Below are 57,671 nucleotides of genomic sequence, written 5' to 3'. Positions count from 1 at the left end.
AGTTGCAGCCTTCTTGGGGGCAGCCTTCGCTGGGGTAGCGGCCTTGGCAGCAGTTGCAGCCTTCTTGGGGGCAGCCTTCGCTGGAGCAGCGGCCTTGGCAGCAGTTGCAGCCTTCTTGGGGGCAGCCTTCGCTGGAGCAGCGGCCTTGGCAGTTGTTGCAGCCTTCTTGGGGGCAGCCTTTGCTGGAGCAGCAGCCTTGGCAGTCGTTGCAGCCTTCTTGGGGGCAGCCTTCGCTGGAGCAGCGGCCTTGGCGGTTGTTGCAGCCTTCTTGGGGGCAGCCGCCTTGGCAGCAGTTGCAGCCTTCTTCGGTGCAGCCTTTGCAGGAGCAGCAGCCTTGGGAGCAGCAGTCTTGGTTGCAGCTGTTTTCTTCACAGCTTCAGCCTTGGGCGCGGCCGCCTTTTTGGCAGGTGTCTTTTTCTCGGTTGTGGCCTTGGCGGCCGTCTTCTTCGCAGTTGCCATCATTTTCTCCTTCGTTGATTTGCATAAGACGTCCGGCTCTTTGCAGTGCCGGACGATTCAAAGCGATGTGGAGTTACGCATCGCTAGGAACACAAATTTGCTTCACGCCAAAATCTCAGTTTTTTGTAGCAATGAAGTGAAGCAAGTCATGACTCGCATTGTGCCTGCTTAGAAGCAATTAATCCCAAGAAAGTGCGCCTCCGGTCTGATACTCGATCACTCGTGTCTCAAAGAAGTTACGTTCTTTCTTCAAATCGATCATTTCGCTCATCCAGGGGAAGGGATTTTCTTCACCGGGGAACAGCTCTTCGAGACCGATCTGCGTGGCACGACGGTTGGCGATGTAGCGCAGATAGCCCTTGAACATGGATGCATTCATGCCCAGCACGCCGCGCGGCATGGTGTCTTCGGCGTAGCGATATTCGAGCTCCACGGCCCTCTGGAACAGCTCCGTGATTTCCTGCTTGAACTCGGCCGTCCACAGATGGGGGTTCTCGAGCTTGAGCTGGTTGATCAGATCGATGCCGAAGTTGCAGTGCATGGACTCGTCGCGCAGGATGTACTGGTACTGCTCGGCAGCGCCCGTCATCTTGTTCTGGCGGCCCAGAGCCAGGATCTGCGTGAAGCCGACGTAGAAGAACAGACCTTCCATCAGGCAGGCAAAAACGATCAGCGACTTCAGCAGAGTCTGGTCGGTCTCGGGCGTGCCGGTGTGGAAGTTGGGGTCCATGATCGCTTCGATGAAGGGGATCAGGAACTCGTCCTTGTCGCGGATGGATTGGACTTCGTTGTAGGCGTTGAAGATTTCCGATTCATCCAGACCCAGCGATTCCACGATGTACTGGTAGGCATGGGTGTGGATGGCTTCCTCGAAGGCCTGGCGCAGCAGGAACTGGCGGCATTCGGGCGCCGTGATGTGGCGGTAGGTGCCCAGCACGATGTTGTTGGCGGCCAGCGAATCGGCCGTCACAAAGAAGCCCAGGTTGCGCTTGACGATGCGGCGCTCGTCTTCGGTCAGGCCGTTGGGGTCCTTCCACAGTGCGATGTCGCGCGTCATGTTCACTTCCTGCGGCATCCAGTGGTTGGCGCAGGTGGCCAGATACTTTTCCCAGGCCCACTTGTACTTGAAGGGAACCAGCTGGTTCACGTCGGTCTTGGCGTTGATGATGCGCTTGTCTGCGGCATTCACCCGCTTGTGGGTGCTGGTGGACGCGCCAGCTTCTGCGCTGGTGGCGGAAGAGGCAAAGGTGTCGTCGTCAAAGCTCAGCATGAGTTATTCCTTTAGGGAAAAAGCTGGGCGCAGTGCAATCGACATCCAGCTTTTCAATCATTTATTGATGGAGTGGCGCCACTCAGATACTGGCGCACTCTAAAGCGAGAGACACCGAGGAAGCGCCGCTGCGCACCGAGGGTGTCGTCCCCCTCCCGCGTAGCGAGAGAGGGGGAAGGCGCGGGGCCGCCTAGGCCAAGCGCCTCAGGGGGAGCTTATTGGCAAGCCTCGCAACCAGGATCGTCAATCGCGCAGAACTTGATGTCCGTGGCGGGTGCCTGGGCACGGGCAGCGGCGGCAGCCGCTTCCAGTGCGCTGACCGCAGGCTTGGCCGCAGGGGCCGCCGAAGCGGCAGGAGCACCGGAGGACACGGCGTTCAGCACACGGCTTTGCACGGTGGACTTCTCGATATTGGTCGCGCTGGTGGTGCGCAGGTAGTAGGTGGTCTTCAGACCGCGCAGCCAGGCCAGCATGTAGGTGTCGTGCAGCTTCTTGCCCGATGCACCGGCCATGTAGATGTTCAGGCTCTGGGCCTGGTCGATCCACTTCTGGCGGCGCGAGGCGGCTTCCACCAGCCATTCGGGCGAGACTTCGAACGCGGTGGCGTAGAGGTTCTTGATCTCTTGCGGCACGCGGTCGATGGCGCGCAGCGAGCCGTCGAAATGCTTGAGATCCATGACCATCACGTCGTCCCACAGGCCCAGGCGCTTGAGGTCGCGCACCAGGTACTGGTTGATGACGGTGAATTCGCCCGACAGATTGGACTTCACGGACAGGTTGCCGAACGAAGGCTCGATCGAGGCATCCACACCCACGATGTTGGAGATGGTGGCGGTGGGGGCGATGGCCACGCAGTTGGAGTTGCGCATGCCGTCCTTGGCGATCTTGGCGCGCAGGGCGTCCCAGTCCAGCTTGGCGGAGCGATCCACTTCCACATAGCCGCCGCGGGCCTTTTCCAGCAGCTTCAGGGTGTCGGGGGGCAGGATGCCCTGATCCCACAGCGATCCCTTGAAGGTGGAGTAGGTGCCACGTTCCTTGGACAGCTCGGTCGATGCCCAGTAAGCGTAGTAGCAGATGGCTTCCATGGCTTCGTCGGCAAACTCGACTGCGCCCTGGCTGGCGTAGGCGGTGCGCATTTCATACAGCGCATCCTGGAAACCCATCAGGCCCATGCCCACAGGGCGATGGCGCAGATTGGAGTCCTTGGCCTTTTGCACGGCGTAGTAGTTGATGTCGATCACGTTGTCCAGCATGCGCATGGCCGTGTTCACGGTCTTGCGCAGCTTGTCGTGGTCGATCTTGCCGTCCTTGATGTGCTGGACCAGGTTCACCGAGCCCAGGTTGCAGACAGCGGTTTCGGTGTCGCTGGTGTTGAGCGTGATCTCGGTGCACAGATTGGACGAGTGCACCACACCCACGTGCTGCTGGGGCGAGCGGATGTTGCAAGGGTCCTTGAAGGTGATCCAGGGATGGCCGGTCTCGAACAGCATCGAGAGCATCTTGCGCCACAGATCCACGGCAGGCACGCGCTTGAACAGCTTGAGCTCGCCGCTGTCGGTCTTGGCTTCATAGGCGGTGTAGGCCTTCTCGAAGGCTTCGCCGTACAGATCGTGCAGATCGGGAGCGTCGGCGGGCGAGAACAGGGTCCACTGGCCTGCTTCCATCACGCGCTTCATGAACAGGTCGGGAATCCAGTTCGCCGTGTTCATGTCGTGGGTGCGGCGGCGGTCGTCGCCGGTGTTCTTGCGCAGCTCCAGGAATTCTTCGATGTCCAGGTGCCAGGATTCCAGATAGGTACAGACCGCGCCCTTGCGCTTGCCACCCTGGTTCACGGCAACGGCTGTGTCGTTGACCACCTTGAGGAAGGGAACCACGCCTTGCGATTCGCCGTTGGTGCCCTTGATGCGCGAGCCCAGGGCACGCACACGGGTCCAGTCATTGCCCAGGCCGCCAGCAAACTTGGACAGCAGCGCATTTTCCTTGATGGATTCGTAGATGCCGTCCAGGTCGTCGGGCACGGTGGTCAGGTAGCAGGACGACAGCTGCGAACGCAGCGTGCCGCTGTTGAACAGCGTGGGAGTGGACGACATGAAGTCGAAGGACGACAGCAGTTCGTAGAACTCGATGGCACGGGCGTTGCGGTCGGGCTCGTTCAGTGCCAGGCCCATGGCCACGCGCATGAAGAAGGACTGGGGCAGCTCGATGCGGGTCTTGCGCACGTGCAGGAAGTAGCGGTCGTACAGGGTCTGCAGACCCAGGTAGTCGAACTGTTCGTCGCGCTCGGCCTTCAGGGCCTTGGCCAGACGGGGCAGGTCGTAGTTCAGCAGCTCGGGGTTGAGCAGCTCGTTGTCCACGCCTTTTTGCACAAAGCCGGGGAAGTAGTCGGCATAGGCGGCCTGCATTTCTGCGGGCTGCACGTCGCGGCCCATGACTTCGCGCACGATGGTGTGCAGCAGCAGGCGGGCGGTGACGTAGGTGTAGTCGGGGTCTTTTTCGATCAGCGTACGTGCGGCCAGGATGGACGCCTTGTAGACCTCGGCCAGAGGCACGCCGTCATACAGATTGCGCAGGGTTTCGGCCACGATGGGGGCGGACTGGATGTCGGCATTCAGATTGCCGCAGGAAGCGACGATCAGGGCTTCCAGGCGCTCCTGGTTCAGCGGCACGCGCTGGCCGTTGTCGGTCACATGCAGCACGGGCTTGGTGGCGGCAGCGGCTGCCACTTCGGCGACCTTCTTCTGCTCGGCACGTTCCTGGTTGCGGCGCTCGCGGTACAGCACATAGGCGCGGGCCACGTCCTGGTGACCGGCGCGCATCAGGCCCAGCTCGACCTGGTCCTGCACATCTTCGATATGGAAGGTTCCGCCATCGGGACGCGAACGCACCAGGGCGCGCACCACGCCGTCGGTGAGCTCGTTGACGGTGTCACGCACGCTGGCGGAAGCCGCGCCCTGCGCGCCGCGCACGGCCAGGAAAGCCTTGGTCAGGGCCACGGCAATCTTCTGGGGTGCGAAAGCCACCACATCGCCGCTGCGGCGGATGATCTGGTAGCTGTCATTGGGGGAGGAAGAATTGGCTGCACCGGCAGGTGCGGCAGAAGGCAGTGAGTTCAACGCTTCTTGCATAAGTTCCTCTGAGTCAGTATGTGGATAGGCAGACAAAGGCCTGCACTGTGGGCAGGCCATCAAAAACACGATTCGGCGCCTTGGTCTACACATGGTTTGCACAGGGTGTGCACAGCTTGTAAACACTAGATATGGGGTCTGAGGCGCCCTTAAACACTACCGGTAGTGTATCGCGCTTAAAACTGGCTGACCTGATGAAACTACTGAATCTGACATTTCGGCCACCGCTTGACAGCTGAAAAAATGACTTCATCCCGCATGAATAAAGGCCTGTGGCGCGGTTGCGCGCGGCGGGAGAGCGGACCGGAAATATGTAAAAAATTTGCGTGTTTGATGCAGGCGACAGTTGTTGCGCGCGCCATTGACATGCCGCTTACAGGTGCGGAAGCGATGGATGATGCGGGCCTACAAAAAGAGGAGCGTCTGACACCTGTCATCAGGCGACTTCAGTGCTGAATCACCAGAAATTCAAGATATGGAGAGTGGAAGGTGCTATGAAAAAATCAGGCCGGCTGTGAAGCGCGTGGCGGAAATTCCCATGACCGGGTGCCGTCCGCGCTGCCCAGCTGCTGCTGCAGGCGCTGCCAGTCAAAGCCAGGGCCGGGATCCTGCTTGCGTCCGGGTGCGATGTGCTCGTGCCCGGCGATGTAGTGCACCGGGTATTGCGCGGCGATGGCGCTGCAAAGCTGCTGCAGGGCCTGGTACTGGGGGGCTTCGAAGCTCAGGCCTTCCAGGCCTTCCAGCTCTATGCCAATGGAGTCGTCGTTGCAGCGATCGCGCCCGCGCCACTGGCTTACGCCGGCATGCCAGGCACGGTCGTCGCAGCTGACGAACTGCCAGATCTCGCCCTGGCGCGTGACAAAGAAATGGGACGAGACTTCGAGGCCGCGAATGCCCTGGTAATAAGGATGGGCGTCCCAGTCCAGCTGATTGGTGAACAGTTGCTGGACCGCGCCCGTGCCGTACTGGCCCGGAGGCAGGCTGATGGAATGGATAACGACGAGGTCGATCCTTGCCTGCTCGGGGCGCGGGCCGAAATTGGGCGAGGCCAGGTGGCGCGCTGCGCCATACCAGCCGGCCTGCCACGCCGGCTGCTGCGGCAGGTTTTGGGCAAGGGGGGCGGTATCAGACATTGTCGCTCTGGTGTGGCAGGTCGATGCCCAGCCGGTCGATGCGGTAGCGGATCTGGCGCAGGCTGATGCCCAGCCTGGCCGCCGTGGCCGTGCGGTTGAAGCCGTTGTCCTGCAGGGCTCTGACCAGAATGCTGCGCTCCTGCTCGTCGAGCCAGCCTTGCAGATCCTCGGGCAGCGTGGCCGGACTGCCCGCGTGCTGAGGCGCCGGTGCGCCGGTCTCCGATGCCTGAGTGCCTGAGACCGGGGCTGGCATCGCTGCCGAAGCACCGGCGCCGGGGCCGGGGCCGGATTCGGGCAGGCGCAGCGGGCCTTCATCGCCCAGTGCAATGGCGCGGTGCAGCACGTTTTCCAGCTCGCGCACATTGCCGGGCAGCGGCAGCCCGGCGATCTGGCGGAGGCTGATCTCGTCCAGCTCCGGCGTGGGCAGGCCGGACTCGCGGGCCAGCTTTTGCAGCAAAGCCTGGCAGAGCTGGCCCAGGTCTTCGCGGCGCTCGCGCAGCGCGGGCAGCTCGATTTCGATGACGTTGAGCCGATAGAACAGATCCTGGCGGAAATTGCCGGACTGCACTTGCGCGCTCAGGTCGCGGTGGGTGGCGCTGAGGATGCGCACATCGACGGCTTCTTCCTGGGTGCTGCCCAGCGGGCGGATCTTGCGCTCCTGGATGGCGCGCAGCAGCTTGGCCTGCATGGCCAGGGGCAGGTCGCCGATCTCGTCGAGAAACAGGGTGCCGCCCTGAGCGGCCTGAAAGTAGCCTGGCCTGTCCTGCGTGGCTCCGGTATAGGAGCCCTTGCGGGCGCCGAAGAACTCGGCTTCGAGCAGGTTTTCCGGGATGGCGCCGCAGTTGACGGCGACCATGGGGCCTTCGGCCCGCTGGCTGCAGGCATGCAGGGCGCGCGCCACCAGCTCCTTGCCCGTGCCGGATTCACCGTGGATCAGCACGGGAGCCATGCCCTTGGCGACCTTGGCGATGCGCTGCTTGACGCGTTGCATGGCCTGAGAGTTGCCCACCAGCGCTTCCAGCGCGCCAGGCTGGGCTGCCGGCCCCGCTCCATGGGCCGGTGCGCTTTCGCCGGCCTGCTGGCTGCCGGGCTTGGGCACTGCGCCCATGCCTTGTACGGCTGAGGCCACGACCTGGCGGAACTGGCGCAGGTCCACGGGCTTGGTCAGATAGTCGAAGGCGCCGGCGCGCAAGGCTTCCACGGCATTCTCGGCCGAGCCGTAGGCCGTCATGACGATGCAGCGCTCGCTGCGCGACGGATCGCGCAGCTGCAGCAATAGCTCCATGCCGATCCCGTCGGGCAGGCGCATATCGGTAATCACGACATCGAAATGGCGCTTCTGCAACTGGGCCCTGCCTTCCTGGACCGAGCCTGCGGTTTCCACGCGGTAGCCTTCGCGCAGCAGCGTCAGCTCGTAGAGCGTGCGCAGATCGGGTTCATCGTCGACCACGAGAATGCTGGCTGCTGCGGAGGAGTGAGGCGAGGATGTCACTGGGCTTACACCATGATCGAGTCAAACAGGGTGTGGCTTGCGAGCGAGGCAGGGCCGCTGCGCAGAGTCACGATAAAGGCGTTGCCGTCCACATTGCCTTGCGGCGTGTGCAGGCTCAGGCGCTGATAGCTGATGGAGGCATCGTAGCGCTGGCAGAGCTCTCGGCAGATATAGAGTCCAAGGCCGCTGGAGCGGCTCTGGGAGGAGAAGAAGGGCTCGAACAGATGGCGCTCGACGCTGGAATCCAGCGGCGCCCCGTCACTCCAGACCATGAACCAGCAGATGTCGTCCTGCGGCGCGAGACCCTGGAGCTGGCCGTTCAGAGGCCCATGGCCGCTGATCAGCCGCAGGCCCGTCTCATCGCCGGCGTTGCTGCGGTGGCGCTGGGCATTGTCCAGCAGGTTGATCAGCACGCGGCGCAGATGCTCTTCATCGAACAGGATATGGCGAGCCGTTGCATTGAGCCGCAGCAATAGCTGGCGGGATGGCGTGGCCTGCATGCGCCATTCATGGCTGATCTGGGCCAGCAGATTGTCCAGCGGCAGCGACTGACCCTGATGGGTTTCCGAGTCCTGTTGCACGCGCGCCAGATTGAGGATCTCCTCGGCAATGCGGGCCAGCCGGTCGGCGTTCTGGCCCACGATGCGGCATAGCTGCTGGGGGCCCGGCTGGCTGCTCAGGTCCTCGGCCAGCAGTGCATTGGCCTGGGTGATGGCGGCCAGAGGATTGCGTATCTCATGCGCCACGGCGGCCGACATGCGGCCCATGGAGGCCAGCTTTTCAGTGCGCAGCTGCGCCTCCATCTCGCGCAGGTCGTGAAGAAACATGACGCACAGCGAGTGGCTGGCTTGCGCCTGCGGACCTTCGTCCAGATAGGGCGCCGAAACCTCGGTGATGCGTGTGCGCACATGGATGCCCGTGGCGCCGTGCCGCTCATGGGCCTGCAGATGGATCGTGGCGGACAGCGGGCGGGCATGGGCAAAGCTGGCCTGTGTTGCATGCGCCAGAGGCTCCCACCAGTTGTGGGCCTGCAGGGAAAAAGGCTGGGGGTGATCCATGGTCAGGCCCAGCAGCTGCAGCGCGGCGGGGTTGGCCTGCAGCACCTGCAGGCTGGAGTCGACCACCAGCACCCCGTCGGAGAAGTGGTTGATCACCAGGCTGTTGACCTGCTCCTGGGTCTGGGTGCGCAAGCGGTCGAACAAGGCCTGGGAGCGCTCGCGCCGGACACGCTTGGCCAGCTCGTGCGTGAGGTAGGCCACGCAGAAATAGCCGGCACAGGAAAAAGCCGCCTGGTAATAGGACTGGGCGCCATCGTTGAGGCCGCCATGGTATTGCCAGAAGGTGTAGGCCAGCGTCAGCAGCGTGATGCCGGCCGTGGCGCCAAAGGCCAGCATCAGCCCGCCCAGTGCCGAGGAGATCAGGACGGGAATGGCCAGCAGCGCCGTGTAGTTGAGCGAGCCGACCTGAAAGATCTGCAGCAGAAAGATCACCGCGATGTCGACACCGATCACGGGCAGCCATTGCAGGGCTGCGCGAGGTGCTGGCAAATGCCGTGCTGCAGCCAGACGCAGCACCACGGTGAGTGCCAGATAGGTGAAACAGATCAGCCAGGCCAGGGGCGAGCTGATGTTCTGCAGCTGCAGGTTCAGCGTCTGAAGCAGGATGAGGGCCAGCGCCAGCAGCACGCGGCCGCTGAGGAAGGCCTGCCACAGGCGCACAAACGGGGCGTTGAGGCTGGCGTCCGCGCGCCGGCTGATGGCCGCATCCAGCGGAATGGCGGTGTGCTGCCAGGGTGAGGTGGAGTTCACCATGGGATCAGTGGCTGCCGGGTTCTTGCTGGGCCAGGCGGCGATGTTCCGTGCTGCAGAAGCTCTGGCCCGAGGCATCGCTTACGGCATCTGCCTGCGGCAGGTGTAGGCCGCAGTGTGCGCAGGCCACCATGGTCTGAGCTTGCGGGAGAGTGGTGGCCGTCCGGGTGGGCTCTGCCGCTTCGGCGCGGCGCTTGCTGCGCCAGATGCCGACTGCCACCACCACGACCAGCAGGACCAGCAAATACTTCATGCCGCGCGCTCCAGCAGGACTTCAATCACAAAGCGCGAGCCGACATAGGCCAGCAGCAGAAAGATGGCGCCGATATAGAGAACGCGCACGGCGCTCTGGCCGCGCCAGCCAAATCGCTTGCGCCCGAACAGCAGCACGGCGAAAGCCAGCCAGGACAGCAGCGAGAAAACGGATTTGTGATTCCACACCCAGGCCTTGCCGTAGAGCTGCTCGCCAAACAGCCAGCCTGCGGCCAGCGTGGCGGTCAGCAGCACAAAGCCGGCACCGACAAAGCGGAAGGTCAGCCGCTCCAGGGTCAGCAGAGGCAGTCCGCTGTCATGGTCGCCGCCCTGGCGCATCTGCCGCTCGGCATGGCTCATCAGCGCCCCGTGCACGACGGCTGCGGCAAACAGGCCGTAGGAAGCAATGCCCAGGGCCAGATGCAGCGGCAGCCAGGCCGAGGCGTTGACATGCAGCGGAGTGCCGGGAAACACCACGGCCAGCAGCACGGCCACACTTCCCAGTATGGACAGCGGCCAGCGTGAGCGCAGCTGCGGGTACAGCTGCTGCTCGACCACATAGACGGTCAGCACCAGCCAGGCGGTGATCGAGAGTGCGGGTGCGAAGCCGAAGCGCGGCTGCTCGCCCAGCAGGCCCCAGCCCAGCAGCAGGGCATGCAGGGCCCAGGCCAGGCGCAGGCAGCGGCGGGCGCCGGTTTCTTGCAGATGCCGGCTGGCAAGTGCAGGGATGGCATAGGCAATGGCTGCTGCCAGGGCCAGAATCCAGCCAATGGGGCCAGCTGCAGTGAGCGGTTGGGAAAGCATGCTTTCTATGATAGTGCCGCGGGCCTGCACTCATGCTTTGCAGGATGCTGCCATGCGTCAAATTTGCGCATAAAGCGCAGCCGAAGCCGCTTGCGACCTGGGTTTGAGCGCCTGCACAGCCGCCGAGCAGACGTCGAGCCTCATTTCCAAGGGCTTTCGCCTGGCGGCCGGCAGCCGGGCTGGCGCAATCTCCCGCGATGCCCAAGGTCTTGCAGAGTGCTCCGGGTCGCTCTCTTGCGGGCCCGGCCCGCCTCTGGCGAGGGGCTGCACGGGCTTTGCGCGCCCGGGGCAGGTCACGGCAAGCCTGCAGGGCATCGTTCGCGAAGGGCAGCGGGTAAAATGCGGGTTCATGCCGCTTCGTCCCGCCCATCCGGGTCCCGCCAGGTTCGGCCTGCAAGCTGCCCGGAGACCCGTGCCGCGCTCGCGCACGACTCCCCATCCATAACTTTCGAATGCTTTTTGCTTATGGCCTCCGCACTCACCGATAAACTCTCGCGCCTTGTCAAGGAGATGCGCGGCCAGGCCCGCATCACCGAATCCAACGTCCAGGACATGCTGCGCGAAGTGCGCATGGCCTTGCTGGAGGCCGACGTGGCCCTGCCCGTGGTGCGCGACTTCATCGCCCGCGTCAAGGAAAAGGCGCTGGGCCAGGAAGTCATCAGCTCACTGCAGCCCGGCCAGGTGCTGGTGTCCATCGTCAACAAGGAGTTGGCGGCGACCATGGGCGAAGGCGTGGCCGACATCAACCTCAATGCCCAGCCGCCCGCCGTCATTCTGATGGCCGGCCTGCAGGGCGCGGGCAAGACCACCACCACGGCCAAGCTGGCCAAGCATCTGATCGAGAAGCGCAAGAAAAAGGTGCTCACGGTCTCGGGTGACGTGTATCGCCCTGCGGCCATCGAGCAGCTCAAGACCGTCACGGCCCAGGCCGGCGCCGAGTGGTTTCCTTCCACGCCCGATCAGAAGCCCCACGATATCGCCGTGGCTGCGATCGACTACGCCAAAAAGCATTTCTTCGATGTGCTGCTGGTGGATACGGCCGGCCGTCTGGCCATCGATGAGTTGCTGATGGCCGAAATCAAGGATTTGCACGCCACGCTCAAGCCCGTCGAAACCCTGTTCGTAGTCGATGCCATGCAGGGCCAGGATGCGGTCAACACCGCCAAGGCCTTCAAGGAAGCGCTGCCGCTGACCGGTATCGTGCTGACCAAGCTCGACGGCGATTCGCGCGGCGGTGCGGCGCTGTCGGTGCGCCAGATCACGGGCGCGCCCATCAAGTTCGCCGGTGTCTCGGAAAAGATCGACGGCCTGGAAGTCTTTGACGCCGACCGCCACGCACAGCGCGTGCTGGGTATGGGCGACATCGTGGCCCTGGTCGAGCAGGTCACCAAGGGCGTGGACATGGAAGCCGCGCAGAAGATGGCCGAGAAGCTCAAGAGTGGCGACGGCTTCGACCTCAACGACTTTCTGGCCCAGCTGCAGCAGATGAAGCAGATGGGCGGTCTCTCGACCCTGATGGACAAGCTGCCCGCCGAGCTGGCCGGCAAGGCTGGTCAGGTCGATATGGACAAGGCCGAGCGCGAGATCAAGCGCAAGGAAGGCATCATCTGCTCCATGACGCTCAAGGAGCGCAAAAAGCCTGAAATCATCAAGGCCACGCGCAAGAAGCGCATTGCCGACGGCGCCGGCGTCCAGGTCCAGGAGGTCAACCGCCTGCTCAAGGAGTTCGAGCAGATGCAGACCATGATGAAGAAGTTCAAGGGCGGCGGCCTGATGAAGATGATGAAGAAGATGGGCGGCATGAAGGGTATGAAGGGAATGATGGGCGGCGGCATGCCCAAGCTGCCGTTCTGATATTTGATCCCCCCTGAGCCGCTGCGCGGCTTCCCCTGGCCGGGCGCCCCCAAGGGGGACGACAGCCTCGCTGCGAGGCGGCTCTTGCTGGCTGTCCCTTTGCTGGGGCGTGTCAGTTTCTAAGGGTATTTAAAAAAGTGAGCTGCTTGCGCTTGTTGTTTATGGGTTTGGATGAGAAATGCATCTGAATCAAAGGCATGACAAGCGAGAGCAGCTCACTTTTTTGTAAAGAAGCGCGCCAATCCGGGGCAATTGCTGGATGTGCAGGCGGCTTTCTGAGAACATGCCTTTCCATGAAGCTACAAGACAGGACTTTCGGGGAGGCGGGTCAGCGGCAACCTCTGCCTCAATGTCTGGAGCGCCGCAGCGCGCTGCTGCTGGCGGGCTCGCTGCTTGCGCTGCTGGCAGGGTGCTCCACCACCAAAGACAAGCCCCGGCCTGCTGCGCAAGGTGGCTCATCGGTGCGCCCGCTCAATGCGCTGAGCCTGGATGCCGAGCTGCGCGAGTCCCTGCTGGCGCGCACCATGCTGGTGGTCAACACGCCCTACACCTACGGCGGCAATTCCCCTGAGGGCGGTTTTGACTGCAGCGGACTGATCCAGTGGGCCGTTGGCGGCATCACGGAAACCCGTCTGCCCCGCACCACATCGCAATGGGCACAGGCCAGCAATCCGGTGGACGGGCGCGATCTGATGCGCGGCGACTTCGTGTTCTTCAACACCCTGGGCGGGCGCTATTCCCATATGGGCATTTTTGTCGGCAACGGACAGTTTGTGCATGCGCCGTCCAGCGGCGGGACGGTGCAGCGGGTGCGCATGGACAATGTGTACTTCGCCAAGCGATTCACCGAAGCGCGCAGCATCTTTGCCTGAGCGGCGCGCGGCGGATGCGAAAAGGGACTGCCTGGCAGTCCCTTTTTTACCTGCGTTGTCAGCCTATGCCGCGGGCGCTGCAGCCCCATCGCCGCTCAGGGGCAGATCCCAGCGCATCGCATGCCAGGGGTGCTGCTCCTGCGTCACCCATTGGGCCACCTCTTCGCTTGTGAAGGCCTTGCCCAGCACATCGCTGCGCCCCTGCGCCAGCCATTGGGTGCGGCCCTGGGCATAGGCCTGGCCGAAGGCCAGCCAGCTGTCGAAGCATTGCTGGGCGCGCTGGGCATTGAGCTGCAGGATGTCCCAGTGCAGGGCTTCGTCCACCCAGTCCAGCAGCCTGGCGCTGCGCACAAAAAAGGTCACGCGCGCGCAGGCAAACGCCATGGCGGCGCGCGCATCGTCGCTGCGCTGCAGGCGCTGCAGATCCAGCATGAACCAGCGCTGGCGCATGGCATCGGGCAGCTGCTGGCGCACCTGTTCGTCGCTGAGGTCGGTGCGCAGGCCCAGGTGGTGCAGGATCATGGGGCGCAGCTGTTTGGCCAGTGCATCGTCGGCGCCATGCAGATCGCTGGCAAAGCCGCCCTGCATGGCGTGGTAGGCCATGGGGTGGGCCAGGGCCAGGGCCCAGTTGCGTTCCTGGCTGCCGGCCTGGTAGCTGATGAGGTCGCCGCGCTGCTTGGCCTCCTTGAGGCGCTTGAAGCCGCCGCGCAGCACCCAGAAAATCAGGGCCACGACAAGCAGGAGAATCGTCCATGCGTTCATGAGCGCACTCCTGAGCGGCCAGGGCGCTTTCTGGCCATCAGCAAGGTCTGCTGCAGCGCGGCGGATTTGGGCATGCGCTCGATGACTTCGCTGTCCAGCGAGTCCTTGCGTGCAGCCACCATCCACTGCATCAGCGGCGACTGCAGATTGAGCTGCGGCAGCAGTGCGGGGTGCTGCTGCATCAGCCACAGCTGCTCGGCGTCGGTCTGCAACTCCTGCACCGAGCACCAGGGCGCCAGCCCCGGATGGGACTTCAGCACCTCGGGCGGGCGGCGCACAATGCCCATGGACAGCGCGTCCTCGGGCACCTCGTCATTGAGCGGCAGATGGTTGAGCAAGGTCACCACATCGGGCATATAGCGCGCGATCGGCGGCCGGTTCTGCTTGCCCTTGATCTGCTCGATCTGCAGCTTGCCGTCCTTTTGCACATAGGCGTTGACGGTGATGCGCGGCTGGGCCGTGCCCGTGCGGTAGCTGAACAGCCGCATGCGCCCCGATTCCAGGCCCTCGGCGTAATGCTCGCCATAGCCGCCGCTGAAGGACTTGCGGTTGGCGAACTGGCCCACGCAGTGGCCCATCATCTGGCTCTCATAGGCCATTTCCTGGCGCACCTGCGCACTTGTGGCGTCGAACTCCACGAACGTGCCGTGCTGGCCGCGCAGCAGCCCGTGCACGGCGCCCGAGCTGTGCTCGACACGGCCGCTGCTCTGCTTTTTCTCGAAGGCCAGATGCTCCAGCGTCCAGCGCGCCAGCGCCTGAGGGCAGTTCACGCGCTGCAGCTTGCCTTCGAGCGAAGTGCCCTTACGGGTGGAGAGAAATTCCACCAGTCGCGTCTCCAGCGCCAGCAGGGCTGCGCTGTCGGGCTGCACCCACCAGAGCTCGGGCAGCTCGAAGCCGGCCTGTCTGCGCTCCAGGCGCTCCAGCGCCCAGGCTGGCGGCTGCTGGCGGCCCGTCAGCTCCTGCAACTGCTGGATATCGCCAATGCGCAGCACGGCCGGCTCGTCGGCCTGCAGATTGCCCACCACATGGCGGTAGAAGTGATTGCCCAGCCAGGCCGCGACCTCGGCCGCGTCGCCGCGCTCGGCGCTGCGTTCCTTGATGCGCTGCTTGATGGCCGGCGCGTTGACCACATCGCGCGCCTTGTAGGCGCTGGCGGCAGCGGTTTTCTCTATGACCTGATTCACCAGAATTTCCACCATGGCTTGCGACCCGCTGCTGCAGCTCCGGCCTGGGCATCGCGCTCGGCCAGCTTGCGCTCGGCACGCTCGATGCCGGACTGCGACATGCGCCGCTCGTCTTCGTCGTCGTCCTGGTCCAGATAGCTGTTGGCCTGCTTGTGCAGCGCCACGGACTCTTCCAGAAGCTCGGGATAGGCTTCCAGCGCACAGGCCAGGCGGCGCAGTGGATAGCAGTCCTGCAGCGCAACGATCTCCTGCTGATGTGTGCGCAGACGCGGCAGCACCAGCTCGGGGCGCGTGCTCGAGAAAAAGTCCAGCATGGACATCAGGGACGCCAGGTAGTTACGTCGCACCCCGCGCTGCTCGTCCTCGTCGAGGTCGTGGAACCACTGGTCCAGACGCTCCATCCAGATGCTGATCTCGTCGTCGCGGTCGAGCTTGTAGAGCGACAGTGCGACGGTGGAGAAATAGCGCGTGGGCTCATGACGGCTGTAGCCATGCTCCTGGGCGAAATGCCAGAGGCGCTCGGCCTCGACCACGGTCTGCGCGTCGTCGTCTTTGCCCACGGCACACCACAGCAGGCCGTTGTGGTGCTCGGCAAACGGGCTGCTGCCCAGCCCCTTGTGGTGCAGCTCGGCGGCCTCGTCGTAGCGGTCCATGAAGCGGTACTTGATGGCCAGGTTGTTGCACAGCATGGAGTAGACATGCAGGTCGGCGTCCTTGAAGCGGCCCTGGCCGCTGGTCCAGAAGTGCTCGAAGCGGGCCAGGCCCTGCTCGTAGTAGCGCACCACCAGAGGCTCGCGCACCTCCTGTGCCGGCACCTTCTTCTTGCCGCCCATCAGCGGCGCCAGATCGTCGGCATCGTCCAGGACCACGCCGGCGGCATAGCACCAGTGCGCGCCATGGGCGTCGGGGAAGGGCCTGGCCAGCGCTTCTTCCAGCGGCAGTGCGGCAAAGCGCGCCGCCCAGAGCGTGGGCAGCTTGTCGCTGTCGGCCATCTCGGGATGCTGGCCCACGCCGATTTCCAGCAGCGGCAGGGCCTGTTCCATCTGGCGCTTGCGTGCCAGACGCAGGCCGTCGAGCAAGGCCAGCACCGGATGGGCTGGCTGGGCCGCACGCACCATGTTCAGATAGAAATCCGCCGGGTGCAGCGGCATCTCCTCCTGCGCGAGCAGCTGGCGCATGTCCTCGTCGGCCTGGGCGATGGCCAGAACCAGGGCCCAGGTGATGGCGTTGGCCGGGTCGTTGCTGAACTGCTTCTTGGCCAGCTCGAAGGCGGCGACGGCCGAGACGGGACGCGCGTGAAGCACGCTCTCCAGCGCCAGATCGGCGGCTTGCTTCAAGCGGCCGGTCTGCTCCAGCCAGCCCAGCCAGGAGGCGGTGAAGGGATCGCCCGAATCATCCGTCAGGCCGAAGTGTCCCTGAGGGGCCAGCTGCAGGGCCGCTTCCAGCTGACCGGCCTGCGCGCAGGCCTGGGCCTGCAGCCGCAGGATCTTGACCTGGCGATGTGCCTTGACGGCCTGCGAAGGCGGGGGATTTTCCAGGACGCCGAGCTGCTGCTCGCAGGCCATGAGCAAGGCCGGCAGGCTTTGCGGAGCCAGCGGCAGCACATGATCGGCCAGCGTCATCCAGCGATCAAAGTCCACCTGCTGGTCGGGGGCGGCATCGCGCAGCAGGTTGATGGCGTTCTGCACCAGGCTGGCAGCCTCGCTGACGTGGCCGCCTTTGTGGGCCATTTCCGCCTTGCGAACGCAGACGATGGCATCGAGGTAGGCCGCATCTTCGGCCAGATCGGGATTGCGGCGCTCCTGGCCGCGTTGCAGCTCAAGCCCGGTGGCTGCTGCATCCCAGGCCTGCAGCTCCGAGGCCATCCAGTGCCAGCCATACCAGTAGTTGTCGCTGTCCACGGCTTCGGGCAGTCGGGCAATGGCCAGCGCTGCCGATCCCAGCAGGGCGCGCGCGGAGGGCTGGTCAAAGCCCATGCGGCTCTGGATGTCGCTGAGGTTCAGGCGCAGCATTGCTTCGGCAGGAATCAGCTCGTCGGCGCCGGAAAGGACGGCAGCGCGATGCTGCTGCAGCAAGGTGTTGGCCGCTTCGGGCTGATCAAGGTACAGCCAGAAGTCGTGCACGCGCTCGAGTTCCTGCACGGTGGCCGGGGCAAAGTTCTGCTGACCCATCAATTCCACCGCCGCCGCGATGCGGTCCTGACGGCTGATGCTGCCGGGCTTGTCGTCGTTGTAGTCGTTCAGTAGCTCATGGGCTTGATCCAGCAGGGCGTAGATGGCGTCGCCTTGCAGTGCAGCAGTTTGGTTCATGGTGTACAGAGTTCAATCCGAGGCAGCTTGGCCCCAATAGGCCACCATCCTAGCTGCGGATTGCAAGGGCGTGTGCCATCCGGCAAGGCATGACTATTTGTTACAAAATTTATAGCCAGTCATGAAAAAAGCCTGCGCGGCATGGCCGGCAGGCTTTTGGTAGATGAGGCCAGGGAATGTCGGGCCATCAATCCTTGAGCAGCACTTCGCCGCGCAAGGTGTAAGCCTTGGCTTCGGTAATCTTCACATCCACCATCTGGCCGATCAGGCGTGCGTTGCCGGGGAAGTTGACCACGCGGTTGCAATAGGTGCGGCCCATCAGTTCGCTGCCGTCACGCTTGCTCACGCCCTCGATCAGCAGGCGCTGCACGGTGCCGACACGCTCCTCGCTGATCTCCTTGATGTGGCTGTTGATCACGGCCTGCAGCTCCTGCAGGCGGCGCAGCTTGACCTCGTGCGGCGTGTCGTCGTGCAGATTGGCCGCAGGCGTGCCGGGGCGGGGGCTGAAGATGAAGCTGAACGAGTTGTCGAAGCGCACATCGTGGATGAGCTTCATCATCTTCTGGAAGTCTTCCTCGGTCTCGCCGGGAAAGCCCACGATGAAGTCGCTGCTCATGGCCAGATCGGGACGGATGGCACGCAGCTTGCGGATGGTGCTCTTGTATTCCATGGCCGTGTAGCCGCGTTTCATGGCCATGAGAATCTTGTCGCTGCCATGCTGCACGGGCAGGTGCAGGTGGCTGACCAGCTGCGGAATCCTGGCGTAGGCCTCGATCAGGCGCGGCGTGAATTCGTTGGGATGGCTGGTGGTGTAGCGGATGCGCTCGATGCCGGGAATCTCGGCCACGTATTCCAGCAGCAGGGCGAAGTCGGCCATCTCGCTGGTGTCGCCCATCTTGCCCAGGTAGGCGTTGACGTTCTGGCCCAGCAGCGTGATTTCCTTCACGCCCTGCTCGGCCAGGCCCGCGACTTCCACCAGCACGTCCTCGAACGGGCGGCTGACTTCCTCGCCGCGCGTATAGGGCACGACGCAGTAGCTGCAGTACTTGGAGCAGCCTTCCATGATGGAGACAAAGGCCGAAGCGCCTTCCACGCGTGCCGGTGGCAGGTGGTCGAACTTCTCGATTTCGGGAAAGGAGATATCGACCTGGGGCTTGGCCTTGGCTGCACGCTGATTGAGCAACTCGGGCAGGCGGTGCAGGGTCTGGGGGCCGAAGACCACGTCCACGAATGGAGCGCGTTTGATGATCTCGGCGCCTTCCTGGCTGGCCACGCAGCCGCCCACGCCGATCAGCACGCCTTTTTCCTTGAGATGGCGGATGCGGCCCAGATCGCTGAACACTTTTTCCTGGGCCTTCTCGCGCACCGAGCAGGTGTTGAACAGGATCAGATCGGCCTCGTCCACGTTCTGCGTGGGCTCGTAACCCTGGGCCGCACCCAGCACATCGGCCATCTTGTCCGAGTCGTACTCGTTCATCTGGCAGCCAAAGGTTTTGATAAAGACTTTCTTGCTCATGGGGCGCTCTTGTCAGGTGGGCCTGCAGTGTCTGCAAGCACAAAGTGATAGCGGCTGGCGCCTGCCATCACTGGGTTTCAATGGGTAAATGAATTGAGGTGCTTGCAGAAAAAGCGCAAGCAGCTCTTTAAACAATAGCGGTCGGCGCGGGCCGAACTCAGCTGCCGAAAACGCGCTGCAGCAGGGTGCGCGGCTGAATCGGCTTGTATTTCTCGATCTCGGCAGGGGTCAGAATCCAGGCCGTGTGCAGACCCTGGGTCTGTGGCTCGATCACGTAGCCCACCAGCATCTTCTGGCCTGCATAGTTGCTGGCAAACACAATGCTGCGCTCGCGGCTGAACAGGCGAAAGCCCGGCGTGGTGCGGATCGCCGTGCCGTTGATGGCCACTTCGGGGAAGTTGGTCACCGTCAGCTCGCCGAACTGGGCCGTCGGCGGGAAGTTGCGCGTCTCGTCCGAGGGCAGGCCCTGGGCCAGGGCCGGCAGGGCGGCGCCGGCGACGGCTGCCAGCAGCGCGCAGGCCGCGCAGCGGCGGCTGATGAGGTCGGTGGTGCAGCGGTTCATGGTGTATATCCAGGGGCTGATCGTGGGGCGGTCAGAGCTGGAGTCATGGCCGCAATGCCGTGATTCTAGAGGCTGGCGCTTGGCAGCAGGGCTTGCTCAGGCTTTGCCGCCCGCGGCATAGAGCACGGCCCGCGGCGGGCGGCACAGTCCCCAGAAGCGCAGGCCGGTCAGTTCCGCCATGCGCACGCCCATGTCCGTGGGTGCCGAAATCGTGGCCAGGGCGGCGATGCCGACCTTGGCGCATTTGCGCACCAGCTCATGGCTGCCGCGGCTTGACAGCAGTACAAAGCCGGGCTCGCCGAGGCGGCCCGTGCGCGACAGCCGGCCGACCAGCTTGTCCAGCGCATTGTGGCGGCCCACGTCTTCCAGCACGTCCGTGATGTCGCCCGCCAGCGTAGCCCAGCCTGCGGCATGGATGGCGCCGGCCTCGGCATTCAGGATCTGGTGCGGGGCCAGGGCGCCGATCGCCTTGAGCACGGTGGCGGCGTCGACCTGCTCCAGCCAGTCCTGGGGCGGCAGGGCCTCAAACGACAGATCCAGCGCCGCAAAGCTCTCCACTCCGCAGACGCCGCAGCCCGTGCGGCCCGTCATGCTGCGGCGCCTGTCCTTGAGTCGCGCAAAGCAGCGCGAGGCGATGTCGAGCTGCACTTCCATGCCGTCCATGCCTTCGGGCAGGCCGGCCGCGGCGGCAGATATGGCGCGGGCTTCGATGCCGTAGCAGTCTGCAGCGCTGTCGATGATGCCTTCGGTCAGCGCAAAGCCGAGGGCAAAGTCCTCCACATCGGTGGGTGAGCCCATCATCACCGCATGCGAGATGCCGTTGAAGACCAGTGCGATCGGCACCTCGGCCGCCAGCACACGTTCCTGCCGCTCCTGCTGCCCGGCGTTGAAGAAGCGCACGGCACGGGTGTGCAGCGGTGCGATCGGCTGGGCCGGGATGGGGCAGGAGGACTCGGTCATGGGCTGATGATAGTCAGCAGGCGCATCCCTTGCCGGCAAGGGGCGGATGCGCTGCGCTCAGTCCAGCAGCGCCATGCCCTTGATCTGGGCAAACACCGGCATGCCGGTCTGCAGCTGCAAGGCCCGGGCCGAGTGCTGGGTGATTCTGGCCAGCAGCCGCGTGCCGCCCGCCTGCAGCGAGACCATGACCTGGCCCGGCCCGTCCTCGCGCAGGTCCAGCACCTGCACCGGCAGGATATTGAGAATGCTGCTGCCTTCGGGCCTGAGCAGACTGAGGCTGACATCGCGCGCCTGCACGCGCAGCGGCACCGTGCTGCCGGGCTCGCGCGGGCGGGCCATGACGAGTTGCAGCCGGCCTCCGTCAAAGACCAGGGTGCTCAGATGATCGGCGGCGTCATGGTCATGCACCGTGGCATGCACCACGCTGGAGGCCACGTCGCCATGGGCCAGTGGCAGATCGAGGCTGGACAGCAGCTCGGTGACGGAGCCCTGCGCCAGCACCTTGCCCGCACCGAGCAGCACCATGTGCTGGGCCAGGCGTGCGACCTCGTCCATGGAGTGGCTGACGTAGATGACGGGAATCTGCAGATGACGCTGCAGCTGCTCCAGATAGGGCAGGACTTCGGCCTTGCGCTGGGCGTCGAGCGCAGCCAGCGGTTCGTCCATGAGCAGCACTTCGGGGCTGGTGGCCAGCGCTCTTGCAATCGCCACGCGCTGGCGCTCGCCGCCCGAGAGCGTGGCGGGCATGCGCTCCATCAGATGGGCAATGCCCAGAAGTTCGACGGCTCTTTCCCTGGAGACCTTGCGGCGTTCCTGCGGCGTGCGCCTGAGACCGTAATCGATATTGCGCTGCACCGACAGATGCGGGAACAGGCTGGCCTCCTGGAACACATAGCCGAGCGCGCGCTGGTGCGTGGGCAGCCATTGCCGGCCGGCATCGTCCTGCCATACGGTCTGATTGACGGTGACGCGGCCTTGCGCGCGCTCCAGTCCGGCCAGGCTGCGCAGGCAGGTGGTCTTGCCGCAGCCCGAGTGGCCGAACAATGCCGTCACCCCGTGGCCGGGAAGCTGCAGATCCACATCGAGTGCAAAGTCCGGCCGGGTCAGCTTGAGCTGGGCAGTGATGAAGTGGGCAGCGGTCATGCGCGGCGCTCCGCTTTGGGTTGCAACCAGTTCAGGGCCAGCAGCACGATGAAGGAGAACACCACCATGCCGGCTGCCAGCAGATGGGCGTGGCCGTATTCCATGGCTTCCACATGGTCGTAAATCTGTACCGAGACCACGCGCGTGACGCCGGGGATATTGCCGCCCAGCATCAGCACCACGCCGAACTCGCCCACGGTGTGGGCAAAGGTCAGCACGGCAGCGGTGATGAAGCCGGGCCGCGCCAGCGGCAGGGCCACGGTCAGAAAGCGGTCCAGCGGACTGGCGCCCAGGCTGGCCGCCGCCTCCATGGGGCGCGGTCCCAGGGCTTCGAACGCGCGCTGCAGAGGTTGCACGGTGAATGGCATGGAGTAGATCAGCGAGCCCACCACCAGGCCGGCAAAGGTGAACGGCAGATTGCCCAGGCCCATGGCCTGCGTGAGCTTGCCTATGGGCCCGTTGGGGCCCATGGTGACCAGCAGATAGAACCCGATGACGGTGGGCGGCAGCACCAGCGGCAGCGCCACGACTGCACCAATCGGGCCGCGCCAGCGCGAACGGGTATGGGCCAGCCACCAGGCCAGCGGCGTGCACAGCAGCATGAGCAGCACGGTGGTCACGCCCGCAAGCTTGAGCGTGAGCCAGATGGCTGCGTAGTCTTCGGCATTCAGTTGCATGGAATCAAAAACAGGACTTGCGCAAACAAGGGGGCGCAACGGACATTTCCATCGACCCAACGCCCTGACCGACCCGAATTTGCGCAGTCGTAAAAAAAGACCCCTGGAGCGCCCAGCTTAGCCGAGCAGCGCCAAGGGTAGAGCGGAACAGTTTGCGCTAAATCGGCTCTAGGTGGGTCAGCGTCAGAAGCTATAGCCGTAGGAGCGGATGATGTCGTGTGCCTTGGGGCTGCGCAGGTACTTCATCAAAGCCGTGGCGGCCTCGTTGTCCTTGGCGCCGTTGAGCACGATGGCGTCCTGGCGGATGGGTTCATGCATGTTGCCGGGCACCTGCCATGCCGAACCTTCGCGGATCTTGCCATTCTCCATGACCTGGGACAGGGCCACGAAACCCAGTTGCGCATTGCCGGTGGCTGCGAACTGATAGGTCTGGGCAATGTTCTCGCCCATCACCACCTTGGGCTGCACCTGTGCGCTCAGGCCGAGCTTGTTCAGCACTTCCATGGCCGCCGTGCCATAAGGCGCCAGCTTGGGGTTGGCGATCGCGATGTGCTTGTAGTCGCCGGTCTTGAGCACTTCGCCCTTGTCGTCCACATAACCGGCCTTGGGGCTCCACAGCACCAGTGTGCCGATGGCATAGGTAAAGCGCGAATCGGCCACGCCCTTGCCTTCCTTGGCCAGCTTCTCGGGCGTGGTGTCGTCGGCGGCCAGCAGAATGCCGAACGGCGCGCCGTTGTTGATCTGGGCGTAGAACTTGCCGGTGGCGCCAAAAGACAGCTCGGCCTTGTGGCCGGTGTCCTTTTCGAACTCGGTTGCAATCTTCTTCATGGGCGCGGTGAAGTTGGCCGCCACGGCGACCGTCACTTCGGCCGCCTGTGCCTGCGCCGACCACAGGCCCAGCACGGCCGAACTGGTCATGGTCGCGATCACGGCCGCAGAGCGAGCCAGCTGAAAGGAGAAACCGGTGGGGCGGGCAGTGATCTGAGTCATTGAGATTTCGCTATTCATTGTTGGAATAGCGAGTGTAGCGTGAATGAACAACTGAGGTCGAGCGAGGAAATTGGCTGTCAGGGCATGATGGCGGTCTATGTCTGACACAGAAAATCTCGAACAAGAACAACTGGATATGCCCGGCGACGAGGCCAGCCAGGGTGGCGCGCTATCGTCCGATTCGGTCTCCCAGGCGCTGGGCTACGACATGGCCGATCGCCGCATCGCCATCCTGCGTGGCATTGCGCACAGTGGCTCGATCTCCCAGGCCGCACGGGATGTGGGCGTGAGCTACAAGGCGGCCTGGCAGGCCATCGATACCCTGACCAATCTGGCCGGCGTGCCGCTGGTCGAGCGCAGCGTGGGCGGCGCCGGTGGCGGTGGTGCGCAGATCACGCCGGCGGGCGAGGAGCTGCTGCATGCTGCCGAGGCCATGATGCGCCTGCGCAGCGAATTGCTGCAGCGCATGCAGGCCGGCACGCCCGGTGGTGGCCAGCCCAATCTGGGCCTGATGACCAGCATGCGCAATCAGTGGCCCTGCAGCGTGCTCAAGGTCGAGTCCATAGGCGGGCAGATCCGTGTCTGGCTGCGGGCCGCAAGCGATGCGGGCTCGGACTGGACGATTGCCGCGCGCATCACGCCCGAAAGCTATGAGCTGCTGGGTCTGGCACCCGGCGTGCAGGTGCTGGCGCTGTGCAAGGCCACGGCGGTCAAGGTCTGGCTGGGGCAGGAGCGGCCCGCAGCGGCCTCGCAGCCCATCAATATCTGGCCGGCCGTGGTGCAGCGCGCGACCTATGGCGCAGCCACGGTGACCGAAGAAAGCCTGGCCAGCGACGAGGCCATCTGCCGCCTGGGCTGGGGCGCGCAGATCGTGGGCTTTGCGCCGGCCATGAGCGGGCTGGTGGCCAATGACCATGTCTGGCTGGAGGTGGCCGAGTCTGCGGTGGTGGTGGCGGTGGCATCCCACTGAACACGACTTGTGTCCCGTCGGGCCGGCTCTGGTGTCCGCCGATGGGCATGCCTCTTGTGCATGCAGGTCTGTGCAAGAGGGGTAAAAAAGGCCGCCGGTCCTTGCGGACGGGCGGCCCAAAGGGAGTGTTCGGGCAACCGGACTCCCGCATTGAGTCGAAATTCTCTAGTCCACCTTCAACCCGATTTCCTTGATCAGCGGAGCGAAGCGAGCGCGCTCCTTGGCGTGATGGTCCACGAAATCCTGGCGGCTCATGCGAGGCTCGGGCGTCGAGCCCAGGCCTTGCAGCACCTCGATCACGTTCTTCTGCTCCAGGGCCTTGAGCACGGCGGCGCGCACGGCCTCCACCACGGGTGCCGGAGTGCCGGTGGGAGCGTAGATGCCGAACAGCGTGTCGGCATCAAAGCCGGGCAGGCCGCTTTCGGCCAGCGTGGGGACCTTGGGGTACAGAGGAGAGCGCTGCGGGCTGCCGATGGCCAGCAGCTTGAGCTTGCCGGCCTCCACCTGCTTGAGGCCGGGACCCGGATCGAACCAGTACTGCAACTGGCCGCTGAGCACATCGGTCAGGGCCGGGCCGGCACCCTTGTAGGGGATATGGCTGGCATCGACCCTGGCTGCGCGCTTGAACATCTCGCCGGCCAGATGGGGCGAGCTGCCGGGGCCGGGCGAGCCATAGGAGAGCTTGCCGGGGTTGGCCTGCAGGTGCTTGATGAAGTCCTGCACATTGCTCACGGGCAGGCTGGGATTGGTTTCCAGAAACACATGAACGCGTGCCACGGCGGCCACGGGGATCAGGTCTTTTTCGGGATTGAAGGGCAGCTTGCTGTAGATCAGCGGATTGATGCTGATGCCGCCGCCGCTGCTCAGCAGCAGCGTGTAGCCATCCTTGGCCGAGCGCACGGTTTCGCCGATGCCGATATTGCCGTTGGCCCCAGGCTTGTTGTCCACCACCACGGATTGGCCGAGCACCTGGCTCATGGTGGGGGAAATCGCGCGTCCCATCACATCGGCGGCACCGCCGGGGGCGAAGTTCACGATCAGGCGGATGGGGCGATCCGGCCATTTGTCGGAGGCCGAGGCGGTGGTGGCAAAGGCGCCGCAGAGCAGGGCTGGAAGAGCAGCCAGGCCCAGACGGCGCAGGCGATTGATGACAGGCTTTGAGGCCATGGTTTTTTGTCTCCTGTTTGGGTTCTGTTTGTGAGTGTTGCCATGCCCGCTGGGGGCATGGCGAGAAAGCCGTCTTCGCCCCCAGAGAAGGCAAGGCGCAAAGCGGCTCGGGAAAGCGGTCAGGCCACCTCGACTTCCACCACGATGGGGCGTGGATGGGCAATGGCCTGCTCGAGCACCTGAGCCAGTTCGGCGGCGTTCTCGACATGCACACCGTCGCAGCCATGACCCCTGGCCATGGCCACAAAGTCGATATCGGGCAGTTCCGTGCCTTCGACCTTTTCGCCGTCGCGGTAGCCAAACACCTTGGAGAAATCCTGCAGTGCCGCATAGCGGCGGTTCTTGAGGATCACAAAGGTGATGGGCAGGCGCAGATTGGCGGCACTCCACAGGGCCTGAATCGCATACATCGCCGAGCCGTCGCCGATGACGGCGATCACCTTTTTTTCGGGCTTGGCCATGGCCACGCCGACCGCGGCGGGCATGCTGTGGCCCAGGCCGCCGCTGCACATGGTGAAGAAGGTCTCACTGTGGAAGATGGGCAGATGGGTCTGAATCGTGGGGCGCGAACTGGGGGCTTCCTCCACGATGATGCTTTGCGGATCACGCACGCTGGCCAGAGTGTGAATGGCATAGGCCACCGACATGCGTTCGCCGGCCGCAGGGGCTGCGGGAGTGGCCGGTGCGGGCTTGCGCGCCGGGGCGGGGCGCTCGGCGATGCGGGGGCGCTCGAGCAACTCCTGCACGCCCAGGCGGATATTGCCCACGGCCGCCGTGCCCACGGGGGCCCAGGCAGCAATGGCGGGATCGTCAATCAGTTGAAACAGCTCGGAGCCAACGGGGATGAAGGGGCCCGCGCCTTCGACGTGATAGGTGAAGGCGGCTGCGCCCAGCGCAAAAATCTTGTCGTGGCTGCCCAGCAGCTCCACGATGCGCTCGCGCATGGCAGGCAGAAAGCCGGCGAACAGGGGGTGATCCTCGGGGAAGCTGCAGCGCCCGCTCATGGGGGCCACGAAAACGCGGGCCTGATGGCGCTCGGCCAGCGCCACGACCGCATCCCAGGCCTGGCCGCGATCCACGGCAGCACCGACCACAAAGGCCGGGGAGCGGGACGCATCCAGCGCCTCGCCGATGGCGCTCAGCGTCTGCGGATTGGGGCGGGTCTCGAAGCCCACATGGCGCAGCGTGACAGGCTCGCAGGGCTTGTCCCAGTCGTCCGCGGGAATCGAGACGAACACTGGGCCGCGCGGCTCCTGCATGGCGATGTAGTAGGCACGGGCCAGTGCCTGGGGCACGTCCTCGGCGCGGGCCGGCTCGCAACTCCATTTCACATAGGGCTTGGGTAGCTCGGCGGCATCGCGCGAGTGCAGAAACGGGTCGAACTGCAGCAGCGAGCGCGCCTGCTGGCCGGCCGTGATGATCATGGGCGTGCGGTTCTTGAAGGCCGTGAAGATATTGGCCATGGCGTGGCCGACACCGGCGGCGGAGTGCAGATTCACAAAGCTGGCATTGCGCGTGGCCTGGGCATAGCCATCGGCCATGCCCACGACCACGGCCTCCTGCAGGCCCAGCTCATAGGAGAAATCCTCGGGGTAGTCGCGAAACAGCGGCAGCTCTGTCGAGCCGGGGTTGCCAAAGATGCGGGTCATGCCCAGCTCGCGCAGCATGGCGATGACGGCGTGGCGAACGGTGTAGCTATCGGACGGGGTGGCGACTTGAGGCGTGACTTGCACAGTAGGTTTCCTTGATCTGGCCGCTCTTCGTGGGGTGGAGCGCTTCAGGCCTATCTTGCATGGCGGCATAATTTCCAGCAATTGAATAAAGCATCTAAGAGATATTCGTTTTATGGATATATCGGGCCTGGACCTCAATCTGCTGCGTGTTTTCGATGCGGTGTTTCGCCATGGCAGCGTCAGCCGTGCTTCGCAGGAGCTGGGCCTGTCCCAGCCCGCCGCCAGCCAGGCGGTGACGCGGCTGCGCCAGTTGCTGGGCGACCCGCTGTTCGAGCGCATGCATGGCGGCGTGCGCCCCACGCCGCGTGCCGAGCGGCTGGCGCAGGCGGTGAGGACGGCGCTGGCAACCTTGGAAGTGGCTCTGGCGGAGGCGCACACCTTCGACCCCTTGCAGGCGAATCAGTGCTTTCGCATTCACCTCAGCGATATCGGCGAAGCGCGCTTCCTGCCGCCGCTGATGCAGGCCCTGCGCGGGCGGGCACCCCATGTGCAGCTGGAAACCCTGCCCATGCCCATGGGCGAGATTGCCGATGCGCTGGACCGCGGCTCGCTGGATATCGCGATAGGCTTTCTGCCCGGTGTGACGGGCACGCAGCAGAAGGTGCTGCTGTCCGACCACTACGCGCTATTGCTGCGCCGGGGACATCCGGTGCTCAGGGGCCTGAAGTCCCAGAAGCTGGATGCCGAGCATTTGCGCGGTCTCGACTATGTGGCCGTGCGCTCGCACTCCGAGACACTGCGCATTCTGCGCAAGCTCGAGCTGCAGGATCAGGTGCGCCTGTCGGCGGCCCACTTCATGGCCGTGCCCTCCATCGTGCAGCAGACGGATCTGGCCGTCATCATGCCTGCCGAGATTGCCGAAACCTTTGAGGCACAGGGCGGCTATGTGGTGCTGCAGGCCGATCTGCCCGAGAGTGCCTTCGATGTGTCGCTGCACTGGAGCTGGCGCTTTGCCCGGGAGCCCGCAAACCAATGGCTGCGGGAGCTGGTCAGCGAAGTGTTCCGGCAGCGCAGATAGAGTGCCCGGCTCATCAGAAGCCCCCGCGCTTATTCTCGCGCTGGACATTCCGAGGGAGCCGCTTGTGGCCTGGGGACGTCCCGTCAGTCATGAAAAAAGCGCCAGGCTTTTCAGGCTCTGGCGCTTTGCAGGATTGCGATGGCAGCGATTCTTACTGAAGTTCCTTGCCCTTGAGCTCAGGAATCAGAAACACCGTGGCCAGCATGTCCAGCACATAGATGGCGGCCAGCAGCGCAATCGCCACCTGGAAGGAGTAGGCCATGGCCAGCGCACCGATGACGACCGGGCCCAGGCCGCCGACGGCGCGGCCGATGTTGAACAGCACGTTCTGTGCCGTGGCGCGGGCTTCGGTGGGATAGGCTTCGCTGATGACGGCACCATAGCCGCCCATCATGCCGTTGACACACAGGCCCATGATGGCTCCCACCCACAGCATGGCCGTGGCATCGGTGAGCTGGGAATAGGCCAGCACCGAGATCACGGAACCGACCTGGAAGATCAGGAAAGTGGGCTTGCGGCCGATGCGGTCGGCCAGCTGGCCGAAGACCCAGATACCCAGCGACATGCCGATGATGGTGACGGCCGTCCACACCGACGACTTGGTCAGGCTGAAGCCCATCTGCTTGGACAGAAAGCTGGGCATCCAGATCATGATGCCGTAGTAGCCGAAGTTCTGCACCGAGGTCAGCACGATCACGCCCAGGCTGATCTTGCGCGTGGCCTTGTCCTTCATCAGCAGCTTCAGGCATTGCATGGCCGAGGGCTGCTCCTTCTTGCTGCGCGCCACGAACACTTCGGGCTCATGCAGCTTGTTGCGGATGACCCAGGCCACGACAGCGGGAATCACGCCGACCAGAAACATGCCGCGCCAGCCGATGGAAGGAAGCAGCAGCGGGGTCAGCATGGCTGCGCCCAGCACGCCCAGCTGCCAGCCCAGTGCCACATAGGACGAGACGCGTGCGCGATGGCGTGCGGGCCAGGCTTCGGCGGCCAGGGCCATGCCGATGCCGAACTCTCCCCCCAGGCCGATGCCGGCAATGGTGCGGTAGATCAGCAGGTCCCAATAGCCTTGTGCGAAAGCACACAGGCCGGTAAAGACGGCAAACAGCACAATCGTCCAGGTCAGCACACGGATGCGACCGTACTTGTCGCTGAGCATGCCGAAGACGATGCCGCCGAAGACGGCGCCGATCAAGGTCCAGGTCACGAGAGAGCCAGCCTGGCCGGGCGTGAGGTTCAGGTCCTTGGAGATGGCCGAGAGCATGAAGCCCAGAATCAGCAGGTCAAAGCCGTCCATGGCGTAGCCGACGGCCGAGCCCATGAGTGCTTTCCAGCTGTATCCGTTGACTTCTGTTGGAGCGGCGGGCGCGGCTATGCCTGCCACGGCGCCTGTGGTTTGTGTGGTCACGGGAGAGTCCTTGAGCGAAGACGGACTTCGGGTGCCTGCAGGCCGGCTTTTGCAGAAAAAAGCAGGCCTTCGCTGGGCGCAAGACCAGCGCGCGGGCACGCAGCGTGCGTGCGGCATCCTTGAGGTGCAACGGGCACGAAAAAGTCCTTGAAGGGGAGTTTGAGCGGCTGGAGCATGGCGGCGCGATCTGCGCTGATTTCTGCAGGGCAGAAAGGGCAGTGCGGCGCCATGTCGCCTCTGTAAAAAGCGAAAAGCCCCAGCTGCGTGAGCAACTGGGGCCTGGATTTGGTGGTCGTAGCGGGACTCGAACCTGCGACATCAGCATTATGAATGCTGCGCTCTAACCAACTGAGCTATACGACCGACAGCCCGCAATTGTATAGGAAGAAATGGCCTTGGCAGCCAAGCTGGGAATTTTTGTGCGCAGACCGCAGAGAGCGTTGCGGCAAAGAAAAAACCGCAGTGCTTTTGCAAGCACTGCGGTTCCTGTCTGGTGGTCGTAGCGGGACTCGAACCTGCGACATCAGCATTATGAATGCTGCGCTCTAACCAACTGAGCTATACGACCGAAGACAGCGATTATATGCAAAAAATGGCTGCTTCAATCGGTTCTCTGAAATTTCTTGCGAAAAATCTGCGGATTACTGGTGGGTGAAGTTGGCGGGGCGCTTGTTCACGAAGGCGTCCATGCCTTCCTTCTGGTCCTGGGTGGCAAACAGGGCGTGGAACAGGCGGCGCTCAAACATCACGCCGTCGGACAGTCCGCTTTCGAAGGCGCGGTTCACGGACTCCTTGGCTGCCATCACGGCCAGCTGGGAGAAGCCGCTGATGATGATGGCGGCGCCCAGTGTCTCTTCCATGAGCTTGTCAAAAGGCACGACGCGGCTGACCAGGCCGGCACGCTCAGCTTCCGTGGCGTCCATCATGCGGGCCGTCAGTGCCATGTCCATGGCCTTGGCCTTGCCCACGGCACGCGGCAGGCGCTGCGTGCCTCCGGCGCCGGGAATCACGCCCAGCTTGATTTCGGGCTGGCCGAACTTGGCATTGTCGGCGGCGATGATGAAGTCGCACATCATTGCCAACTCGCAGCCACCGCCCAGGGCAAAGCCGCTGACGGCGGCAATCACGGGCTTGCGGATGCTGCGAATGGTTTCCCAGTTGCGCGTGATGTAGTCGCCGCCATAGGCGTCGGCAAAGCTGTACTTGGCCATGGCTCCGATATCGGCACCGGCGGCAAAAGCACGTTCGCTGCCGGTGATGATCATGCAGCCAATGCTTTTGTCGGCATCGAACTTCCTGAGCGCATCGCCCAGTTCGTCCATGAGCTGGTCGTTCAGGGCATTGAGCTGCTTGGGACGGTTCAGCGTGATGATGCCGACTTTTTCCGCTTCCACGCGGACTTCGATGGTTTCGTAGGCCAAGTTTGTCTCCTGCTAAAGAATGAATCGCTGCTGCCAAGAATAACCGCTGAGTCTGGCTGCCGGCTGTCGCGCAGCAGCGCCACCTGGGGGGGCGGTTCAGGCCGCAATGCCCGTCAGCCAGCGCTCTGCGGCGGCCTTGTCGCTGATTTCAAGCCCCAGATTGCTGATGGGGCTGGCGCTATCTGCATCCTCGCTGGCGGCTTTGGCGAGCAGGCCGTCCAGGTTCAGCGTCAGCTGCAGAATCTGCTGGTCGCGTGTCACCCAGGCGGTGAGCTGATCGGCTCCGGCCGCGTAAAGCAACACATCGTCGAGCTTGCTGATGCGCCAGCGCTGGCCATTGACGTCAACGGCCAGCCACTCGTCTGCGGCCATCATGCCGGCCTGTTCGGCCGCACCGCCGCGCAGCACGGTCTTGATCTGCACGCTGTGGTTTTCCTGCACCCGCAGACCCAGCTTCTGGGCCAGTTGTGCAGGCTCGGCCTTGCTTTTGATTCCATGCGTGGCCAGCAGCTCGCGCAGTGGCAGCTCGCCGGTGGAGTGCACCCAGGTCTGCAGCTGTCCGGCAATGTCGGGGTTGCCCACTTCGCTGACCACGGCCAGCACATCGGCTTCGCTGATGGGGCCGCCCGCGCTTTGACGCCACAGGCCGCGCATCACATCGTCCAGGCTGCTCGTGCCATTGGCGCGCAGGGCCAAGTCCAGGCACAGAGCGACCAGCGAGCCCTTGGTGTAGTAGCTGACCGTGTGATTGGCGGTGTTCTCGTCCTGGCGGTAATACTTGACCCAGGCATCGAAGCTGGCCTCGGCCACGGATTGCACCAGGCGGCCCGGTGTCTGCAGCACCTGGTTGATGGTGCGCGTGACGAGCTTGAGGTACTGGCTGTTGTCCAGCAGTCCGGCACGGCGCAGGAACAGATCGTCGTAGTAGCTGGTAAAGCCTTCGAAGAACCACAGCAGCTCGGTGTAGTTCTCCTGCTCGTAGTCGTAGCGGGCCAGTTCGGCCGGGCGCAGGCGCTTGACGTTCCAGGTGTGGAAGTACTCGTGGCTGATCAGGCCCAGCAAGGTGTTATAGCCTTCGCCAGCCTTGGCCTCGCCCTTGCGCGGCAGATCGCGGCGGCCGCAGATCAGCGCCGTGCTGTTGCAGTGCTCGAGGCCGCCATAGTTGTCATCCACCACATTGAGCATGAAGACATAGCGGTCCATGGGCGGCTGGCTGCCGTCGGCATGCCAGAAGGCGATCTCGGCTTCGCAGATCTTTTTCGTATCGGCCAGCAGGCGCTCGCCATCAAAGCTGGGCGCGGCACCGGCGACGACAAATTCATGGGGCACGCCGCCGGCCTCAAAGCTGCCGCGCCAGAACCGGCCCATTTCGACGGGGCAGTCCACCAGCTCGTCATAGTGGGCGGCCTGGTAGAGGCCGAAGCCGTTGGCGTCGACCTGTGCCGGCTTCAGGCCGGTGGCCGCCTGCCAGTCCTCGGTGGCGGGGCTGCCAAGCAGCTCCAGCGCATGGGGGTGCTCTTCCTGCCCATGCACGCGCAGGCACAGGCTGGTGCCGTTGAAAAAACCGCGGCGGCGATCCAGCCAGGCCGTGCGCACCGAGGTGTCATAGGCGCAAACTTGATAGCTGACAACGCACGCTGCATCTGCATTGCAGACAATTTTCCACTGATTTTTGCTGAGTTGCAGAACGGCCACGGGCTGGTCGTTCTGCACGGCTCTCAAGCCTTGCAGGTTCTTGGAGAACTCGCGCACCAGATAGCTGCCAGGAATCCACACCGGCAGCGACAGCAACTGCTGCGCGGCGGGCCGGGCGATATGCAGCTGCACATCGAAAAGATGGGCGTCCACCGCGTTGGCCTGCACGACGAAGCGGATGTCGGGGCGAATGCCGGATGTGTTGGGGACAGAGGTCATGGCAGCTCCAGAAATGCGGGCCGGAGCATGCGAACCTAGCGCAGCGCGCCTGAAACTGCATCAGGTGCGCGCTGCTCCGGCAAAGAGACAGAGATTACTTGGCGGCGGCCAGGTGCTTTTCGACCTCGGCTGCCGAGATGGCGCCGGGCACACGCACATTGTTGGAGAAGATCACGGTGGGGGTGCCGGTGATCTTGTACTTGCGGCCGAAAGCCAGATTGCGCTGGATGGCGGCAGGGTCGCACTGGGCGGCAGCCGCATTCTTGCTGTTCAGCATCTGATCCTGCCAGGCCTTGGCCTGATCCTTGGCGCACCAGATATTGCGCGACTTCTCGGCCGAGTCCGGGCTCAGGATGGGGTAGAGGAAGAGGTAGATGGTGACGTTGTCCACGCTCTGCAGGTCTTTTTCGAAGCGCTTGCAGTAGCCACAGTTCGGGTCTTCAAACACGGCCATCTTGCGCTCGCCCTTGCCATGCACGATGGTGATGGCGTCCTTGATGGGCAGCTGTTTGAAGTCCACGGCCGTGAGCTGGGTCATGCGGTCTTCGGTCAGGTTGCGGCGCGCCTTGGTGTCGATCAGCTCGCCCTGAATCAGATAGTTGCCCTTGGCATCGGTGTAGAAGATGTCCGTGCCCACGCGTACCTCGTACAGGCCGCTCATGGGGGTGGAGCGCACCTCGTCGATTTTCTCGAGCTGGGGAATGCGCTCGGTCAGCGTCTTCTTGAGGTTGGCGTCCTGGGCGTGCACGCTCAGGCCGAAGGTCAGGCTGGCGGTGGCCAGCAGGAAGGCAACAAGTTTCATGGATGGTGTCTTGGCTGCAGCAGGCTGCAGCGTGAAAGGATAGAAGTCGGCTGCCATCCACGGTACATGGATGGCAGGTCTGTTGCTTGGAGTGCGGGTCGCGCCAAGGGTTCCCCGAGCAGTTTCTCAGAGCAGGCCCATGGCCTGCCTGGCCATCCAGGACTTGAGCGGACCGCTGCGCTCGAAGCCCTTCATGCCCCAGTTGCGCAGCATCTGCACCGGCACTTCGGGGCGGGCAAACAGCTGCTGCAGCCCGTCCATGGCCAGACCCATGGGGGCCAGGGCCGCCTTGCGCTCGCGCTCGTACTGGCGCAGCAGCTTCAGATCGGCGGGGCTGCGCCAGTAGTCGCGCTCCTGCAGGACGCGCGCCAGCGCCTGCACATCGCCCAGGCCCAGGTTCAGACCCTGGCCGGCCAGCGGATGGACGTTATGGGCGGCGTCTCCTGCCAGCACCCAGCTTTGCTGGCTGTTCCTGTCCAGCGGTCCGCACCAGCGGTCGGCCACGGCCTGCTGCAGGGGCCAGGTGGCACGCTCGGCCACCAGCTCCAGCTGGCCCAGTGCATCCTGGCTGATGGACTGCAGGCGGGTGGTGAAGCTCTCTTCGTCGCTTGCCAGCCAGTCGGGCACCAGCGAGTGTTCCAGCGACCAGACCACGGCCACTTCATGACCCTCGGCCCCGCCCAAAGGCAGAAAGGCCAGAATCCCTTCGGGTGTGAACCACTGGCGTGCAATGCCTCCATGGGGCAGCTCGCAGCGCAGGCGTGTGGCAATTGCGTGCTGGGAATAGGGAGTGACGGAGAACTCCACGCCGAATTCGCTGCGTGAGCTGCTGTGACGGCCTTCGCAGACGGCGGTGAGGGCGGCCTCCACGGGTTCCGCGACGATTTCCACCTGAGGCTGATAGCGCACGGCCTCGGCCAGGCGCTGCTCCAGCGCAGGCACGTCGACGATCCAGGCCAGGGCCTGCACGTCCTGGGAAGCTGCATTGAACTGAACCTGGCCGTCGAGATCGCCAAACACCTGCATGCCGAGCACGGGCGTCGCATCCTGCTCGTCGGGCCAGCAGCGCAGCGATTGCAGCACGGTCCTGGAGCTGGCATTGAGCGCATAGGCACGCACATCCCTGTGCTGCGGGGATCGAGGCTGCGGAGGCACCACCAGCGCGACACGCAGACGCTCACGCGCCAGCAACAGAGCCAAGGTCCGGCCCGCAATGCCGGCTCCACGAATACATACATCAAAGGTTTGCGCCATGTCCGGCATTGTAGGAGGCGCGGACAGGGCCTGCGCTCAGAGCGGAAACCTCAGGCCGGTTGACCGCCGGTTGCGGGCGACTATGTTGTTGATAGCGGCCTGCGGATGTCAGGCAAGGGATTGGCCGCAAAATGATGAAGAATCCGTAATCGAAGGAGATGTGATGACCGACTCCAGCTATGACGTGCAGGGCAGGATTGCCGAGCTGTGGATCTACCCTGTCAAATCCTGTGCCGGCATTGCCCTGTCCAGGGCCAGGCTTTCGCGCCATGGCCTGCAATGGGACAGGCACTGGATGGTGGTGGATGCGAATGGAGTTTTTTTGACCCAGCGCAGTCATCCGCGCATGGCACTGATCCGCCCCGAGATTACGGATGCGTATTTGCTGCTGCATTTTCCGGGCATGGACAGCCTGCAGATTCCCTTGGAGCTGCAGGGCGGCCAATGCCGCGTTCGGGTCTGGAAGGACACGGTCGATGCCTGGGATCTCGGTGCATGGGCGCAGCACGCGCGCAGCTGGCTGAGCCAGGTGCTGGCCGAGGATTGCCGCCTGGTGCGCTTCGATGCTTCCCGGCCGCGCCGGGCCAGCGAGCGCTGGGTGGGCGATGGCGATGCCCCGGTGCACTTTGCCGATGGCTACCCCTTGCTGCTGCTCAGCCAGTCGGCCGTGGACGATCTCAACCAGCGACTCACGCTGGCCGGCGAAGCCGCCGTCGATGCGCGGCGCTTTCGTCCGAATATCGTGATTGCCGATATAGAAGCCCACGATGAAGACCGCGTGGAGCAGCTGGATCTGCAGGAGCTGCCCGGCCTGAGCCTGAAACCCTGCAAGCCCTGTACGCGCTGCCCGATTCCCGATGTGGACCCCGATACCGCCGTGCCCGGGACTGCTGTGGGAGATTCAATTTCCGGTTACCGTCAGGACCCGCGTGTGGATGGTGCTATTACTTTCGGCATGAATGCGATGGTGCTGGGCCTGTCCGATGCCGCCGGTTCAGGGGCTGAACTGGCTGTGGGTCAGCAGCTGGCGGGCCATCTGCGCTTTGATTGAGGGTGGCGCAGGTCTTTGTCTTTCAAGGACTTGGGGCATCCCTGTAATAGGGATGCCGCCGAAGCAGTGTCCAATAGGGTCATTGGCAGCAGCAACGAGGGGAGGGTAGCATGGCTGAATTCAAGTCTGGCGATTTCGTGGTTCTCACCGGCGGCAGCGCCTTTGCCGGAAAGATCGCCCGTCTGACGTTTCGTACGCCTGACGGCGACTTCCGCCTGCCGGACGGCCATGGTCATATAGGCTGCGAGGCTGGAGACTGGGTGCTGGAGTTTGCCCAGAAGGTGCCGGCCCTGATGCGCGGCTGCCAGACCCCCTGCATGACCAAGTATCTGTGCCGCTCGCAGTCCCAGTTCCGAAGGCTGCAAGAGACCGCAGGGCTGGAGCAGCTGTTTGGCCCCATGCGTACTTGCTCGCCGGCGGTGAGCGCAAGCTGATTCGGCATTTTCTCTCTCAAGCCTGCCTTGCGGCGGGCTTTTTGCTTGGCAGCTGCAAGGGCGGTGCAATCTACCGCACAAGAGCAGAGATTGCCGGGTCATTACAATCATGGGCTTTCCGTGGCCAAACCGGGACGAAACTCTGGACGGACAGAGTGCCCAGGGGTCACGCTTCAGAAGAACCAGATTCGCGCCGATGCGGATCGGGCACTTCCGCCACATGGGTGTGGTGCTCGATAGTGCATTGATACATAAGGAAATTCCATGAGCCTCAAATGCGGCATCGTGGGCCTGCCCAACGTGGGCAAGTCCACTCTTTTCAACGCGCTGACCAAGGCCGGCATCGCCGCCGAGAACTATCCCTTCTGCACGATCGAGCCCAATACCGGCGTCGTGGAAGTGCCGGATCCGCGTCTGGATCAGCTCTCCGAGATCGTCAAGCCCGAGCGCGTTGTTCCTGCCATTGTGGAGTTTGTGGACATCGCCGGTCTGGTGGCTGGCGCCTCCAAGGGCGAAGGTCTGGGCAACCAGTTCCTGGCCCACATCCGCGAGACCGACGCCATTGTCAACGTGGTGCGCTGCTTCGAAGATCCCAACGTGATCCACGTGGCAGGCAAGGTGGACCCGATTGCCGACATCGAAGTCATCCAGACCGAGCTGTGCCTGGCCGACCTGGCCACGGTGGAAAAGGCGCTGAACCGCTACAGCAAGGCCGCCAAGTCCGGCAACGACAAGGAAGCCGCCAAGCTGGTTGCGCTGCTGACGCCCATTCAGGCGGCGCTGAATGAAGGCAAGCCGGCTCGCGTGGTGGCCGTGTCCAAGGAAGACGCGCCCCTGCTCAAGCCTTTCTGCCTGATCACCGCCAAGCCCGCCATGTTCGTGGGCAATGTCTCCGAAGACGGCTTTGAGAACAATCCTCTGCTGGATCGCCTCAAGGAATACGCCGAAGCCCAGGGCGCACCCGTGGTCGCCATCTGCGCCAAGATCGAGGCCGAAATGGCCGAGATGGAAGATGAAGACCGCGATATGTTCCTGCAGGAACTGGGCCTGGAAGAACCGGGTCTGAACCGCCTGATCCGTGCCGGCTTCAAGCTGCTGGGCCTGCAGACCTATTTCACCGCCGGTGAAAAGGAAGTGCGTGCCTGGACCGTGCGCGTCGGCGCCACGGCCCCCCAGGCTGCGGGCGTGATCCATGGCGACTTCGAGCGCGGCTTCATCCGTGCCCAGACCATTGCCTTTGAAGACTACATCGCTTTCAAGGGCGAGCAGGGTGCCAAGGATGCCGGCAAGATGCGCGCCGAAGGCAAGGAATACATCGTCAAGGACGGCGATGTGATGAACTTCCTGTTCAACGTCTAACTTCAGACTGTTGTCTCATGCGGTCGCATGAGGTATCGAAAGCCCCGTAAATCAAAGGTTTACGGGGCTTTTTCATTTCCTGTTTGTCTCACGGTGCCTCGTGTTGTCTCGAATGAAAGTGGGTACGATGATGGGTACGCTCACCGCGTACCCATCAGAAAAGTGGGTACGAGGATTTGTAGAGAGAGAAACCATGTTGAATGACACGCAATGCCGTACAGCTAAGCCTAAAGATCGACCTTACAAGCTCAGTGATGACAAGGGGTTGTACTTGGAGGTGAAGCCGAACGGTACCAAGGCTTGGCGCTATCGCTTCAAGCTTGAAAAGGATGGGAAGCTCAAAGAAAGCGTGTTTGCGATTGGTGATTACGGGAGTGCTCCGGCGGGAGAGGCTGTCGAAGCTGCGCAAGCAAGGCGTGCTGGTGGGCGTTTCACGCTTGCTGAAGCTCGCGAGGAACGGCTCAAGGCACGTGGTTTGGTCAAGCAAGGCATCAACCCTGCCCATCAGCGACAGGCTGACAAGATTAAGCGAGTGCAGCAAAGTGCAATCACCTTTGAGGCCGTTGCTCGCGAATGGCTGACCATGAAAGACTGGGAGGACACGACCAAGAAGCGCCGCCTCGACATGCTGCAGCGTGTGGTGTTTCCCAAAATTGGAGTGCTTCCTGTAAAGCAAGTCACATCGGCGCATGTGCTCGATGTTCTGCAAACGGCCCACAAACAGAACGGCCCTTCTGTTGCTGCTGAGGCGCGGCGAACTATGGGTGGGGTCTTTGAACTGGCAATCGCGACGCTGCGCGCGGATATTGATCCGGTGCATCCTGTACGTAAGGCCCTTCCTGCCAACAAAACTCAGCACAAGCGGCCTTTGACTGCAGAAGAAATTGGGCAACTTTTGCGTGACCTAACCAGCCATGGTGGTCGCTACGAGACTATTGGGGCTTTTCGATTGATGTGGTGGACTTTGTGCCGCCCCAGTGAATCGGTGGAGGCTAAGTGGTCGGAGTTCGATCTCGATAAGGCACTATGGAAAATTAGTGCCGAGCGGATGAAAAAGCGTAAGGAGCATGTGATCCCACTGCCGACACAGGCAGTTGAAATGCTGCGTGCCCAAAATGGTTTGACTGGGCACTATGAGCATGTTTTCCCTGGAAGAGATGATCGAAGCAAGCCTATGAGTGTGGCATCTTTTCGGCAAATGCTCCATGTATTAGGGTGGGCAGGGAAATTTAGCCCGCATGCCACGAGAACCACGGGTAGTACACGTCTAAATGAAATGGGCTACCACCCAGATTGGATAGAGCGTCAACTTGCACATATTGAACCTAACTCAGTACGACGCACATATAACCATGCGGATTACCTGTCGGATCGAGCGAAGATGATGCAGAAGTGGGCAAATATGTTGAAGGATTTGGAGAGTGGTGCGGAACCTAAATTCTAGAAATTTGACTAATCGGCGTCATATGGGGTTGAACTGTGAAGGCTAATTCCAGATGTAGATATGTATAAGAGAAAAATGGCGCAAATGCGCCATTTTTTTGGATCTGTTTTCTACTCTTTGAGACTTCTGATTTTATCCGGTGATGTGATTTTTCTGCGTTCTTCGTCATTTTTGTGAGATTGCTGATGGAGAAAAGCATCCCTTTTGCTCTTTATAATTGGCATATTACCTTTGGAATAGCATTTTACAAAATCACCTATAGCTTTTTTGAAACTGCTGATGGTTAAGGTGATCTTGTATTTTTCTACTAATTCTCTATATAGTTCTTCCCGTTTGTTGTTATATTCGCATTTCCCACTGGGGCCGGTTCTTGGTCGTAAGTCTTTAATATAAGATCGCTCAATTTCTTTTTCTATAACTGTTTTTAACTCAGTATATTTGTATTTCCCAATTCCTCGGAAAGGATCTTTTTGTTTTTTACCTTTAGGATTTATTTCTAAAAGTTTAGCCTTGATGATTTTCCATTTTTCTTCAGGAATTGCCTTGCTTTTGTCTTTGAATGCGCCTCTGGATATAAATGCATCTAAAGAATAGCTAGAGTCATTGGAGTTATTGTTTTTTTGCTTTGCTATAAGAACATATTCTCTGCCCTGATTATCCTTCCATTCACAGTAGTTCTCGATGAGGTTGTCTATATCCTCTTGATAGTGCGTGCTTAAATGTATTCCAACTCGCATCCAAAATGCAATGGATAATTTATTGCCCGTTGTGTGGCTTGGTATGGAATCACTTAAATAATCAGTTATTTTGGAAATCCTAGATACCTGACCGAAAGAGATATTGATCTCTTTATCTCGATTGAGATGTTTTTCGGTTGCTTTTAAATCTTGATTTTTGATTAGCCATTCAAGATATTCTTGAGTTTTCGTCGAACGATCTAGAGAAAGCAATACTGTGATGAATTCACTATAGGTCCATTCACTAGCTATAGAAGTATTTATTTTCATAGTATTTGCTAAATATTTAATAACCACAAATGGCTCTGGCGGATAGGAGCCGTGCTGGACACCGCGCACCGCACACCGCACACCGCACACCGCACACCCAGTTTTGCATAGGTGCAAAGTACGCATCCTACCTCACACCTCACACCTCACACCTCACATAGTATCGAGAGGCACGACACCTCATAGGAGAAGGCGTGAGTGGTCTCAAAAACCTCACACCTCACTCAAGGAAACTAGCAATAGCGCCGATTTTTTGAGGTTGCAGAGCGATTTTTTGAAATCTGTAAAGGGTTAGGGCTAGAGCTTCTGTATGTCGCAGATTGCTCGTAGCAGCTGGAGAAATTTCATGGCAAAAAGCCAACTTCCTACCTCTGCACAGCCCGCTCAAAACGATGCCCTTGTCGATGCGAAGGGCCCTCGTATTGACCCCGCATTGTTCGCCTTCGATAGCTTGCCGGATCTCGCTTTTGTGCGCTTGCATACCGTGCAGGCACTGTTTGCGTGCTCACGCGCAACCGTTTGGCGTCGCGTCAAGACTGCAGAAATTCCAGCCCCTGTGAAACTCTCAGAGCGCATAACGGTTTGGCAAGTTGGAGCATTGCGCAAGCGCCTTAAAGAGATGAGTGGAGCCTAATTCGCTGCCTGACTTTTGCATGCGAAAAACTGTAAAAGTCTGCTGCTGAAAAGTTGCATAAATGTCAGATTTATGGCTGATGAATCGGACGAAGCAGCAATTTCAAGCCATGAAGAATAAAAGAAAAGCTGCAGAAATAGTGGTTTAAATGCTGTATCGATAGAGGCGCTAGATCAATGTAGCGGCTGGCTTATTGAGCTAGTAATGATGTAAATATCGTATAGCTATCAAACACCAGTGAAAAACAATTTACGAAGAGAATAGAAATGTGTGACTCGTTTGATTTAATGTTTAATCTTGACCAACTAATTCCAGTTGAGGAAGCTAGTGAACAGTTTGAATTTGAGTGCAAAGTCTCACTGAAAACAGGTCAAGTCAATTATGCAGATATGCTTACACTGAAGTCGCCGATTACGGGTGCTGGCTTCAAGATGATGCCTTGCTTGGATAAGGAAAAGAAATTCCTTGTAGGTTTTCGGGTAAGTATGAATGTGCCAGCATGCGTTATTGGGAATAACGCTTTTGTGCACGTTCTTCCATATGAAGCTGCCAAAATTGCAATGCTGCTTTTGAAGCATTACCTCAAGAACATCGGTGTTAGTCGCAAGAGTCTGACGCTTATCAGCCTGAGTAATGCGGTTATTAGGTTCGTAGACTTTACCTACTTGCTGAAGTGCCTTGATATAGATGATGCAGTGCTTAAGCGTAATGAGTTAGAGGATAGAATCAATGCCCTCTATCATTATTTGTCCACATCATATAGGCAGCATGTGGGTGAAGATGCAGGTCGAACTGTATACTTGAAAATTCGTAACCATCCTTATGTTCGTGCATATGTTAAATATAAGGATATTAAAGAAAAGAAGAAATATGGTTGTGAAGTTGATGTTGATTATTTAGATAGAGCTACGAAAGAGAAAATCTATGAATTGAGCCAACGTGGGCTCCGCATTGAACTGTGCGTCAATGGTGCTTATTTGGAAAAGCTTGAGCCTGGCATGAGCCGCGTTACGGCTTGGAAAGATAAGGCGAAAGCAGATGATGTGATTGGCAAGGTGTTTGAGCATTTTCGTTCTATGCTGCGCTTTGGCGATAACCTTCGCCATAATAAACACCGTCCCAATGACTTGGCTAAGTTTGATCAAAAGACTCAGGATTTTCTAAAGCTCTATTACGTTGGTGCGGAAGGTTCATATGTTGAAGGTCTAACAAAGAGTCAGCGCTATGAACTGAAAAAGAAGATTCTGAAGGTTGCGCGGATCGATCCTACTATTCCGTGGGGAAAGCACAAGCAACTAAAAGCCTGGAAGTGGTGTGTTCAGCCTTCAATGCCGAAAATTTCAAAGAAGTATCCTGACCTATTGCCACATGTATTTAATATGGAGAATATGCCGATTTTTTATGAAAAAATTATACAAGCAGAGGTAAATAAGTTTAATGTCAAAAATAATGGTGGTACTTCAGATATATCAGACTTGATGGGTGATGCCCATGTAGATGAGAAAGAGAAGACAATTAAATCGAAGCCTTATCGTGGTTTTGGAAGTTTGAATATTCCAAATATTTCAAATTTGACTGACGATTGATAGGCGAATTATTTGACTTTGATGGCATGTGACCTGGCGGTTGCATGCCATTTTTTGTTTTGCAGCTTGTCGTTACTTGCTTGACGCAATACATGTCGCAATCCAAGTATTGCGTCATTTGCATTTGGAGGCTCCCAATAGTTCATGGTGCTGAGGGTGTCTGGGTAGTTGGACAAGAGGATTCGGTGCTGTACGAGTACGGTTGCATCGCCCCTGGTGTCGCGGGCCGAGGTTGCTTGAGTCAGGGCACATTCGTGCGCAGGCTGTGCTTGTCTCTGCGCACAACTTCCTTGGCAGACTCAAGACTCTGTTTGCGGTTGCTTCAGCAGGGGCAGTGCACAGGGCTCTTCTGGGGCTTTTCAATCAATGAGATAGCTGCGGAATGCACGCAACCACCGTAGGTTCAGGCGCAAATGCCGGTACCATTCCAAGAGAATGAACTGCTCCCTCCAAAAAATATGAATGCGGTCGAAATCGAGTCAGCCGTATCGGATCTCGCTGCCCAACCCTTTAACGCTGCTGAATTTCCCTACGCCTTCTTAGCGGCCTTTGGCAACAAGGAAACGACGCTAAGAAAGCTTCGCGCGGGCAACAACAACGCCTCGGATGTGCCTGGTGGGGTTCTCCTGCGCAACAACATTCACATTGCGGTGTGCGATGCGGGCACCGTGGGCAACATGCTCCACACTCTGCGAGACAGCCCAGCCACAACCAAGGCAAAAGCCAAGTTCATCCTGGCGACCGACGGTCAGACGCTAGAAGCCGAGGAGTTGATCAGCGGCGAGACTATCGCCTGTGCCTTTGAGGACTTCCCGAATCATTTTGGATTCCTACTGCCGTTGGCAGGTATCTCCACGATTAAGGAGATTAAAGACAACCCTATCGACGTTCGAGCCACAGGGCGTCTGAACAAGCTCTACGTCGAACTGCTGCGTGAGAACCCAGACTGGGCCAAGGAAGAACGTCGCAGCGACATGAATCACTTCATGGCACGGCTGGTGTTTTGCTTTTTCGCCGAAGACACGGACATCTTCAACGGCAAGGGCCTGTTCACCCAGACGGTTGACCAGATGAGCGCGAGCGATGGAAGCAACACCCATGAGGTGCTTTGTCAAATCTTCCGCGCCATGAACATCAAGGTGTCTGAGCGTGCTGACGCCGATCCGCGCCTGCCAAATTGGGCCAACGGTTTTCCTTATGTGAACGGAGGGCTGTTTTCCGGTAGCACCGAGGTGCCGCGATTCACACGTATGGCTCGCACTTACCTGATGCATGCTGGTGCATTGAGTTGGCGGGAAATCAACCCCGACATCTTCGGCAGCATGATTCAAGCGGTGGCTGATGATGATGAGCGTGGTGCCTTAGGCATGCACTACACCAGTGTGCCCAACATCTTGAAGGTGCTTAACCCGCTGTTCTTGGACGACCTGCGAGCCGCGTTGGCTGATGCTGGCGACAACGAACGAAAGCTGCTTAACCTTCGCAAGCGCATGGCCCGCATCCGGGTGTTTGACCCGGCTTGCGGATCGGGGAACTTCTTGGTTATCGCGTACAAGCAGATGCGCGAGATAGAAGCCGAGATCAACCGCCGCAGAGATGAGCTGCACTTGCGAAGCGAGATTCCGCTGACCAATTTTCGAGGCATCGAGCTGCGTGACTTCCCCGCTGAGATTGCACGGCTGGCGCTCATCATTGCGGAGTTCCAGTGTGACGTGCTCTATCGCGGTCAGAAGGATGCTCTGGCCGAGTTCCTGCCGCTGGATGCTCAGAACTGGATCGTCTGTGGGAATGCATTGCAATTGGATTGGTTGGGCGTTTGTCCCGCCACAGGGTTGGATACAAAGCTCGTAGCCGATGACCTGTTTGAGGCCCCGCTTGATCAAGCGCAGATTGACTTCGAGAATGAAGGCGGTGAAACATACATCTGTGGGAACCCTCCTTACAAAGGGAGTAAATGGCAATCCGAAGGTCAAAAAGCCGACCTGGCGAATGCTTGGATCAAGCACCCAAGGCTTGCAAAGACAACTGACTTTGTCACTGGGTGGTTTGCCCGTTTTTTTGACTACCTAGACAAAGTGCCTGACGCTGTAGCCGCGTTCGTGGCAACAAATAGCGTAGTTCAGGGTCAGCAGGCGATTGATGTGTGGCCAGTGGCATTCGCGCGCGACTGCGAGATACGTTTCGCGCATACGTCCTTCAAATGGGCCAATTTAGCTAGTAATAACGCAGGGGTCACGGTCGTTGTAATTGGCCTCGGCAAGAAGTCGTCAAGACCAAAAAGGCTGTTCCAAGATGAACTGGTCAAGCAATGCTCAGCCATTGGCCCATATCTTGTTCCGGATAGCCTGGCGTACGTACAGAAAGCAACTGCACCAATTGGCGAACAATCGACCATGCTGTTCGGCAACATGCCTCGCGATGGCGGGAACTTGTTTCTCGACGGCGACTTAGCACTCAGGATAGGGAGTGAAGATCCAATAGCTCGCGCATTCCTTCGACGGTTTTACGGCTCTGACGAGCTTATCAATGGCAGATTGCGCTACTGCCTCTGGATTGAAGAAGGTGAGGTTGAGAAAGCTCGCAAAAGTGCATTCGTTGCGGATCGGCTCATTCGAGTAGCTGAAAACCGTCGCGAGTCCGACGCTGAGTCCACTCGGCAGTTTGCAGATCGCCCTTACCGATTCGTTCAAATTGCGGGCGTTGCCAGAAAAAACCAAATACTCGTTCCAGGCGTGAGCTCCGAGAATAGGCCATATCTGCCGTGTGACTACTTGACTAAGGAGGCCATTGTCTCCAATAAGTGTTTTGCACTTTACGATGCGCCACTCTGGAATTTGGCGGTGATCGCCTCTCGTCTGCATTGGGTCTGGATTGGCACTGTGTGCGTGCGGATGCGTACCGACTTTTCATACTCCAATACCCTTGGCTGGAACACCTTCCCAGTCCCACTGCTTACCGAACAGAACAAGGCTGACCTAACTCGTTGCGCTGATGACATCCTGCTAGCCCGTGAATCCCACTTCCCCGCCACCATCGCCGATTTGTATGACCCGGAAACCATGCCGGACAACCTGCGTCATGCCCATGAGCGCAATGACGAGGTGTTGGAGCGTATCTACATCGGTCGCCGATTCAAGAACGACACAGAGCGGTTGGAAAAAATGTTCGAGCTGTACACCAAGATGACTGCCGCAGACAAGGCCAAGCCTGCTGCCAAGGCAACCAGAGGGAGGAAGAAAACCGTATGAGCGATCAAGCAAGCAACCCGACTAATGCGTATACCGTGCCATCGGTGTCCATCAACACGGCACGTACTGGCGCGTCGAGCAAGGCCAATGAACTGGGCATGCGTGCCATGCAAGAGCGCGCCTACGCCAAGCGCGGTGAGCAATACCTGTTGATCAAGTCTCCCCCTGCATCCGGCAAGTCCCGTGCCCTGATGTTTATTGCGCTGGACAAGCTGAATAACCAGGGCTTGCAACAGGCCATCGTGGTGGTGCCCGAGCGCTCTATTGGTGGCAGTTTTGCTGATGAGCAACTGACGCAATTTGGTTTTTATTGGGACTGGAAGGTCGCACCTCAGTGGAATTTGTGTAATGCCCCTGGCGGAGATGAGCCACGTGCGGCCAAGTCCAAGGTGGCGGCTGTCCGTGAATTCCTAGCCAGCGATGACAAGGTGCTGGTCTGTACCCACGCCACGTTCCGCTTTGCCGTGGAGGAATTGGGTATCACTGCTTTTGATAACCGCCTGATCGCGGTTGATGAATTTCACCACGTGTCCAGCAACCCAGACAACAAGCTGGGCAGCCAATTGGGTGCCTTCATTGCCCGTGACAAGGTTCACTTGGTGGCGATGACGGGTTCGTACTTCCGAGGGGACAGCGAGGCCGTTTTGGGCCCTGCAGACGAAGCCAGGTTCGAGACGGTGACCTACACCTACTACGAGCAGCTCAACGGCTACCAGTGGCTTAAATCGCTGGACATCGGCTACTTCTTCTATACCGGGGCTTACGTAGATGCGGTCAATAAGGTGCTCGACCCTTCGCTCAAAACCATTGTTCACATCCCCAACGTGAATGCGCGTGAGAGCTTGAAAGACAAGCAGCGCGAGGTGGACGAGATCATGCATGGTCTGGGCACGTGGAAGGGCGTGGACCCCGACACCGGCTTCCATTTGGTCGAGTCCCCACAAGGCCGCATCTTGAAGGTGGCTGACCTTGTTGACGACAGTGATCCGGCAAAGCGCTCTCGCGTGCTGTCGGCACTGAAAGACCCAGCCCATAAAAACGACCGTGACCATGTGGATGTGATCATCGCGCTGGGCATGGCCAAAGAAGGCTTTGACTGGATCTGGTGTGAGCATGCGCTGACCATTGGCTACCGCAGCAGCTTGACAGAAATCGTGCAGATCATTGGCCGTGCAACCCGTGATGCTAAGGGCAAAGAGCGGTCTCGGTTCACCAATCTGATTGCAGAGCCTACCGCTGACCAGTCAGCAGTGGCCGAGGCTGTGAACGACATGCTCAAAGCCATCTCTGCCAGCTTGTTGATGGAGCAGGTTCTGGCCCCCCGCTACGAATTCACACCAAAGAACGCTGGCCCTCAGGAAGGCTTCGATTATGGTGAAGAGGGCTACAAAGAGGGTGGGCACAACATCGGGGTGAACAAGGACACTGGCCAGATTCACCTGGAGATTGCCGGCCTGACCAAACCTGAAACACACGAAGCGACTCGAATCTGCAAGGAAGACTTGAACGAGGTAGTCACAAGCTTTCTGCAAGACAAGACTGCGCTCGAACGTGGGCTGTTCGACAAGGAAAACACGCTGCCCGAGGAATTGACGCAACTGCGCATGGGAAAGATCGTGCGTGAGCGCTACCCAGAGCTGAGCGATGCGGACCAAGAGGCGATCCGCCAGCATGCTATTGCCGCGATGAACATCACCCAGCAAGCGAAGTTGGCTTTGGCTCAGGCAGACGCCAATGGTGGTGGTAGCCAAGGTAGTACCGCATTGATTGACGGTGTGCGTAAGTTTGTCAATGTGAAGGACTTAGACATCGATCTGATTGACCGCATCAACCCATTTGATGCCGCCTACGCAGTGCTTGCCAAGGCCATGGATGAGAAGTCGCTGCGGCAGGTACAGGCTGCCATTGCCGCCAAGAAGGTAAGCCTAACTGAGGAAGAGGCGCGCGACCTTTCCAAGCGAGCTTTGCAGTTCAAGAACGAACGTGGCCGCTTGCCGGACATCAACTCTGCCGATGCTTGGGAAAAGCGCATGGCCGAGGGCGTGGCGGCTTTTGCACGCTATCGTGCATTGGCTAAATCTGCCCAGGCACAAGGAGCTTTGAGCAATGGCTGATATGGATGATGACGATCTGCTGGATGCGCTGGGTGTAGAGGTTACCCCGCTCAAAACTTCCAGCCGTACCCCGCGCGAAGAGCGCATCGTTGCTGGCTTTGAAGACATTCTGCGTTTTCATCAAACTCATGGTCGAGCACCTCAGCATGGTGAAGAACGCGATATTTTTGAGCGGCTTTACGCTGTTCGTTTAGATCAACTACGCAAGTTGCCAGAGGCCCATGCATTGTTGGCAGAGCTCGATATACCCAAGCTGCTAGAAGGCAATCAGGTTCCGGCCGTGGATATTGATGCGCTTGACGAGGATGCATTGCTTGCTGAGTTGGGTATTGCCGAGGAGATGGCAGAGACCGGTGATATCACTGTGCTACGGCATGTCCGGTCCAGTGTGGAAAAACGTGCAGCTGAGGAAGTGGCTGAGCGTAATGCCTGCGAAGACTTTGAGCGATTCCGCCCGTTGTTTGAACAGGTTGAACAGGACCTGAAGTCGGGTGTGAGGAAAACGCTTCGTTTCGGACGTGATGCCAGCGTGGCCGATGGCAACTACTTCATTTTGGGTGGTCAACTTGCCTATGTGGCAGAGGTCGGTGAGACGATCAAGGCACCGAATGGCGACAATGATGCGCGTCTGAGAGTCATTTATGCCAACGGTACTGAAAGCAACCTGCTGCTCCGTTCTTTGCAACGTGCGCTCTATAAAGACGATACAGGTCGGCGGCTGACCGACCCCGATATGGGCCCGTTGTTCAGTGGCGAAGTAGAGCCAGAAGACATTGAGACGGGCACCATTTACGTTCTGCGCAGCAAGTCAGAGCATCCGTTTGTGGCTCAACATCGCGAGTTGATTCACAAAATCGGGGTGACAGGGGGCAAGGTTGAGACTCGGATTGCGGGTTCTGAAAACCAAGCAACATACTTATTGGCTGGCGTGGAAATTGTCGCAACCTACAAGCTTCACAACGTCAACAGAGTGAAGCTGGAAGCACTGTTTCACCGCGTGTTTGGTGCTGCGCAACTAGACCTCACCCTGGAAGACCGTTTTGGCAAGCCGGTGAAGCCGCGTGAATGGTTTCTTGTGCCTTTGCATGTGATTGATGAGGTTGTGCTGCGGATCGTGGATGGAACGCTCACCGATGTGGTGTACGACGTTCAATCAGCCCGCCTAGTTACGACTCAGTAAATCATTTTTCACAATGCAGCCATGCATGGGCTATATATGCCCTACATGGCGTAAACGTATCTGCTACGTGTCTTGGGGAGGCTGGTCAGCAAGAAGCGTTTGAATCCTCAGGCGAACTTCTTCATCAGCCTTTCCGTACTTGAACAACAGTTCAGCAATTTCATCGTCAGTGTCGGCGTAGAAAAACGCCACAGGCACCTTCAGCACCTGAGCCAACTTGCGCACAGTCAGCAAGTCTGGCTTGTGGATGCCAAGCTCATAGCGATTGATGCGCGTGCTCGCCACGAACGCATCGATTCCCGCCTCAATTCCCAGCATCTTTTGCGACAGCCCCGCAGCTAGGCGGGCCTGTTTGAGCCTCGCGCCCCATTGTTCATCCGCGTCGGACATCTCGCACCTTCAAAAGGCTACGAGATTCGTAGTTATGCTTTATTCTCGATACTACGAGTTACGTAGCATTGCTGAGGCAAGAAGCAACTGCCCAGCCCAATAAAAGGACAAAGCATGGTAATGAGAGAGGGAACGCGCTGGCTCACAGTGCTGGGCGTGTTGGGGTTTGCTGTGGGCGCTTGGGTGCAGTCTGCCGGTGCTCGTGAAGGTACTCAACTGGCATCAAGGGTGCATGACTACTATGCGGAATGCCACAACCCTGACACGGAACTGTGCTCCGTTAAAAGCCCTGAGCCATCGCTGTACATGTACACGGTGCTCACTCCCGACATTCCCTTTGATGACCTAGGGGCGCACTGGGTGGTGGATTTGCGCAAGTTCCAACCCGCGAAGAGCGCCGTGAAAGTGCTACGTGTAGCATCCAACGCTGGAGACGTACATGCAATTCATCTGAAGCTGATTTATGACAAAACTGCGTTGGCACATGCCGCACGCAAGCCAGTACCAGTCGCCGCTTCAACGCCGCCTCCTGCAGTGCCACAGCCCGCATTACCCACGTCAGCCACAACGGTTGCGAACACTGCATCACGCTCCGGTTCGGCACCGACAGCACGTGGTGAAAGATCGTCAGAGCCAGCTGCAACTAGCAGCTTAGCGCGGACAGGACAAGCAGGGCCATCTAATCCATCATCTTCGGCATCGCCCACTAGGACTGAGGGAACATCCGTTGAACAACTTGGTGTGAAAAAGACCGGCCCCAAAGCAACTGCTACTTCAACTTCTGAAGCCTCTCCAGCTGTGCAGCTTCCATGCCTGGATGGCATCTGCTTGGGCGCATCCATCCAGACTTTGAACGCGCCTTTTGAGCCGGTGATGACTTTGAGTGAGCAATTGCGCTCCGGCCTCACCGCAAATAGCAAGCTGCCTCCCCATGCCGAAGATAGCTTCAAGCGCATGGAAGCTTTTTACCGCAAGGGTGACAAAGACGGGCTTGAGAAGGAGGTGGCGACCTGGTCTAGCCCTGGCTATGAGCGCGACCAATTGCGTAGAAACCTCTTCCATCTGGTGCAGGCATACGAACTAGCGGAACAAGCATTGGGAGGGAAGCGCAATGCAGATACCGCAGACCTTGCCATGTACTTTGTACCCCAGCCTGAGAATCGTAAAAATGGCCTTCACCAAACAGTGAACATCAAGACTTATCCCATGTCGTTCGCGACAGGCAAAAGCCTGTACTTTGACCAGGGCTTGCCCAAGTTGATGGCTAAAACCAAGCCCGTGTTTTGCGGCGTATTCCACCTCGAAGGCCATTACAAGAGTAAATCCGGCTACTCAACAACGGTCGCGGTGCAGACCGATAGCGACGGTGACTTCAAAGTCAGCACGATGGAGCGTCTGTTTACGAACGTTTCACACGACAGCTTGCAGCAACTGCATAAAGAGCTGGAACAGCGCTACGCATCGCCCGTCAACGCCAACATCGCTTGGCTGATACAGGACACATCAAAAGTACAGTTGGTTTTCATGCATCCAATCATGAACCCCAAGGCGGGCGCGGGGCACGATGAGGCAAGCAAGCTTTTTCAGGCCCTGTGGCAGCAAGGTTGGATGGACTTTAAAGGCAAGAATGTCGGCTGGCCTGTAGCCATGAAGACCATTGCCAACCACAACAAGAACAGCATTGCCGCTTGCAAGCCGAAAGCGCTGCCGATGGATTAACAGAGGAGATGGCCCGCTCGCCACGCATTCCTTCCGAAGGAATGCGTGGCATTGCGTTCCATGACCGGGCTGGGTGACTATGCAGTGAAAACAGCAAAGCTGGCTCAGTAGCAAATTCTGCAGGATGCCAGTGCAGCAATGCTGGCACAGGCGCATTCGGTCGTAGCCGCACAAAAACTGGTATTACTCAACGATAGGTAGGCGGTAGCTCCCGCTGCAGCCGAGGTCTGACCTCGGGTTTGAGAGCTTATTTGCCGCAGTAATTAGCTCTATCGGGTACAGGGGCTCAACTTCAGCTTCGGTGCAATAGAAGGACATGCTCAAGCGACACACGCTGTCGCTATCGACTCCTAAAGTTTGAGCTCCCTTCAGTTTTTTTGCATTGGAAGAGCCTTCATGCGAGTTAGCGATACTGTGATACGAAACCTCTACGGACGAGTAAAAGTCTTGCATGCGCGTGAGAGCGAACTGGATCTTCGTCTGTCCCAAGAGATATCAACAGCACTTGCGCACTTCGGCCCCAGTATCCTGGCACTTGATGGCGCAGACCCTCTGGATGGGGATTTCATTACTTTGTACCACCAGTTAGCACTGCGTCGCATTGCTCAGTTTAAGCAAATAATTTCAGAACGTACTTCCTATTTGAATGGCTCCAAGGCTTTACGAGACACGTTGCACCTAGTGGGTGTACACACCGCATTGCAATGCGATTTGGGAGGTGCGCTTGATCACGAACACGCTTGCACAAAAGAGGCGTTGGTGCAGCAGATCAGTATGGCTTTACTCCATTTGAAGGTTTGCAGCAACTCGCTGCAACATCAGCTGGTAGTGCTGATTAGCACCCTAGAGACATGGATGAATGCCAAAGCATTAAGTGCTAATCAGAGAGTGAGTCGCAACTCACATGATTCACGTAAGTCAACTTGGTCTGTGGCAGGACTGGGTGCGACACAACCTGTCTTAAAAACAACTTATAGTTACATTCATTGAATTACTTCTCAGCTCTTGAATGCCTGCTTCAACTCTGGCTAGCTCAGCATCAAAAGGCGAAAAACTGGCACAGCGCTTGTCTCAAATTCTTGCTCGCCTGCATCAAGGTGATGCGGTTGACAAGCACCAGCTTGCCCAAGACTTTCAAGTGGATGTGCGTACCATTGAACGCGACCTTGGCGAGCGCTTGTGCGGGATCGTTGAGCGAAGTGCTGATGGTCAGTGGCAACTGACGCGCACAGCGAGAAGCAGTATTCCAGCCAAGCACCTGCATGGCTATGCACGTATGTCGGGGACGGAGCACTTGTTTCCGGATAACAGCTTGCGCTACCTGTTGGAACAACTTCATACCCCGGAACAGCAGCGCACAACGCATGTGCAGGCAATTGCACATGAAGACTTGCGGCCGCGTACGCAAGATTTTTTGCAACTCCAAACTGCCATCGAGCAAAAACATATATGCAGTTTTAGTTATAAGGGCAAAGCACGCAATGTGCAGCCCTACAAGCTAATCCACAAAAATGGCGTGTGGTACTTGGCAGCGGAAGAAGGTTCAAAGCTGAAAAATTTCAGCGTTGGCTTGATCGAAAACTTGCTGGTAGATCAAAGCAGTCTCTTTTTACCTAAACGCAGCCACAAGGAATACATCGAGGCCAAGGATGACGTTTGGTTTACTGAAGGCACCACAGAAGTCCTGCTTCGTGTGGCTCCTGAAGCAGCGCATTACTTTATTCGTCGTCCATTATTGCCCCAACAGCATCAACGGCAAGATAGTGACGGTTCCTTGCTAGTCACCACGCATATCAATCACATCGACCAACTGCTGCCGGTGGTGCGGTATTGGCTACCAAATGTGCGAATCATTCAGCCTGTTGAGTGGCATCAGGAGCTTTTGGTTGGCTTGCGGGGCGCACTCAGTCGCTGGGAATTATGAATACCCAATCAGCCTCACCCAAAAGCATCGCTATGCCACATCAGCCTCTTCGGATCAAGGCTTCGTTTTACTCGTTTAATAACCTCATATAAATACGTATGTCCAATACTCACAAGATGAGCCAGATCTATGACCAAGTGACGGCTTTTGTTGATCAGTCGCTTGGAGCAGTTCTTCAGAAAAGTGCCTCAAGGACGGGCTACGTCGATCTGGAAAGTGCGATTGCGAGTTCAAGGACACTACTCGAAAAATTCAGAGACAAGACCCATGAAGATATCCGCGAGTTGCGCGAACTCTCTGAATGGGAGACGTTCACCATTGCGTTCTATGGTGAGACAAATGCTGGCAAGTCGACCCTGATCGAGACACTTCGTATCCTCTTGGGCGACAGCGAAAAACTCGCTACGCAGCAAAAATTCCAAACCTTGGCTAAGGAGTTGCACATTGATGCTGAAAGCCTCATTGCACTTGAAAAGTCGGTCCAGCAGTTGCAGGCTCAACTTACAGAGAGTCAGCGTCATGCTGACTCGCTCGCGAAGCAGCTTTTGAATGAAGAGAACCAGCAACATGCTCACCTCACTGCGCTGATCGCAACCATCGCGAACAAGCGAAAAAACCTGAGTATTTGGCAGAAACTGGTGCACCTATTCAAAAAGCTGGATGAGGAAAAAGCACTTCCTGCACAAGAGCAGGCATTGGCGCAGCTCAAGATAAGCCAAAAGGCGAAGCTTGAATCGATCGCCTCTGAGCCACTTCGCATTCAGAGCAAACTTGACGCTTGCAAAAGCGATCTAGCCAAGGTGGAAAGCACGTTCGAGCAACTGATCCCTTTGCAGGATGGCCTCATCATCGGCAATGGACGCTCGGACTTCACACTTCAATCACATGCCTACCACTTCGCTGCTGAAGGGCAGAAATTCCAACTGGTCGACGTGCCTGGCATCGAAGGCGATGAGAAGCAGGTGATGAGCGCGATCGATGCATCCGTCAAGAAAGCCCACGCGGTGTTTTATGTGACTCGCAATGCTACCCCCCCTGGCTCTGGCAGTGATGGGCAAGAAGGCACGATCGACAAGATCAAACGCCAGCTTGGGAAGCAGACTGAAGTGTGGGCTATCTTCAATAAAAGCGCGACGAATCCACAGGTCTTGCAAGGCCAGTCACTGATAAATCAGAACGATGCTGTCGGTCTTGCGGAAATGGGCAAGTCACTGACTGCGTCGCTTGGCACCGAAACCTACAAGGGGCATCTGTGCGTAAGCGGTATGCCTGCGTTTTTGGCCTCGGCCTCATGCTTTGTTCCCAACAATCCACACGTCAGAAATCGGGAAAAATTCCTCTTGGCCATGGAGGCCGATGAAATCCTGCAACGCAGTGGCATGAACGCTTTTCTGCAGTTCCTACGTTCAGACCTTTGCCAGAACTTTAAGGCCAAGATCCTCACTGCAAATCTGAAGAAGGTTCGCAGTTGCCTGCAAGATGGCATTGTTCACCTGAACCAGGCCCGCGACAATTTCGCCAACGCAGCACAAAAGCTTGAAGCTCAGCAGAAATCTGCTGCTTCCCAAATCGATGGATTACTTGCTGGCACATCGCAAAAGCTCAAAAGTGAATGCCATGACGAGTTGAACAGCAAGAAGACTTCCATGCGCACAGCAATTTACGGCTACATCGATAACGAGCCAAGCAACGATGACTTCAAGGAGTATCTAACTGTAGAAATCGATCAGCTCAAGACGAGCATGGGAGTCGATCTGGAGGCACGCTTCGCCACAGTGTTCAAGTCCTTCACGAGTGAGGCAGAGGCCATCATTCAGAAAAATCAAAAAAACGTCAGCGAAATCCTGCACTACACGATCGATGACCCATTCTCGTCGTTGAAGCTCAGCTTCAACACTGATTTCAAGATGGACAACGGCATCAACGTGATTGCACTCATCTCGTCATTAGGCGGGGCTGCAGCTTTGGTCTGGGCATCGTTTCTTGCCTCGAATCCGGTTGGTTGGAGCACTGCCGCAGTTCTAGGTGCAGTGGGTCTCGTCTTTAGCTTTTACAAGGCCGTCCGCAGCTTCTTCAGCAGTGAATACAAAAAAGAGCAGCAGCGAAAATCCGCTGACGAGAATCTCGACAAGGTATTTGAAAAACTCACAGAAATGCTCGATAGCAACCTCGACTCAGCAAGTGCCAAGATCAACGAGGCATTGCTGGAGACTAAGACGAAGATGCGCATCCCCTATGAGCAAAGTATCAACACTAAGGTCGCCCTAGAGGACATCGCCAGCAAGATGGCCGTGCTGCGCGAAAAACTCGTCCCCAAGCAATCCACTAACGTAGCAGCTCGCACATCTACGCCTGCTACAGCCCCAGCTATCGTTTAACTTCTGGAACGAAATATATGACCAGCGCAATTCAATCGTTTGAGCAGCAGAAGCAGCAAGCACTCGGTATTCTGTCAAGCCTATCTGCTTTCGTTCAGGAAGGCTGCAAACTGGGGATTCATATTCACCCAGATCTGGTAGAGAAGCTCCAAAAATCGGTTCAGAGTGCCAGTGAAGAAAAGCTCAAGGTCGCCTTGATAGGGGGCTTCTCCGAAGGCAAGACATCAATCGCTGCAGCTTGGTTGGAAGAGCTTGACCGGCGTAGCATGAATATTAGCCAGGCAGAATCATCCAACGAGGTCCAGATTTACGAATACAAGGATCAACTGCAGATCATCGACACGCCCGGTCTATTTGGCTTCAAGGAAAAGACCAACGCAACCAGCCAAGAAATTGAGAGATATAAGGACATCACCAAGCACTATGTGAGCGAGGCTCATCTCGTGCTTTATGTGATGAACTCCGCCAACCCGGTCAAGGAGAGTCACACAGACGATCTGAAATGGTTGTTCCGCACACTTAATCTGTTGCCTCGTACGGTGTTCGTTCTTAGCCGTTTCGACGAGGTTGCAGACGTATCGGAAGACGCTGACTATCAGGATAAATTCTCAGTCAAAAAGAGTTCTGTCCTAAAGCGCCTCAACGACGTGCTTGCACTAACGCCACAGGAGCAGAGCGATCTCTCCATCGTCGCGGTCTCTGCCAATCCCTTTGATATGGGCGTGGAACACTGGCTTAGTAATCTTGCTGAGTTTCGTAACCTCTCACGCATAGGTCTTCTGCAAAGCGCGACTCAGCAGAAAATTAAGCACAATGGTGGGCTGCTCGCCCTTGCGCACGAAACCCAAAAGTCCATCATCTCCGACGTTATCACCCAACAATTGCCTGCAGCCAAAGAAGCCTATGCATTACTGGCTGATGAAGCGCAACGCCTCACGGAGATCAAGCAAAGCCAAGGACTAGAGTTACAGAAGGCTCATACCAATATTGGAAATGCGCAGGTGCGCTTGCGCGGTCGTCTTTTGCGCTACTTCGAGGATTTACAACTGCAGACGCGCAACGTCGGAATCTCCACTTTCAACGACTTCATGCACAGGGAAGTTGGTAACGAGGGTTGCCTAGTTCAGCAACGTATTCAGGAAATCTTCAGCGACGAAATTGGCGGTATCAATACCGATCTGTACCGGATTCAGATGAACGTCAACAACGAGCTGATGCACTATGACGATGTCCTGAATGCCATGAGCAAGAAAGGAGTTAAATTCCTGTCTAAGCCAGGCGTGATCACCAATGGCAGCGTGCTCGCGGTACGTGACGGCATTAATACAGCAACCAAACTGGTCGGCCTTGACATCAGCAAGTACCTCAAGTTCAAACCCTGGGGGGCCACCAAATTGGCAAATGGTCTCGGTAGCGCACTGGCAGTGGTCGGTATTGCGCTGGAGGCGTGGGACAGCTACAAGGAGCAAGAGCGCCAAGCTCAATTCGCCGAGACCATCAGAAGCATGATCTCTAACTTCCAGATGCAGTCTAAGGAGGTTATTCAACTGATCGATGCACCAGAATTTGCAGACCGCTTCTTCCCGGCTTTTACGACTCTCAAACAGCAGCTTTCTGCAATTGATGATGAGATGAACATGTTGCAAGAACGTCAGGTGCGCTTCAAGAAATGGTACGGCACCGGCACAGCCATCGACACAGAGTTTCGCGAAATCAACAGTAGCAGTGGCAGTTACCAGGAAGCTTGGGAAGAAGTGCCCGATATCGTGCTTGATACCACGCCCATTATCGAGACGGTTGCGCAGAAATCCGTTACAGCCTCACATCAGTCTGCACACGTACCAGCAAAAACTTCGCTTTGGTCTAAACTATTCTCCTGATTGAGCTAAGAGCTACCCGGGACATCAGAGTCGGCCAAGGAGGTTTTGAGTTCAAGACCTCTTTGGCTTGTGTATGGTGTTCTGCTTCGCTTCAGAGCTGCAAATAGAGAAGCAATGTGCAGTTCCGGCGACAACGTGCCGGCCAGCCACGCGTCGGTTTTGCAGCGATTTCCGTTACTCGTAGCTACACTGCGGCCTATCGGTCACAGCTCTATAGCAGCCACCCGCTTTGGCGAGTCGGGCATTGATCATCTACGATGCAGCGATCAAACAGGTGAGCAGTGCACGCGCTGATGTCGGCGTAATGCAGTCGCGCTTTGAATCGTATCGCTGAAGAAAATACGGCCGCAGCATGTGACCTTATCATGGATGCTGACTACGTAGTGGAAACAGTGCACTTGAGTCGTACGCAGATCCTTCAGCAGGCAGGCGTGGTCATGGCGGCGCAAGCTAACCAGATGCCG

The 57,671-nt window shown here is 59.3% G+C and carries 46 protein-coding genes and 2 tRNA genes (2 of these 48 cut by a window edge); 20 read left to right on the top strand and 28 right to left on the bottom strand.

Annotation, left to right across the window (positions count from 1 at the left end; translation table 11 throughout):
• The 3 genes from FSY59_RS19145 to FSY59_RS19135 form a co-directional block, all read right to left on the bottom strand.
• Positions 1 to 459 carry the 5' end (the start) of a hypothetical protein gene (locus FSY59_RS19145; RefSeq protein WP_148729485.1) on the bottom strand. It extends 561 nt beyond the left edge of the window, so only the first 459 of its 1,020 coding nucleotides appear in the window; the start codon lies at positions 457 to 459; the stop codon falls past the left edge of the window.
• A gap of 178 nt (positions 460 to 637) precedes the next feature.
• Entirely contained in the window at positions 638 to 1,729 is a 1,092-nt protein-coding gene (locus tag FSY59_RS19140; RefSeq protein WP_003051372.1) for a ribonucleotide-diphosphate reductase subunit beta, read from the bottom strand.
• 215 nt (positions 1,730 to 1,944) lie between these two features.
• On the bottom strand, positions 1,945 to 4,854 hold the full coding sequence (locus FSY59_RS19135) for a ribonucleoside-diphosphate reductase subunit alpha (RefSeq protein ID WP_003051374.1): 2,910 nt from the start codon (positions 4,852 to 4,854) through the stop codon (positions 1,945 to 1,947).
• Between the two features lie 243 nt (positions 4,855 to 5,097).
• On the opposite strand from FSY59_RS19135, the gene FSY59_RS19130 reads away from it, so the two are divergent.
• On the top strand, positions 5,098 to 5,310 hold the full coding sequence (locus FSY59_RS19130; RefSeq protein WP_148729083.1) for a hypothetical protein: 213 nt from the start codon (positions 5,098 to 5,100) through the stop codon (positions 5,308 to 5,310).
• A 47-nt stretch (positions 5,311 to 5,357) separates the two neighbouring features.
• On the opposite strand, the gene ampD is transcribed toward FSY59_RS19130, so the two are convergent.
• From ampD to FSY59_RS19105, 5 genes are read right to left on the bottom strand one after another with little or no spacing between them, the layout of a single operon-like run.
• Complete coding sequence (ampD, locus tag FSY59_RS19125; protein WP_003051377.1) at positions 5,358 to 5,987, bottom strand: 1,6-anhydro-N-acetylmuramyl-L-alanine amidase AmpD; 630 nt, start codon at positions 5,985 to 5,987, stop codon at positions 5,358 to 5,360.
• The gene (locus FSY59_RS19120; protein ID WP_187427924.1) at positions 5,980 to 7,437 is read right to left on the bottom strand and encodes a sigma-54 dependent transcriptional regulator; all 1,458 of its coding nucleotides are present in this window, start codon (positions 7,435 to 7,437) and stop codon (positions 5,980 to 5,982) included. The genes ampD and FSY59_RS19120 overlap by 8 nt, the downstream gene beginning before the upstream one ends.
• Positions 7,438 to 7,484: 47 nt before the next feature.
• Complete coding sequence (locus tag FSY59_RS19115; RefSeq protein ID WP_003051382.1) at positions 7,485 to 9,290, bottom strand: PAS domain-containing sensor histidine kinase; 1,806 nt, start codon at positions 9,288 to 9,290, stop codon at positions 7,485 to 7,487.
• A gap of 4 nt (positions 9,291 to 9,294) precedes the next feature.
• Positions 9,295 to 9,540 (bottom strand): PP0621 family protein, encoded by a 246-nt coding sequence (locus FSY59_RS19110; RefSeq protein ID WP_003051384.1) that lies wholly within the window; start codon positions 9,538 to 9,540, stop codon positions 9,295 to 9,297.
• Complete coding sequence (locus FSY59_RS19105; protein WP_050872476.1) at positions 9,537 to 10,343, bottom strand: inner membrane protein YpjD; 807 nt, start codon at positions 10,341 to 10,343, stop codon at positions 9,537 to 9,539. The genes FSY59_RS19110 and FSY59_RS19105 overlap by 4 nt, the downstream gene beginning before the upstream one ends.
• A 465-nt stretch (positions 10,344 to 10,808) precedes the next feature.
• Between FSY59_RS19105 and ffh the strand changes: the two genes are divergently transcribed.
• Entirely contained in the window at positions 10,809 to 12,197 is a 1,389-nt protein-coding gene (ffh, locus tag FSY59_RS19100; RefSeq protein WP_003051390.1) for a signal recognition particle protein, read from the top strand.
• A gap of 293 nt (positions 12,198 to 12,490) precedes the next feature.
• Positions 12,491 to 13,069: a C40 family peptidase gene (locus FSY59_RS19095; protein ID WP_003051395.1), complete on the top strand. Its 579-nt coding sequence runs from the start codon at positions 12,491 to 12,493 to the stop codon at positions 13,067 to 13,069.
• A 63-nt stretch (positions 13,070 to 13,132) separates the two neighbouring features.
• Here FSY59_RS19095 and FSY59_RS19090 read toward each other — a convergent pair whose 3' ends face one another.
• The 9 genes from FSY59_RS19090 to modA form a co-directional block, all read right to left on the bottom strand.
• Complete coding sequence (locus FSY59_RS19090) at positions 13,133 to 13,831, bottom strand: DUF1266 domain-containing protein (RefSeq protein WP_003051398.1); 699 nt, start codon at positions 13,829 to 13,831, stop codon at positions 13,133 to 13,135.
• Positions 13,828 to 15,030 carry a hypothetical protein gene (locus tag FSY59_RS19085; RefSeq protein WP_148729081.1) on the bottom strand — a complete coding sequence of 401 codons (1,203 nt, stop codon included), beginning with the start codon at positions 15,028 to 15,030 and terminating at the stop codon, positions 13,828 to 13,830. The genes FSY59_RS19090 and FSY59_RS19085 overlap by 4 nt, the downstream gene beginning before the upstream one ends.
• Positions 15,012 to 17,324, bottom strand: a complete 2,313-nt coding sequence (locus FSY59_RS19080) for a hypothetical protein (RefSeq protein WP_148729080.1) — start codon at positions 17,322 to 17,324, stop codon at positions 15,012 to 15,014. Before FSY59_RS19080 ends, FSY59_RS19085 begins: the two co-directional genes overlap by 19 nt.
• A 187-nt stretch (positions 17,325 to 17,511) precedes the next feature.
• Positions 17,512 to 18,840, bottom strand: coding sequence for a tRNA (N6-isopentenyl adenosine(37)-C2)-methylthiotransferase MiaB (gene miaB, locus FSY59_RS19075; RefSeq protein WP_003051406.1), 1,329 nt, complete (start codon positions 18,838 to 18,840; stop codon positions 17,512 to 17,514).
• Positions 18,841 to 18,997: 157 nt separating this feature from the next.
• Positions 18,998 to 19,402, bottom strand: coding sequence for a hypothetical protein (locus tag FSY59_RS19070; RefSeq protein WP_003051409.1), 405 nt, complete (start codon positions 19,400 to 19,402; stop codon positions 18,998 to 19,000).
• Between the two features lie 96 nt (positions 19,403 to 19,498).
• On the bottom strand, positions 19,499 to 20,362 hold the full coding sequence (gene fdhD / locus FSY59_RS19065) for a formate dehydrogenase accessory sulfurtransferase FdhD (RefSeq protein WP_043375129.1): 864 nt from the start codon (positions 20,360 to 20,362) through the stop codon (positions 19,499 to 19,501).
• A 57-nt stretch (positions 20,363 to 20,419) separates the two neighbouring features.
• Positions 20,420 to 21,505, bottom strand: coding sequence for a molybdenum ABC transporter ATP-binding protein (modC, locus tag FSY59_RS19060; protein ID WP_148729079.1), 1,086 nt, complete (start codon positions 21,503 to 21,505; stop codon positions 20,420 to 20,422).
• A complete protein-coding gene (modB, locus tag FSY59_RS19055) occupies positions 21,502 to 22,182 on the bottom strand; it encodes a molybdate ABC transporter permease subunit (protein WP_003051416.1) in 681 nt (226 codons plus the stop codon). The genes modC and modB overlap by 4 nt, the downstream gene beginning before the upstream one ends.
• A 183-nt stretch (positions 22,183 to 22,365) precedes the next feature.
• The gene (gene modA / locus FSY59_RS19050; RefSeq protein WP_019043002.1) at positions 22,366 to 23,172 is read right to left on the bottom strand and encodes a molybdate ABC transporter substrate-binding protein; all 807 of its coding nucleotides are present in this window, start codon (positions 23,170 to 23,172) and stop codon (positions 22,366 to 22,368) included.
• Positions 23,173 to 23,269: 97 nt separating this feature from the next.
• On the opposite strand from modA, the gene FSY59_RS19045 reads away from it, so the two are divergent.
• Entirely contained in the window at positions 23,270 to 24,142 is an 873-nt protein-coding gene (locus FSY59_RS19045) for a TOBE domain-containing protein (RefSeq protein ID WP_043375126.1), read from the top strand.
• 165 nt (positions 24,143 to 24,307) lie between these two features.
• On the opposite strand, the gene FSY59_RS19040 is transcribed toward FSY59_RS19045, so the two are convergent.
• Both FSY59_RS19040 and mdlC read right to left on the bottom strand, forming a co-directional pair.
• On the bottom strand, positions 24,308 to 25,309 hold the full coding sequence (locus tag FSY59_RS19040) for a tripartite tricarboxylate transporter substrate binding protein (protein WP_148729078.1): 1,002 nt from the start codon (positions 25,307 to 25,309) through the stop codon (positions 24,308 to 24,310).
• A gap of 119 nt (positions 25,310 to 25,428) precedes the next feature.
• A complete protein-coding gene (gene mdlC / locus FSY59_RS19035; RefSeq protein WP_148729077.1) occupies positions 25,429 to 27,042 on the bottom strand; it encodes a benzoylformate decarboxylase in 1,614 nt (537 codons plus the stop codon).
• A 112-nt stretch (positions 27,043 to 27,154) separates the two neighbouring features.
• Between mdlC and FSY59_RS19030 the strand changes: the two genes are divergently transcribed.
• Complete coding sequence (locus tag FSY59_RS19030; protein ID WP_003051432.1) at positions 27,155 to 28,060, top strand: LysR family transcriptional regulator; 906 nt, start codon at positions 27,155 to 27,157, stop codon at positions 28,058 to 28,060.
• Between the two features lie 151 nt (positions 28,061 to 28,211).
• Here FSY59_RS19030 and FSY59_RS19025 read toward each other — a convergent pair whose 3' ends face one another.
• From FSY59_RS19025 to FSY59_RS18995, 7 genes are all read right to left on the bottom strand, one after another.
• Positions 28,212 to 29,381 carry an MFS transporter gene (locus tag FSY59_RS19025; RefSeq protein ID WP_003051435.1) on the bottom strand — a complete coding sequence of 390 codons (1,170 nt, stop codon included), beginning with the start codon at positions 29,379 to 29,381 and terminating at the stop codon, positions 28,212 to 28,214.
• 373 nt (positions 29,382 to 29,754) lie between these two features.
• Positions 29,755 to 29,831: transfer RNA gene (locus tag FSY59_RS19020), tRNA-Met, on the bottom strand.
• A 128-nt stretch (positions 29,832 to 29,959) separates the two neighbouring features.
• Positions 29,960 to 30,036: transfer RNA gene (locus tag FSY59_RS19015), tRNA-Met, on the bottom strand.
• A gap of 73 nt (positions 30,037 to 30,109) precedes the next feature.
• The gene (locus FSY59_RS19010) at positions 30,110 to 30,889 is read right to left on the bottom strand and encodes an enoyl-CoA hydratase (protein ID WP_003051437.1); all 780 of its coding nucleotides are present in this window, start codon (positions 30,887 to 30,889) and stop codon (positions 30,110 to 30,112) included.
• A gap of 96 nt (positions 30,890 to 30,985) precedes the next feature.
• Positions 30,986 to 32,803, bottom strand: coding sequence for a M61 family metallopeptidase (locus FSY59_RS19005; protein ID WP_148729076.1), 1,818 nt, complete (start codon positions 32,801 to 32,803; stop codon positions 30,986 to 30,988).
• Positions 32,804 to 32,897: 94 nt separating this feature from the next.
• Entirely contained in the window at positions 32,898 to 33,605 is a 708-nt protein-coding gene (locus tag FSY59_RS19000; protein ID WP_029158499.1) for a DsbC family protein, read from the bottom strand.
• 126 nt (positions 33,606 to 33,731) lie between these two features.
• Positions 33,732 to 34,859 (bottom strand): FAD-dependent monooxygenase, encoded by a 1,128-nt coding sequence (locus FSY59_RS18995; protein ID WP_029158498.1) that lies wholly within the window; start codon positions 34,857 to 34,859, stop codon positions 33,732 to 33,734.
• 163 nt (positions 34,860 to 35,022) lie between these two features.
• Here FSY59_RS18995 and FSY59_RS18990 point away from each other — a divergent pair, with 163 nt between their 5' ends.
• The 4 genes from FSY59_RS18990 (at position 35,023) to FSY59_RS18975 (ending at position 39,147) form a co-directional block, all read left to right on the top strand.
• Positions 35,023 to 35,910 (top strand): MOSC domain-containing protein, encoded by an 888-nt coding sequence (locus FSY59_RS18990; RefSeq protein WP_148729075.1) that lies wholly within the window; start codon positions 35,023 to 35,025, stop codon positions 35,908 to 35,910.
• Positions 35,911 to 36,020: 110 nt separating this feature from the next.
• Positions 36,021 to 36,344, top strand: coding sequence for a hypothetical protein (locus FSY59_RS18985; RefSeq protein WP_003051450.1), 324 nt, complete (start codon positions 36,021 to 36,023; stop codon positions 36,342 to 36,344).
• A gap of 264 nt (positions 36,345 to 36,608) precedes the next feature.
• On the top strand, positions 36,609 to 37,703 hold the full coding sequence (gene ychF / locus FSY59_RS18980; RefSeq protein ID WP_003051453.1) for a redox-regulated ATPase YchF: 1,095 nt from the start codon (positions 36,609 to 36,611) through the stop codon (positions 37,701 to 37,703).
• A 193-nt stretch (positions 37,704 to 37,896) separates the two neighbouring features.
• The gene (locus FSY59_RS18975; protein WP_148729074.1) at positions 37,897 to 39,147 is read left to right on the top strand and encodes a tyrosine-type recombinase/integrase; all 1,251 of its coding nucleotides are present in this window, start codon (positions 37,897 to 37,899) and stop codon (positions 39,145 to 39,147) included.
• Positions 39,148 to 39,257: 110 nt separating this feature from the next.
• On the opposite strand, the gene FSY59_RS18970 is transcribed toward FSY59_RS18975, so the two are convergent.
• Complete coding sequence (locus FSY59_RS18970) at positions 39,258 to 40,280, bottom strand: hypothetical protein (protein ID WP_148729073.1); 1,023 nt, start codon at positions 40,278 to 40,280, stop codon at positions 39,258 to 39,260.
• Positions 40,281 to 40,464: 184 nt separating this feature from the next.
• Between FSY59_RS18970 and FSY59_RS18965 the strand changes: the two genes are divergently transcribed.
• The 5 genes from FSY59_RS18965 to FSY59_RS18945 all read left to right on the top strand — a co-directional run bounded on the left by FSY59_RS18965 (position 40,465) and on the right by FSY59_RS18945 (position 48,916).
• A complete protein-coding gene (locus FSY59_RS18965) occupies positions 40,465 to 40,788 on the top strand; it encodes an AlpA family transcriptional regulator (RefSeq protein WP_255439398.1) in 324 nt (107 codons plus the stop codon).
• A 266-nt stretch (positions 40,789 to 41,054) separates the two neighbouring features.
• The gene (locus FSY59_RS18960; protein ID WP_148729072.1) at positions 41,055 to 42,374 is read left to right on the top strand and encodes a hypothetical protein; all 1,320 of its coding nucleotides are present in this window, start codon (positions 41,055 to 41,057) and stop codon (positions 42,372 to 42,374) included.
• A gap of 458 nt (positions 42,375 to 42,832) precedes the next feature.
• Entirely contained in the window at positions 42,833 to 45,622 is a 2,790-nt protein-coding gene (locus tag FSY59_RS18955; protein ID WP_148729071.1) for a DNA methyltransferase, read from the top strand.
• Positions 45,619 to 47,736: a DEAD/DEAH box helicase gene (locus tag FSY59_RS18950; protein WP_148729070.1), complete on the top strand. Its 2,118-nt coding sequence runs from the start codon at positions 45,619 to 45,621 to the stop codon at positions 47,734 to 47,736. Before FSY59_RS18955 ends, FSY59_RS18950 begins: the two co-directional genes overlap by 4 nt.
• Positions 47,729 to 48,916, top strand: a complete 1,188-nt coding sequence (locus tag FSY59_RS18945) for a GIY-YIG nuclease family protein (RefSeq protein ID WP_148729069.1) — start codon at positions 47,729 to 47,731, stop codon at positions 48,914 to 48,916. Before FSY59_RS18950 ends, FSY59_RS18945 begins: the two co-directional genes overlap by 8 nt.
• A gap of 63 nt (positions 48,917 to 48,979) precedes the next feature.
• On the opposite strand, the gene FSY59_RS18940 is transcribed toward FSY59_RS18945, so the two are convergent.
• Complete coding sequence (locus tag FSY59_RS18940) at positions 48,980 to 49,306, bottom strand: helix-turn-helix domain-containing protein (RefSeq protein WP_148729068.1); 327 nt, start codon at positions 49,304 to 49,306, stop codon at positions 48,980 to 48,982.
• A 114-nt stretch (positions 49,307 to 49,420) separates the two neighbouring features.
• On the opposite strand from FSY59_RS18940, the gene FSY59_RS18935 reads away from it, so the two are divergent.
• From FSY59_RS18935 to FSY59_RS18910, 6 genes are all read left to right on the top strand, one after another.
• The gene (locus tag FSY59_RS18935; RefSeq protein ID WP_148729067.1) at positions 49,421 to 51,025 is read left to right on the top strand and encodes a hypothetical protein; all 1,605 of its coding nucleotides are present in this window, start codon (positions 49,421 to 49,423) and stop codon (positions 51,023 to 51,025) included.
• A gap of 396 nt (positions 51,026 to 51,421) precedes the next feature.
• Complete coding sequence (locus tag FSY59_RS18930; protein ID WP_148729066.1) at positions 51,422 to 52,015, top strand: hypothetical protein; 594 nt, start codon at positions 51,422 to 51,424, stop codon at positions 52,013 to 52,015.
• A 19-nt stretch (positions 52,016 to 52,034) separates the two neighbouring features.
• Positions 52,035 to 52,949 (top strand): YafY family protein, encoded by a 915-nt coding sequence (locus FSY59_RS18925; RefSeq protein ID WP_148729065.1) that lies wholly within the window; start codon positions 52,035 to 52,037, stop codon positions 52,947 to 52,949.
• A 98-nt stretch (positions 52,950 to 53,047) separates the two neighbouring features.
• Positions 53,048 to 55,327, top strand: a complete 2,280-nt coding sequence (locus FSY59_RS18920; protein ID WP_148729064.1) for a hypothetical protein — start codon at positions 53,048 to 53,050, stop codon at positions 55,325 to 55,327.
• 17 nt (positions 55,328 to 55,344) lie between these two features.
• Entirely contained in the window at positions 55,345 to 57,207 is a 1,863-nt protein-coding gene (locus tag FSY59_RS18915; RefSeq protein WP_148729063.1) for a LeoA/HP0731 family dynamin-like GTPase, read from the top strand.
• A 317-nt stretch (positions 57,208 to 57,524) separates the two neighbouring features.
• Positions 57,525 to 57,671 carry the 5' portion of a flagellin gene (locus FSY59_RS18910; protein ID WP_255439395.1) on the top strand. It continues 30 nt past the right edge of the window, so only the first 147 of its 177 coding nucleotides appear in the window; the start codon lies at positions 57,525 to 57,527; its stop codon lies beyond the right edge, outside the window.

Origin of the sequence: Comamonas sp. Z3 (assembly GCF_008121565.1) — a bacterium.
Classification (GTDB): Bacteria; Pseudomonadota; Gammaproteobacteria; order Burkholderiales; family Burkholderiaceae_C; genus Comamonas; species Comamonas brasiliensis.
Note: the sequence above shows the minus strand (reverse complement) of the source record. Positions and strands in the feature narration are given on the sequence as shown.

Coding starts and splice junctions, on each gene's coding strand:
- FSY59_RS19095 (WP_003051395.1), top strand. CDS start 12,491: ATGAAGCTACAAGACAGGACTTTCGGGGAGGCGGGTCAGCGGCAACCT.
- ffh (WP_003051390.1), top strand. CDS start 10,809: ATGGCCTCCGCACTCACCGATAAACTCTCGCGCCTTGTCAAGGAGATG.
- FSY59_RS18960 (WP_148729072.1), top strand. CDS start 41,055: ATGTGTGACTCGTTTGATTTAATGTTTAATCTTGACCAACTAATTCCA.
- fdhD (WP_043375129.1), bottom strand. CDS start 20,362: ATGACCGAGTCCTCCTGCCCCATCCCGGCCCAGCCGATCGCACCGCTG.
- FSY59_RS19080 (WP_148729080.1), bottom strand. CDS start 17,324: ATGAACCAAACTGCTGCACTGCAAGGCGACGCCATCTACGCCCTGCTG.
- FSY59_RS18945 (WP_148729069.1), top strand. CDS start 47,729: ATGGCTGATATGGATGATGACGATCTGCTGGATGCGCTGGGTGTAGAG.
- FSY59_RS19110 (WP_003051384.1), bottom strand. CDS start 9,540: ATGAAGTATTTGCTGGTCCTGCTGGTCGTGGTGGTGGCAGTCGGCATC.
- modB (WP_003051416.1), bottom strand. CDS start 22,182: ATGCAACTGAATGCCGAAGACTACGCAGCCATCTGGCTCACGCTCAAG.
- FSY59_RS18965 (WP_255439398.1), top strand. CDS start 40,465: ATGTCGCAGATTGCTCGTAGCAGCTGGAGAAATTTCATGGCAAAAAGC.
- FSY59_RS18925 (WP_148729065.1), top strand. CDS start 52,035: ATGCCTGCTTCAACTCTGGCTAGCTCAGCATCAAAAGGCGAAAAACTG.
- FSY59_RS18930 (WP_148729066.1), top strand. CDS start 51,422: ATGCGAGTTAGCGATACTGTGATACGAAACCTCTACGGACGAGTAAAA.
- FSY59_RS18970 (WP_148729073.1), bottom strand. CDS start 40,280: ATGCGTACTTTGCACCTATGCAAAACTGGGTGTGCGGTGTGCGGTGTG.
- FSY59_RS19140 (WP_003051372.1), bottom strand. CDS start 1,729: ATGCTGAGCTTTGACGACGACACCTTTGCCTCTTCCGCCACCAGCGCA.
- FSY59_RS18920 (WP_148729064.1), top strand. CDS start 53,048: ATGTCCAATACTCACAAGATGAGCCAGATCTATGACCAAGTGACGGCT.
- FSY59_RS18940 (WP_148729068.1), bottom strand. CDS start 49,306: ATGTCCGACGCGGATGAACAATGGGGCGCGAGGCTCAAACAGGCCCGC.
- modC (WP_148729079.1), bottom strand. CDS start 21,505: ATGACCGCTGCCCACTTCATCACTGCCCAGCTCAAGCTGACCCGGCCG.
- FSY59_RS19135 (WP_003051374.1), bottom strand. CDS start 4,854: ATGCAAGAAGCGTTGAACTCACTGCCTTCTGCCGCACCTGCCGGTGCA.
- FSY59_RS19130 (WP_148729083.1), top strand. CDS start 5,098: ATGACTTCATCCCGCATGAATAAAGGCCTGTGGCGCGGTTGCGCGCGG.
- FSY59_RS19090 (WP_003051398.1), bottom strand. CDS start 13,831: ATGAACGCATGGACGATTCTCCTGCTTGTCGTGGCCCTGATTTTCTGG.
- FSY59_RS19030 (WP_003051432.1), top strand. CDS start 27,155: ATGGATATATCGGGCCTGGACCTCAATCTGCTGCGTGTTTTCGATGCG.
- FSY59_RS19085 (WP_148729081.1), bottom strand. CDS start 15,030: ATGGTGGAAATTCTGGTGAATCAGGTCATAGAGAAAACCGCTGCCGCC.
- FSY59_RS19070 (WP_003051409.1), bottom strand. CDS start 19,402: ATGAACCGCTGCACCACCGACCTCATCAGCCGCCGCTGCGCGGCCTGC.
- FSY59_RS18995 (WP_029158498.1), bottom strand. CDS start 34,859: ATGGCGCAAACCTTTGATGTATGTATTCGTGGAGCCGGCATTGCGGGC.
- ampD (WP_003051377.1), bottom strand. CDS start 5,987: ATGTCTGATACCGCCCCCCTTGCCCAAAACCTGCCGCAGCAGCCGGCG.
- FSY59_RS19000 (WP_029158499.1), bottom strand. CDS start 33,605: ATGAAACTTGTTGCCTTCCTGCTGGCCACCGCCAGCCTGACCTTCGGC.
- FSY59_RS19040 (WP_148729078.1), bottom strand. CDS start 25,309: ATGGCCTCAAAGCCTGTCATCAATCGCCTGCGCCGTCTGGGCCTGGCT.
- FSY59_RS18935 (WP_148729067.1), top strand. CDS start 49,421: ATGGTAATGAGAGAGGGAACGCGCTGGCTCACAGTGCTGGGCGTGTTG.
- FSY59_RS19025 (WP_003051435.1), bottom strand. CDS start 29,381: ATGGGCTCGGCCGTCGGCTACGCCATGGACGGCTTTGACCTGCTGATT.
- ychF (WP_003051453.1), top strand. CDS start 36,609: ATGAGCCTCAAATGCGGCATCGTGGGCCTGCCCAACGTGGGCAAGTCC.
- FSY59_RS19005 (WP_148729076.1), bottom strand. CDS start 32,803: ATGACCTCTGTCCCCAACACATCCGGCATTCGCCCCGACATCCGCTTC.
- FSY59_RS18975 (WP_148729074.1), top strand. CDS start 37,897: ATGTTGAATGACACGCAATGCCGTACAGCTAAGCCTAAAGATCGACCT.
- FSY59_RS18915 (WP_148729063.1), top strand. CDS start 55,345: ATGACCAGCGCAATTCAATCGTTTGAGCAGCAGAAGCAGCAAGCACTC.
- FSY59_RS18955 (WP_148729071.1), top strand. CDS start 42,833: ATGAATGCGGTCGAAATCGAGTCAGCCGTATCGGATCTCGCTGCCCAA.
- FSY59_RS19045 (WP_043375126.1), top strand. CDS start 23,270: ATGTCTGACACAGAAAATCTCGAACAAGAACAACTGGATATGCCCGGC.
- miaB (WP_003051406.1), bottom strand. CDS start 18,840: ATGAGCAAGAAAGTCTTTATCAAAACCTTTGGCTGCCAGATGAACGAG.
- modA (WP_019043002.1), bottom strand. CDS start 23,172: ATGACTCAGATCACTGCCCGCCCCACCGGTTTCTCCTTTCAGCTGGCT.
- FSY59_RS18950 (WP_148729070.1), top strand. CDS start 45,619: ATGAGCGATCAAGCAAGCAACCCGACTAATGCGTATACCGTGCCATCG.
- FSY59_RS19115 (WP_003051382.1), bottom strand. CDS start 9,290: ATGGTGAACTCCACCTCACCCTGGCAGCACACCGCCATTCCGCTGGAT.
- FSY59_RS19105 (WP_050872476.1), bottom strand. CDS start 10,343: ATGCTTTCCCAACCGCTCACTGCAGCTGGCCCCATTGGCTGGATTCTG.
- FSY59_RS18985 (WP_003051450.1), top strand. CDS start 36,021: ATGGCTGAATTCAAGTCTGGCGATTTCGTGGTTCTCACCGGCGGCAGC.
- FSY59_RS18990 (WP_148729075.1), top strand. CDS start 35,023: ATGACCGACTCCAGCTATGACGTGCAGGGCAGGATTGCCGAGCTGTGG.